Origin of the sequence: Pantoea sp. SoEX, assembly GCF_009829945.1 — a bacterium.
Lineage (GTDB): Bacteria > Pseudomonadota > Gammaproteobacteria > Enterobacterales > Enterobacteriaceae > Pantoea_C.
This window is the reverse complement of the sequence record NZ_SZZT01000001.1, coordinates 173,015-230,685: the sequence shown is the minus strand read 5'-3', so window position 1 is coordinate 230,685 and position 57,671 is coordinate 173,015. Positions and strand designations below refer to the sequence as shown.

Annotated in this window: 46 protein-coding genes, 1 tRNA gene and 1 pseudogene (2 of these 48 running past the window's edge); 34 read left to right on the top strand and 14 right to left on the bottom strand. The window is 26.5% G+C overall.

What is annotated here, in order from left to right:
- The 13 genes from infC to sufE form a co-directional block, all read left to right on the top strand.
- Positions 1-130 carry the final stretch of a translation initiation factor IF-3 gene (gene infC / locus FD726_RS00985; RefSeq protein WP_159989821.1) on the top strand. 419 nt of this gene lie to the left of the window's left edge, so 130 of the gene's 549 nt are visible here — the last part of the coding sequence; its start codon lies beyond the left edge, outside the window; the stop codon is at positions 128-130.
- Positions 131-225: 95 nt separating this feature from the next.
- The gene (rpmI, locus tag FD726_RS00980) at positions 226-423 is read left to right on the top strand and encodes a 50S ribosomal protein L35 (RefSeq protein ID WP_159989718.1); all 198 of its coding nucleotides are present in this window, start codon (positions 226-228) and stop codon (positions 421-423) included.
- Positions 424-469: 46 nt separating this feature from the next.
- Complete coding sequence (rplT, locus tag FD726_RS00975) at positions 470-826, top strand: 50S ribosomal protein L20 (RefSeq protein ID WP_159989717.1); 357 nt, start codon at positions 470-472, stop codon at positions 824-826.
- Between the two features lie 231 nt (positions 827-1,057).
- The gene (gene pheS / locus FD726_RS00970; protein WP_159989716.1) at positions 1,058-2,047 is read left to right on the top strand and encodes a phenylalanine--tRNA ligase subunit alpha; all 990 of its coding nucleotides are present in this window, start codon (positions 1,058-1,060) and stop codon (positions 2,045-2,047) included.
- Positions 2,048-2,055: 8 nt separating this feature from the next.
- Positions 2,056-4,458 (top strand): phenylalanine--tRNA ligase subunit beta, encoded by a 2,403-nt coding sequence (pheT, locus tag FD726_RS00965; RefSeq protein WP_159989715.1) that lies wholly within the window; start codon positions 2,056-2,058, stop codon positions 4,456-4,458.
- A 4-nt stretch (positions 4,459-4,462) separates the two neighbouring features.
- Positions 4,463-4,765, top strand: coding sequence for an integration host factor subunit alpha (gene ihfA, locus FD726_RS00960; protein ID WP_159989714.1), 303 nt, complete (start codon positions 4,463-4,465; stop codon positions 4,763-4,765).
- A gap of 521 nt (positions 4,766-5,286) precedes the next feature.
- Positions 5,287-7,671 (top strand): phosphoenolpyruvate synthase, encoded by a 2,385-nt coding sequence (gene ppsA, locus FD726_RS00955; RefSeq protein ID WP_159989713.1) that lies wholly within the window; start codon positions 5,287-5,289, stop codon positions 7,669-7,671.
- Positions 7,672-8,314: 643 nt separating this feature from the next.
- Positions 8,315-8,680 carry an iron-sulfur cluster assembly accessory protein gene (locus FD726_RS00950; RefSeq protein ID WP_159989712.1) on the top strand — a complete coding sequence of 122 codons (366 nt, stop codon included), beginning with the start codon at positions 8,315-8,317 and terminating at the stop codon, positions 8,678-8,680.
- Between the two features lie 5 nt (positions 8,681-8,685).
- Entirely contained in the window at positions 8,686-10,188 is a 1,503-nt protein-coding gene (gene sufB / locus FD726_RS00945) for a Fe-S cluster assembly protein SufB (RefSeq protein WP_159989711.1), read from the top strand.
- A 33-nt stretch (positions 10,189-10,221) separates the two neighbouring features.
- Positions 10,222-10,959, top strand: coding sequence for a Fe-S cluster assembly ATPase SufC (gene sufC / locus FD726_RS00940; protein ID WP_159989710.1), 738 nt, complete (start codon positions 10,222-10,224; stop codon positions 10,957-10,959).
- On the top strand, positions 10,943-12,247 hold the full coding sequence (sufD, locus tag FD726_RS00935) for a Fe-S cluster assembly protein SufD (protein WP_159989709.1): 1,305 nt from the start codon (positions 10,943-10,945) through the stop codon (positions 12,245-12,247). The genes sufC and sufD overlap by 17 nt, the downstream gene beginning before the upstream one ends.
- Positions 12,244-13,470: a cysteine desulfurase SufS gene (sufS, locus tag FD726_RS00930; RefSeq protein ID WP_159989708.1), complete on the top strand. Its 1,227-nt coding sequence runs from the start codon at positions 12,244-12,246 to the stop codon at positions 13,468-13,470. The genes sufD and sufS overlap by 4 nt, the downstream gene beginning before the upstream one ends.
- Before the next feature lie 60 nt (positions 13,471-13,530).
- Positions 13,531-13,986: a cysteine desulfuration protein SufE gene (sufE, locus tag FD726_RS00925; protein WP_159989707.1), complete on the top strand. Its 456-nt coding sequence runs from the start codon at positions 13,531-13,533 to the stop codon at positions 13,984-13,986.
- Between the two features lie 8 nt (positions 13,987-13,994).
- Here sufE and FD726_RS00920 read toward each other — a convergent pair.
- Positions 13,995-14,070: transfer RNA gene (locus FD726_RS00920), tRNA-Val, on the bottom strand.
- A gap of 269 nt (positions 14,071-14,339) precedes the next feature.
- Here FD726_RS00920 and FD726_RS00915 point away from each other — a divergent pair.
- Together FD726_RS00915 and grxD are read left to right on the top strand one after the other, a co-directional pair.
- Entirely contained in the window at positions 14,340-14,834 is a 495-nt protein-coding gene (locus FD726_RS00915) for a riboflavin synthase subunit alpha (protein ID WP_370514795.1), read from the top strand.
- Between the two features lie 240 nt (positions 14,835-15,074).
- Positions 15,075-15,434, top strand: a complete 360-nt coding sequence (gene grxD / locus FD726_RS00910; RefSeq protein WP_159989819.1) for a Grx4 family monothiol glutaredoxin — start codon at positions 15,075-15,077, stop codon at positions 15,432-15,434.
- A gap of 11 nt (positions 15,435-15,445) precedes the next feature.
- Here the strand turns inward: grxD and rnt are convergent, their stop codons facing one another.
- Positions 15,446-16,108 carry a ribonuclease T gene (gene rnt, locus FD726_RS00905; RefSeq protein ID WP_159989706.1) on the bottom strand — a complete coding sequence of 221 codons (663 nt, stop codon included), beginning with the start codon at positions 16,106-16,108 and terminating at the stop codon, positions 15,446-15,448.
- 688 nt (positions 16,109-16,796) lie between these two features.
- Here rnt and pdxH point away from each other — a divergent pair.
- Positions 16,797-17,453: a pyridoxamine 5'-phosphate oxidase gene (gene pdxH / locus FD726_RS00900; RefSeq protein WP_204162666.1), complete on the top strand. Its 657-nt coding sequence runs from the start codon at positions 16,797-16,799 to the stop codon at positions 17,451-17,453.
- Between the two features lie 58 nt (positions 17,454-17,511).
- Positions 17,512-18,792: a tyrosine--tRNA ligase gene (gene tyrS / locus FD726_RS00895; RefSeq protein WP_159989704.1), complete on the top strand. Its 1,281-nt coding sequence runs from the start codon at positions 17,512-17,514 to the stop codon at positions 18,790-18,792.
- A 59-nt stretch (positions 18,793-18,851) separates the two neighbouring features.
- Here the strand turns inward: tyrS and nth are convergent, their stop codons facing one another.
- From nth to manA, 3 genes are all read right to left on the bottom strand, one after another.
- On the bottom strand, positions 18,852-19,487 hold the full coding sequence (gene nth, locus FD726_RS00890; protein ID WP_159989703.1) for an endonuclease III: 636 nt from the start codon (positions 19,485-19,487) through the stop codon (positions 18,852-18,854).
- A 127-nt stretch (positions 19,488-19,614) separates the two neighbouring features.
- Positions 19,615-19,929: an RnfABCDGE type electron transport complex subunit B gene (locus tag FD726_RS00885; RefSeq protein WP_159989702.1), complete on the bottom strand. Its 315-nt coding sequence runs from the start codon at positions 19,927-19,929 to the stop codon at positions 19,615-19,617.
- Positions 19,930-20,120: 191 nt separating this feature from the next.
- Positions 20,121-21,302 carry a mannose-6-phosphate isomerase, class I gene (gene manA, locus FD726_RS00880; RefSeq protein ID WP_159989701.1) on the bottom strand — a complete coding sequence of 394 codons (1,182 nt, stop codon included), beginning with the start codon at positions 21,300-21,302 and terminating at the stop codon, positions 20,121-20,123.
- A 120-nt stretch (positions 21,303-21,422) separates the two neighbouring features.
- Between manA and fumC the strand changes: the two genes are divergently transcribed.
- Complete coding sequence (fumC, locus tag FD726_RS00875; RefSeq protein WP_159989700.1) at positions 21,423-22,817, top strand: class II fumarate hydratase; 1,395 nt, start codon at positions 21,423-21,425, stop codon at positions 22,815-22,817.
- A gap of 54 nt (positions 22,818-22,871) precedes the next feature.
- Here the strand turns inward: fumC and pntB are convergent, their stop codons facing one another.
- Together pntB and FD726_RS00865 are read right to left on the bottom strand one after the other, a co-directional pair.
- Positions 22,872-24,263, bottom strand: a complete 1,392-nt coding sequence (pntB, locus tag FD726_RS00870) for a Re/Si-specific NAD(P)(+) transhydrogenase subunit beta (protein ID WP_159989699.1) — start codon at positions 24,261-24,263, stop codon at positions 22,872-22,874.
- A 3-nt stretch (positions 24,264-24,266) separates the two neighbouring features.
- A complete protein-coding gene (locus tag FD726_RS00865) occupies positions 24,267-25,802 on the bottom strand; it encodes a Re/Si-specific NAD(P)(+) transhydrogenase subunit alpha (protein ID WP_159989698.1) in 1,536 nt (511 codons plus the stop codon).
- 672 nt (positions 25,803-26,474) lie between these two features.
- Here FD726_RS00865 and FD726_RS00860 point away from each other — a divergent pair.
- The 3 genes from FD726_RS00860 (at position 26,475) to FD726_RS00850 (ending at position 31,692) form a co-directional block, all read left to right on the top strand.
- Positions 26,475-27,257, top strand: coding sequence for an SDR family oxidoreductase (locus tag FD726_RS00860; RefSeq protein WP_159989697.1), 783 nt, complete (start codon positions 26,475-26,477; stop codon positions 27,255-27,257).
- A 124-nt stretch (positions 27,258-27,381) separates the two neighbouring features.
- Positions 27,382-29,664, top strand: a complete 2,283-nt coding sequence (locus FD726_RS00855) for an FdhF/YdeP family oxidoreductase (protein ID WP_159989696.1) — start codon at positions 27,382-27,384, stop codon at positions 29,662-29,664.
- An 84-nt stretch (positions 29,665-29,748) separates the two neighbouring features.
- Positions 29,749-31,692 carry an exoribonuclease II gene (locus tag FD726_RS00850; protein ID WP_159989695.1) on the top strand — a complete coding sequence of 648 codons (1,944 nt, stop codon included), beginning with the start codon at positions 29,749-29,751 and terminating at the stop codon, positions 31,690-31,692.
- Here the strand turns inward: FD726_RS00850 and pyrF are convergent, their stop codons facing one another.
- Together pyrF and FD726_RS00840 are read right to left on the bottom strand one after the other, a co-directional pair.
- Positions 31,693-32,418 carry an orotidine-5'-phosphate decarboxylase gene (gene pyrF, locus FD726_RS00845; protein ID WP_159989694.1) on the bottom strand — a complete coding sequence of 242 codons (726 nt, stop codon included), beginning with the start codon at positions 32,416-32,418 and terminating at the stop codon, positions 31,693-31,695. It abuts the gene before it with no gap.
- 155 nt (positions 32,419-32,573) lie between these two features.
- Entirely contained in the window at positions 32,574-33,302 is a 729-nt protein-coding gene (locus FD726_RS00840; protein WP_159989693.1) for a phosphatase PAP2 family protein, read from the bottom strand.
- Between the two features lie 217 nt (positions 33,303-33,519).
- Between FD726_RS00840 and ribA the strand changes: the two genes are divergently transcribed.
- Complete coding sequence (gene ribA / locus FD726_RS00835) at positions 33,520-34,113, top strand: GTP cyclohydrolase II (RefSeq protein ID WP_159989692.1); 594 nt, start codon at positions 33,520-33,522, stop codon at positions 34,111-34,113.
- A gap of 27 nt (positions 34,114-34,140) precedes the next feature.
- On the opposite strand, the gene acnA is transcribed toward ribA, so the two are convergent.
- From acnA to sohB, 4 genes are all read right to left on the bottom strand, one after another.
- The gene (gene acnA / locus FD726_RS00830; RefSeq protein WP_159989691.1) at positions 34,141-36,822 is read right to left on the bottom strand and encodes an aconitate hydratase AcnA; all 2,682 of its coding nucleotides are present in this window, start codon (positions 36,820-36,822) and stop codon (positions 34,141-34,143) included.
- 337 nt (positions 36,823-37,159) lie between these two features.
- Positions 37,160-38,134 (bottom strand): HTH-type transcriptional regulator CysB, encoded by a 975-nt coding sequence (gene cysB / locus FD726_RS00825; protein ID WP_159989690.1) that lies wholly within the window; start codon positions 38,132-38,134, stop codon positions 37,160-37,162.
- Positions 38,135-38,322: 188 nt separating this feature from the next.
- The gene (gene topA / locus FD726_RS00820; protein WP_159989689.1) at positions 38,323-40,929 is read right to left on the bottom strand and encodes a type I DNA topoisomerase; all 2,607 of its coding nucleotides are present in this window, start codon (positions 40,927-40,929) and stop codon (positions 38,323-38,325) included.
- A gap of 401 nt (positions 40,930-41,330) precedes the next feature.
- On the bottom strand, positions 41,331-42,356 hold the full coding sequence (gene sohB, locus FD726_RS00815; RefSeq protein WP_159989688.1) for a protease SohB: 1,026 nt from the start codon (positions 42,354-42,356) through the stop codon (positions 41,331-41,333).
- Between the two features lie 786 nt (positions 42,357-43,142).
- On the opposite strand from sohB, the gene FD726_RS00810 reads away from it, so the two are divergent.
- The 12 genes and pseudogenes from FD726_RS00810 (at position 43,143) to gap (ending at position 57,273) form a co-directional block, all read left to right on the top strand.
- Positions 43,143-44,705, top strand: coding sequence for an anthranilate synthase component 1 (locus tag FD726_RS00810; RefSeq protein ID WP_159989687.1), 1,563 nt, complete (start codon positions 43,143-43,145; stop codon positions 44,703-44,705).
- Complete coding sequence (locus FD726_RS00805; RefSeq protein ID WP_159989686.1) at positions 44,705-45,286, top strand: glutamine amidotransferase-related protein; 582 nt, start codon at positions 44,705-44,707, stop codon at positions 45,284-45,286. The genes FD726_RS00810 and FD726_RS00805 overlap by 1 nt, the downstream gene beginning before the upstream one ends.
- Before the next feature lie 17 nt (positions 45,287-45,303).
- On the top strand, positions 45,304-46,302 hold the full coding sequence (gene trpD / locus FD726_RS00800; RefSeq protein WP_159989685.1) for an anthranilate phosphoribosyltransferase: 999 nt from the start codon (positions 45,304-45,306) through the stop codon (positions 46,300-46,302).
- A gap of 2 nt (positions 46,303-46,304) precedes the next feature.
- On the top strand, positions 46,305-47,666 hold the full coding sequence (gene trpCF, locus FD726_RS00795) for a bifunctional indole-3-glycerol-phosphate synthase TrpC/phosphoribosylanthranilate isomerase TrpF (protein ID WP_159989684.1): 1,362 nt from the start codon (positions 46,305-46,307) through the stop codon (positions 47,664-47,666).
- Positions 47,667-47,709: 43 nt separating this feature from the next.
- Positions 47,710-48,906, top strand: a complete 1,197-nt coding sequence (trpB, locus tag FD726_RS00790; protein ID WP_159989683.1) for a tryptophan synthase subunit beta — start codon at positions 47,710-47,712, stop codon at positions 48,904-48,906.
- Complete coding sequence (gene trpA, locus FD726_RS00785; RefSeq protein WP_159989682.1) at positions 48,906-49,712, top strand: tryptophan synthase subunit alpha; 807 nt, start codon at positions 48,906-48,908, stop codon at positions 49,710-49,712. The genes trpB and trpA overlap by 1 nt, the downstream gene beginning before the upstream one ends.
- 70 nt (positions 49,713-49,782) lie before the next feature.
- On the top strand, positions 49,783-50,007 hold the full coding sequence (locus tag FD726_RS00780; RefSeq protein ID WP_159989681.1) for a hypothetical protein: 225 nt from the start codon (positions 49,783-49,785) through the stop codon (positions 50,005-50,007).
- A gap of 103 nt (positions 50,008-50,110) precedes the next feature.
- Complete coding sequence (locus tag FD726_RS03675) at positions 50,111-50,518, top strand: YciC family protein (protein ID WP_159989817.1); 408 nt, start codon at positions 50,111-50,113, stop codon at positions 50,516-50,518.
- A 630-nt stretch (positions 50,519-51,148) separates the two neighbouring features.
- A pseudogene (cls, locus tag FD726_RS00770) lies at positions 51,149-52,608 on the top strand (cardiolipin synthase).
- A gap of 506 nt (positions 52,609-53,114) precedes the next feature.
- Positions 53,115-53,921, top strand: a complete 807-nt coding sequence (xthA, locus tag FD726_RS00765; RefSeq protein ID WP_159989680.1) for an exodeoxyribonuclease III — start codon at positions 53,115-53,117, stop codon at positions 53,919-53,921.
- Between the two features lie 273 nt (positions 53,922-54,194).
- Positions 54,195-56,048 carry a signal peptide peptidase SppA gene (sppA, locus tag FD726_RS00760; RefSeq protein ID WP_159989679.1) on the top strand — a complete coding sequence of 618 codons (1,854 nt, stop codon included), beginning with the start codon at positions 54,195-54,197 and terminating at the stop codon, positions 56,046-56,048.
- Between the two features lie 193 nt (positions 56,049-56,241).
- Positions 56,242-57,273: a type I glyceraldehyde-3-phosphate dehydrogenase gene (gene gap, locus FD726_RS00755; protein ID WP_159989678.1), complete on the top strand. Its 1,032-nt coding sequence runs from the start codon at positions 56,242-56,244 to the stop codon at positions 57,271-57,273.
- Between the two features lie 72 nt (positions 57,274-57,345).
- Here gap and alr read toward each other — a convergent pair whose 3' ends face one another.
- On the bottom strand, positions 57,346-57,671 hold the end of the coding sequence (gene alr, locus FD726_RS00750) for an alanine racemase (protein WP_159989677.1). 742 nt of this gene lie beyond the right edge of the window; 326 of the gene's 1,068 nt are visible here — the last part of the coding sequence; the start codon falls outside the window, past its right edge; its stop codon occupies positions 57,346-57,348.

The following is a 57,671-nucleotide window of genomic DNA, read 5'->3' as shown; positions in this document are numbered from 1 at the left end:
AGGTATGGAAATTTTAAATCGTATAAGAAAAGATCTATGTGAAGATTCAGATATAGCGATAATGGAATCTTTTCCAGTAAGGATTGAAGGTCGTCAAATCGTTATGGTGCTTGTTCCTAGGAAAAAATAATTATTAATAACAATGCAATTAATTAACATTAATTTATAATTATTATATTTTTTCCATAAAATTAGTAAATTTAAAAATAATTAGGCAGCGTTAAGATGTTAAAAATCAAAACAATAAGAAGTGTAGCCAAAAGGTTTAAAAAAACTGCATCTGGAGGGTTTAAACATAAACATGCTAACTTAAGACATATTTTAACTAAGAAATCAACTAAACAAAAACGTCATCTTCGTGTTAAAAGTATGGTTTCTCAAGGAGATTTAAGTTTAATTTCTACATGTTTACCCTATGTATAGTATTATTCTTCATATTTAATATAAATTATAAAATAGGAGATCTTATATGACTCGGGTTAAACACGGTGTAACTGCTCATTCACGTCATAAAAAAATTTTAAAAAAAGCTAAAGGTTTCTACGGTGCGAGATCACGTACATATCGTGCTGCTTTTCAAGCTGTTATAAGAGCCGGTCAGTATGCATATCGAGATCGCAGACAACGTAAACGTCAGTTTCGTAGATTATGGATTTTACGCATTAATGCTGCTGCAAGACAATATGGCGTATCTTATAGTAATTTAATAAATATGCTAAAAAAAGCAGCTGTTAAGATTGATCGTAAAATTTTATCAGCAATAGCTGTGCAAGATAAAGTAGCTTTTTCTAAATTAATAGAAAAAGTTAATGCAGTAACGATATAATTTTAATAAAGTGTTTAATAATTGTTACAAATATAAATTAATGTAAAATAGAAACAATATATTTTACCGATCATCAAAATATATTACTATTTATAATAATTAAAAATTTTAATATAAAATAAACTACTAATGAAAAACCTCCAATGATTCTATTGGAGGATATATCTTTTTTCTGTTATTTAATTTATTTTAATCTTATTATTAGCAAATTTAAAAATCAAAGAGAAAAAAATGTCTAAACTATCAGATCTGATAGCTGAAGCTATCATGACTATAGATAATTCACAAGATATTGATTCACTAGAATTAGTGCGTATTAAATATCTTGGGAAAAAGGGATATATAAAAAAAATGATAAATTCGCTAAATTATATTCCTAAGGAGGAACGTTCTAAAGAAGGAAAAATGCTTAATAAAGCTCAACAAAAAATAATTTCTTATATACATGCTCGTAAAAAAATATTAGAATCAGTTACGCTAAATTTGAATTTATTACAAAAACAAATAGATGTATCACTTCCAGGCAGAAGATTAGAAAATGGTGGACTACATCCTATCACTATAACAATTGATTGTATTGAAAATTTTTTTACTTCTCTAGGTTTTTCTACAGTTAATGGTTTTGAAATAGAAGATAGTTATCACAATTTTGATGCACTTAATATTCCGGAACATCATCCAGCACGGACTAGCCACGATACTTTTTGGTTAAATGAATTTACCTTGTTGCGTACTCAAACTTCAGGAGTACAAATTCGTGTAATGAAAAACCAACAATTACCAATTCGTATAATATCTTCAGGTCGAGTATATCGTAATGATTATGATCAATCACATACACCAATGTTTCATCAGGTAGAAGGTCTGATTATTGATATAGGTATAAGTTTTACTAACCTAAAGCAAACTATGTATGATTTTCTATATAATTTTTTTGGAGATGATATAAAAGTTCGTTTTCGTCCATCATACTTTCCATTTACAGAACCATCAGCAGAATTTGATATCATGAATAATAAAAACAAATGGTTAGAAGTATTAGGATGTGGACTAGTACATCCTAATGTATTGAATAATATGAATATTAATTCAGATATATACTCTGGATTTGCTTTTGGACTAGGAGTAGAACGTTTAGCTATGTTACGTTATGGAATAAAAGATATTCGCTCATTTTTTGAAAACGATTTACGTTTCCTCAAACAATTTAGATCATTGTAGGATAATGAATGAAATTTAGTGAATTATGGCTACGTGAATGGATTAATCCCGACATTGATACCAAAAAATTATGTGAACAAATTACCATGTTAGGTATAGAAGTAGATAATGTTTGTTTAGTTGCAGATTTTTTTCATGGTGTAGTAAGTGGAGAAATTATTGAATGTAAAGAATTATTAAGATGTAATAATATTAAATTGACTAAAGTTAATATAGGAAATGGCAATATATTAAGTATAATTTGCGATGCTTATAACTGTCGTTTAGGTTTAAAAGTAGTTGTAGCTCCTATAAAAACAATGTTACCGGGACAAAAAGAAGTTAAACCAATAAATTTTCGGGAACATATATCTCAAGGAATTATTTGTTCTTTCTTTGAATTAGGAATATCAGATAAGGAAGATAAATTTATTATAGAATTACCAAATGATGTAATGATTGGACTTGATATTTACGATTATTTAAAATTATATGATAATATTATTGACGCCAATATTACTCCAAATAGAGCTGATTGTTTAAGTATTATGGGTATAGCTCGTGATGTTGCAGCAACAAATGATTTACCTTTTAAAAATTTAATAAATAATAAAATTCCACCAATAATAAACGATAATTTACCTATTTATATTAATGAATCAAATTCATGTCCGCATTATTTATCTAGGATAATTAAAAATATTGATATAAATGTTTCTACTCCTTTTTGGATTAAAGAAAAATTGAGACGTTGTGGCATATCTTCTATAAATGTAGTTATAGATATAAATAATTATATTTTAATGGAAATTGGACAACCAATATTTGCTTTTGATCTTGATTATATTGATGAATATATAATAGTTCGTACAGCAAAAGAAAACGAAGCTTTAAAAACATACAATGGTAAATTAATAAATTTAAACAACAAAATATTAGTTGTTTCTGATAAAAGTAAGGTTATATCAATAGCAGGTATATGTGCCGATTCTCGTTATATTGTAAGTAATAAGACTAAAAATATTTTATTAGAATGTGCTTATTTTAATCCAATATCTGTAATTAACAATATACGTTTTTCAAATTTAAATAGTGATATGTCTTATAGATATGAACGTGGTATTGATTCTGATCTTACATTGCAATATAAAGCACTTGAATATGCCACTAAATTACTTACAGATATTTTCTGTAATGTGAAACCAGGTCCAATTGTTGAACAAACAGGTAATAAATCATTTAAACCAAAATTAATTATTAATTTACACCGTAAAAAATTAGATAGTTTAATTGGCTATAAATTTAGTGATAATCAAGTTAGCGAAATACTTGCTAAACTAGGTTTTAATATATACAAAAAAAACAATAATTGGAAAGTTATCATACCTTATTGGCGAGTTGATATTTTAGTTGAAGAAGATTTAATCGAAGAAATAATACGTATATTTGGTTATGACAAAATTCCAAAGATACCTGCTAAAACTCAATTAAAAATTGAATCAAATTCCAATAATATTTTATCATTAAGACGCATAAAAAATTTTTTGGTCAATAAAGGATATCAAGAGGTAATTACTTATAGTTTTGTAAACCCCAAAACACAAAAAATATTACATCCAAATAATGATGCTGTTCCAATTATAAATCCTATATCTAAAGATATGTCAGTTATGCGTTTATCATTATGGACTGGTTTGATAAATACAATAAATTATAATCAGAATTATCAACAAAATAGATTACGTTTATTCGAAATTGGATATTGTTTTATACCAGATAAAGACGCTGATTTTGGAATACGTCAAGAATTAATGTTATCTGGAGTATTAAGTGGCAATATGTTTGAAGATCACTGGGATCAAAAGAGTAAATTTGTTGATTTTTATGATTTAAAAGGCGATTTAGAATCTTTATGTGAATTATCTAAAAATATAAATGATATAAGTTTCTCTCCAAAATTGAATGAAACTCTACATCCAGGAAAAAGTGCCAGTATTTACTTCCATAAAAAAGAAATTGGATCTATTGGTATAATTCATCCAATGATTCAAAAAAAATTAAAAATTAAAAACGAAATTTTAGTTTTTGAATTAATTTGCAATGACATTATAGATCATAAATCTATTATCAAAGTAAGAGACATTTCACATTTTCCTGCAAATCGTAGAGATATTTCAGTTATAGTGGATGAAAATATTCCTGTGGCAGATATAATTAATTTATGCAAAAAAATTAGCATAAATCAGTTAGTTGGGATAAACTTATTAGATATATACCGTGGAAAAGGTATTTCTAAAGGTTATAAAAGTATAACAATTAGCTTAATTTTACAAGATACTAAACGGACACTTAAAGAAGAAGAAATTGCTATGATAGTAAATAAATACACTGTAGCATTAAAAGAGCGATTCCAGGTAACCTTGAGGAATTAGATCTATGGCGCTTACAAAAGCTGAAATGTCAGAATATCTATTTGAAAAACTCGATTTAAGTAAACGGGATTCAAAAGAATTAGTAGAAATATTTTTTGAAGAAATTCGGTGTACTTTAGAAAATGGAGAACAAGTAAAACTTTCAGGATTTGGTAATTTTGATTTGCGTAATAAAAAACAACGTCCAGGTAGGAATCCTAAAACTGGAGAAGATGTTCCTATTACTGCTCGTCGTGTAGTTACGTTTCGACCAGGACAAAAATTAAAAAATAGAGTTGAAAAAACTATCCTAAAAGAGAATATTTAATATCTACATTTACAGAAAAGCCTTATCTATGGCTTTTCTGATTTCGTTATATCAAAACATGATTATCTTTTAAAATATATTATACTTATATCTATTGTTGAGTTTGTATTGAGTTTGTTAAACAATTAAAGTTAACACTTTATATTTTATAATAATATCATAATATAGTTATGTTTTTATTTATTGCTCTTTAAAAAATACCTTTAAATATAATTTGTAACTTGAATGTATGTAAGAATATGTAAAGAAATTTTTAGTTATATAATTTTATATATAGATATATAAATTAAAAATAAAGTAAATAAAAATTCTATATTAATTGGTAAAAAATAATTTTATCAACTAATCATGATTAATATGTTTTTCAATATTTTTATATCTTACTTTAAATAAAGAATATTTATCACAATTAAAAATAATGTAATTATGTTTTATTAATTTTGTATTATTAAGGTATATTTCTAAATTATATATTTTATCTTCAATATTAGAATTATTGTGGCTAAAAAAGGATAAGCTAAATGCGTAGTAAAATAAATAAACCACTAATACTTTGGTATCATCAAATAAACATTGAAGATATTAAAATAGTTGGAGGTAAGAACGCCTCAATAGGTGAAATGATAAATAAATTATCACCACTGGGTATTAACATTCCTAGTGGATATGTAACTACATCTTATGCTTTTAATCAGTTTCTTAACCAAGATAAAATGAATTATGATATTTATAATCTTTTAGAAAAAACTAATCTTAATGAAATTGATAATTTAAATAAAGTTAGTAAACAAATTCAACAATGGATTCTAAATAAATCACTTCCTCAAGAATTAGAAACAGAAATTTATAAAGCTTATCAAGAGATAACAATTAATAATAATAATGTTTCTTTCGCAATAAGATCTTCAGCAACTGCAGAAGATCTTGCAGATGCATCCTTTGCTGGACAACAAGAAACATATTTAAATATAAACAATATTAATTCGATACTAATTGCAGTTAAAAAAGTATATGCTTCCTTATTTAATGTAAGAGCAATTTCATACCGTATTCATAAAGGGTATAACCATAAAGATATTTCTTTGTCAGTTGGAATCCAACAGATGGTTCGTTCTGATTTAGCATGTTCTGGAGTAATGTTTACCATTGATACTGAATCTGGTTTTGATAAAGTAGTGTTTATTACGGCTTCGTTAGGATTAGGAGAAATGATAGTTCAAGGAGCTGTAAATCCAGATGAATTTTACGTTTATAAACCAGCATTACTTTCTAATAAATCATCAATAATAAGACGAAATATGGGTTCTAAAAAAGTTAAAATGATTTATTCTAATAGCTCTGAAAAAAATCAATCAGTATGTATTAAATCTGTTTCAGAATCTGAACGTAATAATTTTTGCTTGAATGATAAAGATATTCAATTATTAGCTCACCAAGCAATATTAATTGAGAAACATTACAAAAATCCTATGGATATTGAATGGGCAAAAGATGGAATAACAGGAAAATTATTTATTTTACAAGCACGTCCAGAAACAGTATATGCAAATAATAATGTTATGCAACACTATATTTTAGAAGAGAAAAGTAAAATTTTAATTAAAGGTAAAGCTATAGGACATAAAATTGGATGTGGAAAAGTAAAAATTATATTAGATATTAATAATATAAATCTTATTGATCAAGGAGATGTTTTAGTAACTGATTTAACAGGACCAGATTGGGAACCAGTTATGAAAAAAGTTTCTGCTATTGTTACTAATAGAGGCGGTCGTACCTGTCATGCTGCAATTATTGCACGTGAATTGGGTATTCCAGCAGTAGTAGGGTGTGGCAATGCAACTGAAATCCTTAATAATGAATCTAAAGTAACAGTGTCTTGTGCTGAAGGAGATACTGGTTATGTATATAATAAATTACTTAAATATACTATCAATAGTTCAAAAATTAATAATATGCCTAAATTACCTTTAGATATTATGATGAATATAGGTAATCCAGATTTAGCTTTTAATTTTTCATCATTACCAAATAAAGGAATAGGTCTTGCTCGTATAGAATTTATTATAAATAGTATGATAGGAATACATCCAAAAGCTCTGTTAGAATTTAATAAACAAACAGAAGAAATAAAAAAACAAATTAATATCCTTACAAAAGGATTTAATGATCCTGTAGAATTTTATATTTCACGTTTAACTGAAGGTATTGCAACATTAGCTTCTGCTTTTTTCCCTAAAAAAGTAATATTACGGTTTTCCGATTTTAAAACTAATGAATATGCTAATTTAATAGGTGGTATAAAATATGAAATTAAAGAAGAAAATCCTATGATAGGTTTTCGTGGAGCAGGAAGATATATAAATAATAGCTTTCGTGATTGTTTTGCTCTAGAATGTGAAGCTATTAAAAGAGCACGAAATGAAATAGGATTAATTAATATAGAAATAATGGTTCCTTTTATAAGAACTATAAAACAAGCACAAGACATTATCTATGAACTAGGTAATCAAGGATTATATCGTGGTGATAATGGATTAAAAGTACACATGATGTGCGAAATACCTTCTAATGCCTTATTAGCAGAGCAATTCTTACAATATTTTGATGGGTTTTCTATTGGGTCTAATGATATGACTCAATTAACATTAGGAATAGATCGTGATTCAGATTTACTTGCTCCTTTATTTGATGAATTTGATGATTCATTAAAAATCCTGTTTTCTATGGCTATTAAAGCAGCAAAAAAACATAACAAATATATAGGTGTTTGTGGGCAAGGCATTTCAGATAATACAAATTTTGCTATTTGGTTAATTAAACAAGGAATAGATAGTTTATCTTTCAATCCTGATAATATTGTAGAATCTTGGTTAAAAATTGCAAAATTGAGTAATTTATCTTAAATGTATTTTTTAGTCATTAGAAATAATTATTAATAAATAATTTACAATATCACTTGTTAAGTTTAAAAAAATTTATAATCATAAAATATAGCATCTTATAGATAGGATATTTTTATGAAATTTATTAGCTGGTTTTAACATAATTTTATTTACCTTCCATTACTACTTTTTTTGTAATTACTTAAAAAATATTATAATTATTTATTTCAATTCCCATTTTAATAATCAAATTTTAAATTATGAATGAATAATATTCATTAACAACATATCTTTTTAAAATTTATTTGTACTAAAGTTTGTATAAATTATTATAATATCAAGTTGTTATTTATATCATATCTTTGTATTTTACTTAATATATTTATATTTTAATTTAAATAACATGTTATATTGATTTTTTATTATTAAATCTAAAATAAATTTCAGACAATAGTTTCAAATTAGCAGAAATAACCTATTATGTTATTAATAATTTAGTTTAGTTAAATATTTTATTAAAAATATTAATTGATATTGAGTACATAATGAATATTATATTTTATTAACATATAAATAAAATATAACTAATGTATATTGTAATAAATCAAATACTAACCAATAATATTTTGATAAATTTAAAACTATAGGCATAAATGTAAATATCATGAGTATAGACAATATTTCACGCAATAATTTTATTTGGAAAGGATTTAAATTAACAAAAAACGCAGAAAAACAAATATTTATTTTAATAAACAAAAATCCTGAAATAAAATGGTTATGTTTAAATATAAAGAAATCTGGTTGTGCAGGATTTAAATACAGTATGTATTTAACAAAAAAACCATCAGCTGATTGTCTTAAGTTTTCATTTGAACGTATTGATTTATTTGTACCTATTCAAGCTATGCCTTTTATTGATGGTACTGAAATAGATTATGTTTATGACGGATTAAACCAAAATTTTAAATTTAAAAACCCTAAAGCTCAACACTCTTGTGGATGTGGTGAAAGTTTTAGCATAGAGTAAAGAAAATGTCACAAAATATAAAATCATCTAAAAATATTCCATTTTTGGAAAGTAATATAAATTATAAAGAAGGTTTTTTTACAGAACTAGAAACAGAAGTGATTACGCAAGGTATAAATGAAAATATAGTGCATGAAATTTCTGAAAAAAGAAATGAACCAAAATGGATGCTAGATTTTCGTCTTGAAGCTTTTTACACTTGGTTAAAGATGGAAGAACCACATTGGTTACAAGGACACTATAATAAAATTAACTACCAGAATTATATTTATTATTCTACACCTTCATGTAATAATTGTGAAACTCCTCTAAATTATACTAATTTTGAAGATAAATCAAAATATTCAGAAAAGAAAAACAATAAAAATTATTTAACTAAAGCAGTAGAAAATACTTTTAATAAATTAGGTGTACCTATTCGTGAAGGAAATCAAGTTGCTATGGATGCTATTTTTGATTCAGTTTCTGTTGCAACAACATATAGAGATGAATTATTTAATAAATATGGAATTATTTTTTGTTCATTTAATGAAGCTATTAATAAACATCCAGATTTAGTTAGAAAATATATAGGAAGTGTAGTACCAATAAATGATAATTTTTATGCATCTTTAAATTCTGCCGTAGCATCAGATGGTACTTTTGTTTATATTCCAAAAGGAATACGTTGTCCTATGGAGTTATCTACATATTTTCGGATTAATGCAGCAAATACAGGACAGTTCGAAAGAACTATTTTAATAGCAGAAGCTGATAGTTATGTAAGTTATATTGAAGGATGTTCAGCACCTATACATAAATCTAATCAATTACATGCAGCAGTAGTAGAAGTTATTATTCATGATAACGCTGAAGTAAAATATTCTACAGTACAAAATTGGTTTCCAGGTCATCAAGGAAAAGGAGGAATTCTAAATTTTGTCACTAAACGTGCATTATGTGAAGGAAAAAATAGTAAGATGTCTTGGACTCAGTCTGAAACCGGTTCTTCTATTACTTGGAAATATCCTAGTTGTATTTTAAAAGGAGATAATTCAGTAGGTAAATTTTACTCAGTAGCATTGACTACTGCGTATCAACAAGCTGATAGTGGTACCAAAATGATTCATATTGGCAAGAATACAAAATCTACAATTATATCAAAAGGGATATCTGCTGGCAAAAGCAAAAATACTTATAGGGGGTTAGTAAAAATTTTACCTAATGCAAAAAATGCACGAAATTTTACACAATGTGATTCTATGTTAATTGGACGTGATTGTAGTTCACATACTTTTCCGTATATAGAAAATGCAACTAATACAGCACATTTAGAACATGAAGCTAAAACCTCACGGATAGGTGAAGATCAAATGTTTTATTTCTTACAACGTGGCATAAGCGAAGAAAATGCTATTATGATGATAGTTAATGGTTTTTGTAAAGATGTTTTTTCTAAATTGCCTTTAGAATTTGCTGTGGAAGCTCAAAAATTACTATCTATTAGTTTGGAACATAGTGTAGGTTAGTGTTAAGCAATTTGATAAGGAATCAACGATATCATGTTGAAGATAAAAGAATTAAATGTAAGTATTGAAAATAAAACTATTTTAAATGGACTGAACCTTGAAATAAAACCTGGAGAAATTCATGCTATCATGGGTCCTAATGGATCGGGAAAAAGCACTCTTTCTTCCACTATAGTTGGACGAGAAGAATGTATAGTTAATAATGGCTTAATAGTTTTTAAAAATAAAAATTTATTAAAATTAGAACCTGAAGAAAGAGCTCGTGAAGGAATATTCATGGCATTTCAATATCCAGTAGAAATTCCTGGAGTCAGTAATCAATTTTTTCTCCAAACAGCAGTTAATGAAATACGTAAGTATAGAAAACAAAAAGAATTAGATCGGTTTGAATTTCAAGATCTTATTAAAGATAAAATGACCCTTTTAGATATGCCTTTAGATTTGTTAAAACGTTATGTAAATGTAGGTTTTTCTGGAGGAGAAAAAAAAAGAAATGATATTTTACAAATGTCTTTATTAGAGCCAGATTTGTGTATTTTAGATGAAACTGATTCTGGACTAGATATTGATGCTTTAAAAATTATATCAAACGGTGTTAATAATTTACGCAATAAATTTCGTTCTTTTATTATTATTACACATTATCAGCGTATTCTCAATTATATAAAACCAGATTTAGTACATGTTTTATACCAAGGGAATATAGTTAAATCTGGAGATTTTTCATTGGTAAGACAGTTAGAGGAGCACGGTTATGGCTGGCTCACCTAAAAAAAATTACAACAGTATTTTAAATAATTGGTATAGTAGTTTGTTTACTGTAAACGGTGTTATTCGTTCAAAACAATCTAAGAAACATTGGGATCAATTAATACAAATTGGTTTGCCTACTATTAAAAATGAAAATTGGAAATATACTCCATTAGATAAAATGTTATCAAAAAATTTTGTTTTACCTAATAAAATAGTATTAGACATAGACAAAATTAATGAACTATCAATAAATTTAAATGCCTGTAGGTTAATTTTTATAAATGGATATTTTATGCAATCATTAAGTTCTTATGATAAAGATATCTTTGAAGTACAAAATAAAATTAAAGGTGAAAACATTAGGTTACCAAATCCAATTCAACCAGAATTTTTTTTACATTTAACTGAAAGTTTAGCTGAAGAAATTACTATAATCCGTGTTTTAAAAAATACAACACCCCTAGTTCCTTTGTATTTGTTTCATATTACTGAAGGTCAGCAATATATAACTGATAGTCAGCAAAATAATATTAGTACTGTTAATTATCGTCATCATTTAATTGTAGAAAACAATACTAAAGCTGAAGTAATAGAACATTTTTTAACTTTAAATTCAGGTTCACATTTTACTGGTTCACGTTTAACATTGCATGTAGCTGATAATGCAAATTTAGAGCATACTAAATTTGCATTCGAAGATACTAACAGTTATCATTTTTCACATAATGATATAATTGTTGGTTATAATTCACAAGTTTCTAGTAATATATTTGTAACAGGATCAAATATATGTCGTCATAATACTAGTACGAAATTAGATGGAAAGAATTCTAAAGTTACAGTTAATAGTTTATCATTACCAAAAAACAAGGAATTAACTGATATTAGAACTTATTTAGAACATAATAATAGCCATTGTAAAAGTAGGCAAAAACATAAAACAATAGTATTAGATAAAAGTCGAGCAGTATTTAATGGACATATTAAAGTTTCTTCTAATGCAATTAAAACAGATGGAACTATGATCAATAATAATTTATTACTATGCGAACAAGCTGAAGTTAATACTAAACCTCAATTAGAAATTTATGCAGATGATGTAAAATGTAGTCATGGAGTAACTATTGGCTGTGTTGATGATGAACAAATTTATTATTTAAGATCAAGAGGAATAAAAGAAATTGATGCACAAAGAATGTTAGTAAATGCATTTTCTTTAGAACTAATCGAAGTATTAAAAAATAATATATTAATTGAAGCTATTTTAAATCGTATAGATAAAATACTATATAGAGGAAATATGTGACAAATTTTAATTTTGAACTAATTAGAAATGATTTTCCTATTCTAAAACAAAAAATCAATGGTCATTGCTTAGCTTATTTTGATAATGCAGCTAGTTCTCAAACACCGTTAAAAGTAATTGAAGCTGAAAAAAATTTTTATACAAATAATTACGCAACTGTTCATAGAGGTATTCATACATTAAGTGCACAAGCAACTATACATATGGAAAATGTTAGAAATCAGGTTGCACATTTTTTAAATGCTTCTTCAAAAGATGAAATTATATTTGTTAAAGGTACTACGGAAGGTATAAATTTAATAGCTAATAGTTGGGGTAGTAATATAATAAATAAAAATGATAACTTAATTATTACTGAAATGGAACATCATTCTAATATAGTTCCATGGCAGCTTTTAGCTAACCGCACAGGGGCAGAAATTCGTGTATTACCTTTAACTAAAGAAGGTAAATTATGTTTAAAACAACTTACAAATATAATGGATAAAAATACACGTTTATTAGCAATAACTCATGTTTCTAATGTTTTAGGTATAACTAATCCAATAAAAAATTTTATCTCTCACATTAAATCTTCTGGAATTATAACAGTTATAGATGGAGCTCAAGCTGTTATGCATCATAGAGTTGATGTTCAGGATATCGGATGCGATTTTTATGTGTTTTCAGGACATAAAATATATGGACCAACTGGAATTGGTATATTATATGGTCGTAAAAGTTTACTAAATGATATGCCTCCATGGGAAGGTGGAGGTGCAATGATTAATAATGTAGCATTGCCTAATAGCACTACTTGGAATACTATTCCATGGCGTTTTGAAGCAGGAACACCTAATATAGCTGGAATTGTTGGATTAGGAGCTGCTTTAAATTATATAGAAAAATTAGGTTTAGATTTAATTAATCAACGTGAAACCGCTTTGATGTATTATGCGTATAAAAAAATATCTTTAATACCAAATATTAAATTATATAGCCCGTTTAATAACAATGGTATTATTTCATTTAATCTTGGTGAACATCATCCGTATGATGTTGGAAGTTTTTTAGATCAATATGGTATAGCTATTCGCACAGGTCATCATTGTGCAATACCATTAATGAAGTATTATAAAGTTAAAGCAATGTGCCGAGCTTCGTTAGCTTTCTATAACACTGAACAAGAAATAGACCGTTTAGTATCGAGTTTGATACATATTAATAATTTATTAAATGATTAACTATAATTTTTACTATTATTTAAAAATCTTAAAAAATAAATTTTATTGGAGTAATGATCAGTGACTTTACCAGAAAAAGAAAAGTTAATTATCAACTTTAATAGATGTGATAATTGGGAAGAAAAATACCTTTATATAATTGAATTAGGAAAAAAAATTCCAATTATATCTGAAAATCTACATATTCCTGAAAATATGATACACGGTTGTCATAGTCAAGTATGGATTAAGATAAGTCCACAACCTGATAATACTATTTTGTTTGAAGGAGACAGCGATTCAGTTATAGTCAAAGGATTAATTGCCATAGTATTTATTCTTTTTCAAAATATAACATTTTCAGAGATAATGATCATAGATGTAAAATACTGGTTTAATAAATTATCATTAATGAGACATATTACACCAACTCGATCAAAAGGAATAGAAGAGGTAGTTAAATCTATTCGCAGTAACATAAAAATTTATCTTAATAATTTAAATGATAATAAAAACAACATAGAAATTTTATACTAAATATAAATTGGTGCGTTCTAATGGACTTGAACCATTGACCCCCACCATGTCAAAGTGGTACTCTACCAACTGAGCTAAGAACGCAATATTCTAAATAAGAAATTATACATAATTTAACATAATTTTATCAATCTTTTATTTATAATAATTGTAAATAAATATTTATTGATTTCAAATTAGTTTATACATTTACTTTAAATATAATAAGATTAAATAAGGTTAAATAAAATGTTTACTGGAATTGTACAAGGAATAGGCGAAGTAGTATATATAGAAAAAAAAAAATACCGTATATTTATATAGTTAAACTACCAAAAAAATTAACGTACGATTTAGCGTTAGGAGCATCTATTATGGTAAATGGTTGCTGCTTAACTGTAGCTAGTATTGATGATGTTTTTGTCAGTTTTGACGTAATTAATGAAACATTAAGAATTAGTAATTTAAATAATTTATGTCAGGGAGATATGGTTAATATTGAGCGTGCAGCTAAAATAAATAACGAAGTAGGAGGTCATTTGATGTCTGGTCATGTTATGACAACTGCTAAAATTCACGAAATTAATAAATCAGATAATAGTTATGTTTTATGGCTAAAAATTAAAGATGTTGATAAAATGAAGTATATTTTCCATAAAGGTTTTATTGGAATAGATGGGATTAGCTTAACAGTCGGAAATATTTTTGAAAGATTTTTTTGTATTTTTCTTATACCAGAAACATTAAATCGCACTACTATTGGACAGAAAAGTTTAGGTTACTGTACAAATATTGAGGTGGATTCAAATACCCAGGTAGTAGTTCATACTGTTGAACGCCTATTATCATTAAAAAAAATGTTACTCTAAATATTTTGTATACAATCATTATTTTATTTTTTAAAATATTTTTATAATTTATAAAAAAAGATGATTATTATAATCATATAAATTAGATATAAAAATATTTTTCAATTAAATTATTATTACTGTCAATAATAATATTTATATAAAATAATTAAGGATATTATTTAATAAATATTAGTATTTATATTATTTCATTGTTCCACAGATAAAATATGTTCTTGATGCCACTAGGGGATGATTATTATGGTTATTACTACATTAGAAAAAATTAAGAAGCAGATTTCAGAAAATCCTATTTTATTATATATGAAAGGTTCACCTAATCAACCCAGCTGTGGCTTTTCTGCACAAGCAGTGAAATTTTTGTCAGCTTGTGAAACAAATTTTGCTTATATAGATATATTAGAAAATCCTGATATTCGAGAAGAACTGCCTAAATATTCTAATTGGCCTACCTTTCCTCAGTTGTGGATTGATGGTGAGTTAATAGGCGGTTGTGATATTATAATAGAGATGTTTCAATGTAATGAGTTACAATCAATTATCAAAAAAGTAAAAAACAAATATGAATTAATAAATAAGCAAAAAGAAATTAAATATTGAATTATTATTATTCAACTAGAATTATTTTCTATATTATTAGCAGATTTGGGAGGCCAACCTCCTAATCTCTTCCAACGATTGACTAATTCACAAAATAGTACTGCAGTTTGTTTTGTATCATATAGGGCAGAATGAGCTTGAATATTATCAAAGCTGATTCCTGCAGCTTTACAAGCTTTTGCTAATACTGTTTGACCAAGAATTATTCCACTTAACGTAGCAGTATCAAAGGTAGCAAAGGGATGAAAAGGAATGTGTTTTAAACTAGCACGTTCAACAGCTGCCATCATGAATTTAAAATCAAAAGTTGCATTATGAGCTACCATAATAGCACAATTACAACCGGTATCTTTTATTCCTTTACGGACCATATCAAAAATAGAATTTAGTGCTTCAGATTCACTAACTGCACTACGTAAGGGATTATTTGGATCTATTCCAGTAAATGCTAGTGAATCTGGATTTAATATAGATCCTTTAAATGGTTTAATGTTAAAATGTTTTTTTTCATTAAGATGAATCCATCCACCCTCATCCATTTTAAGAGTAACTGCGGCAATTTCTAGTAAAGCATCTGTTTGCTCGTTAAAACCAGCAGTTTCTATGTCAATTACAACAGGATAAAAACCACGGAATCTTTTATTAATAGAATTTAAATAATTTAGTTCAGACATACAATCTCATTATCAAACATGAACTGCTAATCAAAATAAATATCTCTTTTTCTCATTAAAAGTTAGTGATAATTATTTTTCTATTAATTTTATTATTATAATAAAATTAAATAATATTACTAAAATAAGATTTTTAAATCATTATTTTTATTAAAAAATAAAAATATTTGTTGATTGCTTTAATATAATTAATAATATGTTATTCTCGTAATGTTTTAATATTAAAAGTTGTTATAATATAAAAATTATTGTTGATATAAAGATTAACTTCATCTTATTGTTTAGATATATTATATTTATTTTATTTGAGGATAATATCAATTAAAATAATCTTACTATTTTACTTGACTAAGTATATATTAAATTATCGATATAATCATTATTTAATGATACAATTAAACAAATTATTTTTTAAATATCTGATATTAATTGACAAACAATATATTTTAATTACATATCATTATATTAATAATAAATATTTCAAAATATATTATTGTGTATAAATATTTATTTCATAATAAAATTTAAATGTCATATTATAAATAATTAATTTCTTATTAAGAAGAAATTAATTTTATTTATTGAATAATAATTTGTTATTGGTAATAATATTTAATTTAAAGTAATGATATTATCAAATGCTAATATTTTAATAAAATTCCTATTAATAAGATAATGAGTAATGAAGATGAATTCTTTCAAAGAATTACCTGATATATCTAGCTTAAGGCGGGAATATACAAAAGGACAATTAAATCGTCAAGATTTACCAGAAAATCCTCTAATATTATTTGAAAATTGGTTAATAAAAGCTTGTGCATCATCATTGCCAGATCCAACAGCAATGACACTAGCAACGGTAGATGAAAATGGAAAACCTTATCAAAGAACTGTATTGCTAAAACATTATGATATTAACGGACTGGTATTTTATACAAATCTTAATAGCCGAAAAGTTTTTCATTTGAATAAAAACCCAAATGTTTCATTACATTTTCTATGGCATTTTTTTGATCGTCAATTAATGATTTTAGGCAGAATAGAAAAATTACCAATTTTAGAAACAATAGGATATTTTAGTAAACGTCCTCGAGAAAGTCAAATAAGTGCTTGGGTATCCAAACAATCTTCTCATATTAAATCTCGAGAAATTCTTGAAAAAAAATTCATAGAATTAAAAAATAAATTTAAAAATTGTGAAGTTCCATTACCTAGCTTTTGGGGTGGTTTTAGAGTTAAAATTGAGACAATGGAATTTTGGCAAGGAGGTAAACATCGTCTTCATGATAGATTTGTATATCAATTAAAAAATAAGGTTTGGGAAATAAATCGTCTTGCACCATGAATATAATTTATATTATATTCAAATTAATTAATAATTTTTAATTAATTTGGACATATACATGATAAAAAATAATATTATAGGATATTTAAATAGTAGAAATCTGATATTCCAATTAACAAATAAAGACTTGTTAGAAAAAAAATTGGAACAAGGATCAATATCAGTTTATTGTGGTTTTGATCCTACAGCTGAAAGTTTACATTTAGGACACCTGATACCTATAATATGTTTAAAACATTTTCAAAATTTAGGTCATAAACCTGTTTTATTATTAGGAGGAGCTACAGCTTTAATTGGAGATCCCAGTTTTAAAGCGAAGGAACGTAAATTACAAGATAAAGAAACTATAGTACAATCTGCAGAAAAAATAAAAAAACAACTTACAAGATTATTAGATTTCAATTGTGGTTTTAACAGCGCTATTATTGTAAATAATTATAATTGGTTTAGTAATATCGATTTGCTAAGTTTTTTAAGAGACATAGGAAAACACTTTTCTGTAAATCAAATGATTAGTAAAGAAGCTATTAAACAACGTTTAAAACGAAATGATCATGGTATATCTTATACTGAATTTTCTTATAATTTATTACAAAGTTATGATTTTGCTCATTTAAATAAGAAATATGGTGTTTTTTTACAAATTGGTGGTTCTGATCAATGGGGTAATATCACTTCAGGAATTAATTTAACACACAAACTCAATAATGATCAAGTTTTTGGTCTAACCGTTCCTTTGATTACAAAATCAGATGGAAGTAAATTTGGAAAAACGGAAAAAGAAACTATATGGTTAGACCCTTTAAAAACTACTCCATATAAGTTTTATCAGTTTTGGATAAATATTTCTGATTGTGATGTTTATCTTTTTTTAAGATATTTTACGTCTATTGATAATGATAAGATAACTGCACTAGAATATGAAGATAAAAATGTTAATAAAATCCCTCAAGCTCAGTACGTCTTAGCAGAATATGTAACTCGTTTAGTTCATGGAGAAATTGGTTTGATTTCTGCAAAGAGAATTACTTGTAGTTTATTTTGTAGTAGTATATCTGATTTGAGTGAATTAGATTTTGAACAACTTGCTATTGATGGTATGCCAAATATTACTATAAAAAAAGATACATTTAAAGATTTACATAAAATATTAGTAGAAACAAAGCTAGCATCATCATTTACTCAAGCTCGTACTATGATTAATAACAATGCAATTTATGTAAATGGTAGAAAAGAATCTAATATAAGTTATAAATTTGATAAAAAAGATATTTTATTCAATAAATATACTTTATTACGTAGGGGGAAAAAAAATTATTATCTGATTTCTTGGTTGTGAAATACTATTTAATAATTAGTTTTGTATTGTAAATACTAATAATAACATGATTAATAATATTATATGTTTGTTATTCTATAGTAATCACATAAATCATTAATATTACAAGTAGTACATTTTGGTTTACGATATTTACAAACATGACGTCCATGTAGAACTATCCATAAATGACAATTTTTTTTGAAAACATCTGGAACTACTTGTAATAACTTATTTTCTACTTGTTTAACATTTTTGCCTAATGCAAAACCAGTACGGTTGCAGAAACGAAAAACGTGAGTATCTACAGCAATTGTCGGTTGATCAAAAATAATATTCAGTATGATACTTGCTGTTTTAGGTCCAATTCCTGGTAATTTTTCTAATTCTATCCTATTGTTTGGTATTTGGCTGTTATATTTTTTTAATAAAATATGGCAAATTTTTATTATATTCAATGCTTTAATGTTATGTAATCCTATAGGTTGAATATATTTCTTTATATTATCTAAACCAATCTCTAAAAAACTTATAGGATCATTTGCTTTTGAATAAAGTTTTTTAGTAACTTTATTGACCATTATATCAGTAGATTGAGCTGATAATAATGTTGATATTAGAAGTTCAAATGGTGAACAAAAATGAAGTTCTATAATAGGTTTAGGATTGTCCTTTGCGAAACGATCAAGTATTTTTATACGTGTTGCCTGTTTCATTCATTTGTTTTATTATAAATATGGTATTTAACATATAGTATCATGTTTATATAGTATCATGTTTATGATGTAAAATAATTGACTTTTTTAATTGGAAATCAGTAATTATTTATTTAATAAATAAAAATTATATTTCATTACATATTACATTCAATTTAACCAATGTATTATTGACATTCCATTCAAAATTATTCATTAAAATATTTGAAGAAATTATTTTTATACAATTAACAGGACAGTAGTCAATACATAAATTACAATTAGTACATTGATTACTTATGACAGTATGAGTAGTACGTACAAATCCTACAATAGCTTGCACAGGACATATTTGAGCACACTTATTACAACCTATACAATTGTTCTCTTCAATAAAAGCTATATTCTTTGAATTAATTTCAGAAATATTTGATTTCATGCTAAGTATTTTTTTTATTTCCATTTTTATTTTACCTATTATTCTACATTCATTATTTATTATTTTTAATCAACCAAACTTTGATTCTGATTCATAGAGCATAAACGCATTACTGATATTATATTGTTACGTTATAAGTAATTTTCACTAATTGAAAATAAATTAATATTTTTATTGCAAATTAAGAAATAATTTTGAATGTATATTTTAATTAACTAATTCATGTCCTTGTTAAATACTCTTGCTATGCAACCATTTCCTGTAATAATAATTGGCATTTCATCTGCAGAAACGAAACAAGATTCTCCTGATTTAAATAAGATATTTTTATTATTTTTAATAATACTAAATTCACCTGAAATACAAAATAATATTGCCATACTTTTTTGATATATGGTTTGATGTATATTTTGCAATGAATGTACTGCAAAAGCAAAATCTTTAATTGGAATTAAAAATTGTATTTCATTTTTTAATTTTTTAGTTTTTATCAAAATTTGATTTTTAAAAGTTTCTTTAAATTGTATATTTATCAAAAAATCTGATATATCTATGTGTTTTGATGTTAAACCTGCACGTATAACATTATCAGAATTAGCAGAAATTTCTATTGCATTACCTTTTAAATAGGTATGCGGAATTCCTGGTGGTACAAATAATGCTTCACCAGGTTTAAGAGAAAAAATATTTAGAAATATTAGTAAAAATAGACCATTATCTTCAGGATAGTTTATCATTACATTTTTAATAGTTTTCCATGGTTCTGTTTTTAAATATTTTATATTTGATTTTAGAATTTTTAAAGCTATAATTTTTTCATTGTTTTTTAAACATAAAAAATATTTTAATAATTTTAATAAATTGCTATTATTTGGTCTATTTTGAAATTTTGAAATTAATGGATGTATATCTATAATTTTATCTAGTAATGGAATTATTTGAGAACAATTTCTAAAACCAATTAAAGCATGAAAATCAGTAATGGCATAAATAAGTTCAGGCTTATGATTTTTATCTTTATAATTACGTTTATTCATATCTAATTTGATCGATAATTTATTTTCTTTTAAAAATCCTCTTTTAGCAAAAGATTTTTTTGGATGCACTTGAATTGACAATGGGTTATCAATACATAATATTTTAAATAGGAAAGGTAATTCGCCAAAATATTTAGCTACTGCATTACCTAAAAATTTATCAGGATCTATATTTATGATTTCACTAAGCAAACGTAGTTGATTATTATAATACACTTTTGAAGGATTTTGATAATGTGTACCTATCCATAATTCTGCGATAGGTAATTTTTTAGAATTATGAATATTGTAAGTATCAGCTAAAAAATCTATACTTCCCCATTTATAAAACTTTAACGAATTTTTTAATTTTAATATCATATTATATATGGCAATATCTTCAAATAATTTATTATATTATAATATTTTAAATAAAACATTATTTATAACTGAAAAAACTAATTTATTATTCATATAACACATTTTCAAAAGGAGATAATAATGATACCTAGTCGTGTTGAAAAAGATTCTATGGGATCTGTAAACGTTCCTAATAATAGACTATGGGGAGCGCAAACTCAACGTTCATTAGAACATTTTCATATTTCCAATGAAAAAATGCCCATTGTATTTATACATTCATTGGCACTTATAAAACTTGCCGCAGCAAAAGTAAATTGTGATTTAGGAATATTAAATCAAAACATTGCTAATGCAATTATTAAAGCTGCTGAAGAAATAATGGACGGAAAACATAATGATGAATTTCCACTAGTAGTATGGCAAACTGGTTCTGGAACTCAAACAAACATGAATATGAATGAGGTACTAGCTAACAGAGCAAGTGAAATTATGGGGGGTAATAAGGGTGTATCAAAATTAGTACATCCCAATGACGATGTAAATAAAAGCCAAAGTTCTAATGATGTATTCCCAAGTGCTATGCATATAGCATCTGTTATTTCTATTACTGAACAAATGATACCTAATATCATTACATTAATAAGTACTTTAAGTAAAAAATCCGAAAAATTTAAAAATATAGTAAAGATAGGTAGAACTCATTTACAAGATGCTATCCCTTTAACTTTAGGACAGGAAATTTCTGGTTGGGTAACTATGCTTGAAAATAATCTTAAACATATAGAACAAAGTATTCCTGATTTATGTGAAATTGCTTTAGGTGGTACAGCAGTTGGTACTGGATTAAATACTCATCCTAAATATGCAGTTAATGTTGCTAAAGTAATTGCTAACCTAACTCAACAACCTTTCGTTACTGCACCTAATAAATTTGAATCTTTAAGTAGCACAAATGCTATAGTAAATGCACATGGTACACTAAAAAACTTAGCAGTATCCTTAATGAAGATTGCTAACGATATAAGATGGTTATCATCAGGCCCACGTTGTGGAATTGGAGAAATTACCATCCCAGAAAATGAACCGGGCAGTTCAATAATGCCTGGAAAAATAAACCCAACACAATGTGAAGCAATTACTATGATTTCTTGTCAAGTAATGGGAAATGATGTTGCTATTAACATAGGTGGTTCATTAGGTAACTTTGAACTTAATGTATTTCGTCCAATGATAATATATAATTTTCTTCAATCTATTCGCCTTATTTCAGATGGTATAGATAGTTTCAATCGTTATTGTGTTACTGGCATTGAACCAGTATATGAACGTATTAATAAGTTTTTAAATGAGTCATTAATGTTAGTTACTGTACTTAATAATCATATTGGATATGATAAAGCTGCAAAAATTGCTAAAAAAGCATACAAAGAAAGTATAACACTTAAAATAGCTGCAATACAGCTAGGATATTTAACAGAAAAAGAATTTGATAATTTAGTAAAACCAGAAAAAATGGTTGGAAATATTATATGATTTTAAATATTAATCATTTGTAATATCATAATATATTTTTTATATAAAAACATATTAAATTAATTTTAGGATGGAATCCATAGTATTTTTTGCATCACCAAATAGCATATAAGTATTTTGTTTAAAAAATAATGGGTTATTAATACCAGAATAGCCAGAACCCATAGATCTTTTAAAAACTATAACATGTCTAGCTTTCCATACTTCTAGTACTGGCATGCCAGATATTGGACTATTAGGATCTTCTTGTGCTGCTGGATTTACAGTATCATTAGCTCCAATGACTAGTACTGTATCTGTATTAGTAAAATCATCATTAATTTCTTCCATTTCTAATACTAAATCATAAGGCACTCTAGCTTCTGCAAGTAAAACATTCATGTGACCAGGTAAACGCCCAGCAACAGGATGAATACCAAAAAAAACTTTAACACCTAATTGTTGAAGTTTTTGAGATATTTTTGCAACTGAATGTTGAGCTTGTGCAACTGCCATTCCGTAACCAGGAGTAATAACAATAGATGAAGAATTTTTTAAAATTTTAATTAATTTTTCTATTGAAATTTCATTATATTTCCTTCCTATATCTTCTTGTTTAATTGCTATTTTATTTTGTGTTAATCCTCCAAATATTACGTTAATAAATGAACGGTTCATTGCTTTGCACATAATGTAAGAAAGTATCGCTCCTGAAGAACCTACTAAAGAACCAGTTATAATTAACAAATCATTTTGTAATGTAAATCCTGCTGCTGCTGCTGCCCAACCAGAATATGAATTTAACATAGAAACTATTACTGGCATATCAGCACCGCTAATAGATAATACTAAATTAGCTCCTAATAAAAGTGCTATTACAACCATCGTTGTTAATAAAATTATTTGAATTAAAACAATATCATTACTAATAAAAAAGTACAAAAATAAACAACAAATACCAAATATAAAAGCATTTAATTTGTGATGATATGGAAAAGATAGTTGTGACTTAATTTTTCCAGAAAGTTTACCGAATGCTATTAAAGAACCGATAAAAGTTATTGTACCGATAAATATTCCTATAAAAATCTCTATTAGATATAAACTACCTTCTGTAAGCATTACTGGATTTAATATATAATTAATATAACTATTAATTCCTACTAGTACGGCTGATAAACCAACAAAACTATGTAAAATAGCAATTAATTCAGGCATTTTAGTCATTTCAATTTTTTTTGATAAAAAAATACCAATTAATCCACCTATAAACATTGATATAAAAATCAATATAATACTATGAATAATTTGTTGAATTAAAATAGTAGTAATTAATGCAATTGCCATTCCTATTATACCAAAAAAATTTCCTTGTTTAGAAGTATTATGTTTTGAAAGACCTTTTAAACTAAAAATAAAAAGTATTGCAGAAATGATGTATGCTGAAATCACTAATCCACTAGACATACTTTACTCCTTACGAAACATTTTTAGCATTCGATGAGTAACATTAAAGCCACCAAAAATATTAATACTAGCTATTAATATAGCGAAACAAGAAATCCAATTAATCAAATTATTTGAACCTATTTGTAATATTGATCCAATGATAATAATACCAGAAATAGCATTAGTAACTGACATTAACGGAGTATGTAATGCATGATTAACATTCCATACTATATAGTAACCAACTATACAAGAAAGTATAAAGATAGTGAAATGAGATAAGAATTCAGGTGAAACATTACTAGATAATAAGATAAATATTAGTGATAGTAATATAAAAAACATATATTTATAGTTATTATAACTTTTAACTTCTACTTTTTTTTCTTGTTGATAGTTAATTTTTTTGGTTTCTTGAATTTCAGAAACTTTAATAGGAGGAGATGGCCAAATTATTTCACCTTTATTGATTACAGTAATGCTACTAACTACTATGTCAGTAAAATTTAATTTTATTTCACCATTGTTACCATTGGATATTAATTTTATCAAATTAAACACATTAGTAGAATATAATTGAGAAGACTGGTTTGCTAAACGACTAGTCAAATCAGTATAACCAATAATTTTTACGCCATTATTTGTAGTTATAACTTGATCTATAATAGTTAATGAACAATTACCGCCTGTTTGTATAGCTAAATCAACAATTATACTTCCTTTTTTCATATTCAATACCATTTCTTCTGTAAGAAGAATAGGAGCTTTTTTACCTGGAATTAAGGCAGTTGTAACTATTATATCAGCTTCTTTGGATTGAGAAGATAACAGCTTCATTTCAGCTTCTATAAAAGATTTAGACATTACTGAAGCATATCCATCATCTGCAGAAGAAGTATTATTTTCTAAAAAATTCAATTCTAAAAATTCTGCACCTAAGCTTTGTATTTGTTCTTTAACTTCAGGACGAGTATCAAAAGCTTTTACTATAGCTCCCATATTTTTTGCAGCACTTATAGCAGCTAATCCCGCTACTCCTGCACCAATAACTAATACTTTAGCGGGAAACACTTTACCGGCTGCAGTAATCTGTCCCCCTAAAAATCTATCAAATTCATAGGCTGCTTCAATTATAGCTCTATAACCAGCAATATTAGACATTGCACTTAACGCATCCATTGATTGTGCACGGGAAATACGTGGAACAGCATCCATTGCAACTACTGTTATTTTCTTTTCTGCTAGTTTTTTGATTAAAGATTTATTTTGAGCAGGCCAAATAAAACTTATTAATATACTTCCTGGTTGTATTAAAATAATTTCTTCATCGTTAGGTGCATTAATCTTGACTATAATATCAACCTGCCAAATTTTTTGACTATTTGTAATTTGTGCTCCTTCTTTTACATAGTCATAATTATCAAAATTAGCAGCTTTTCCTGCATTATTTTCAATATAAACACTAAAACCTAAATTAATTAATTTTTTGACAGTCATCGGTGTAGCAGCTACACGGGACTCATGTAATAATTTTTCTTTAGGTATCCCGATTAACATACAAGTTCCTTTATAAAATATATAAAATTTATTTCTAAATCATTAAAATTGTGTGTTAACACCTTTAAGATAAATATTATTTAAGTAAATAATTTCAAAATAAATTTATTAAATAAAAAAACAAATTAAGATCAAATTATTTTACCAACATTTGATTTTTTTAAATAAAAGATAAGTTATTTAATTTTAGATACTATCTACAAGGATTGTTCATTATAGTAATAATATTCTAATTACTAAACCCAAATATTTATAATTTGTTTTTATTAATATATTTCTTTTATTAGATTGTATATTAATATTAAACTTATTAAAGTTTAATTATTTCATCATAATTCATGAAATGACATTAATATTTATATTATAAATATTTAGCTATAAATTAAATTTATTTGTATTATAATATATTAGGAGCAATTAAAAAATAAAATACTTATGATTGTGGTAATATTGATTTAAATTTGATTTTTTTATACATTGATTATTATTTTTGTTTATATTTAACAATAATATTTTTCATTAAATATCCTAAATTAGAAAATTAGTATTCTAAATTAATAAATAAAATACTATTCTTATTGATAATTTAGTTATATAAAAATTATGTTACTTAATTTTATATAACTAAATATTAAGAATTCATTAACCAATGAAAAATTACAAGGTTAAATTATGGGTTTTCTTAATGGTAAACGTATTTTAATAAGTGGTATTATCAGTAAATTATCTATAGCTTACGGTATTGCTCAAGCTATGTATAAACAAAATGCAGAATTAGCATTTACTTATCAAGATGATAGATCTAAATATCGAATTGAAGAATTTGCAAAAAATTTTAATACAAAAATAATTTTACCATGTGATGTTTCTGATGATAAAAATATTAAATTATTATTCATTTCATTATCTAAACATTGGAAAAATTTTGATGGTTTAGTGCATTCTATAGGATTTGCTCCAACTAATCAGTTATCCGGAAATTACATTGATACAGTTAATTATGAAGGTTTTAAAATTGCACACAAAATTAGTAGCTATAGCTTTGTTTCTATGGTTAAAGAATGCAGAATGATGTTAAATCCAAATGCAGCATTATTGACTTTATCCTATTTAGGTTCTAAAAGAGCAATAGTTAATTATAATATCATGGGGCCTGCAAAAGCTTCTTTGGAAGCAAATGTTCGATATATTGCAAATGCATTAGGGCCTGAAGGAGAAATCCGTGTGAATGCTATTTCTGCCGGTCCTGTACGCACTTTAGCTTCATCTGGAATTAAAAATTTTCGTAAAATTTTAGAATATTACAAAAAAGTTTCTCCAATACGTAGAACAGTAACAATTGAAGAAATAGGAAACACAGCTGCTTTTTTGTGTTCTGATTTGGCCAGTGGAATTACCGGACAAATAATTTATGTAGATGGTGGTTTTAATATTTCAAACATGAATGAACTATAATTATATTTTAATAATATAAAAGTATTAATTTTTCTTATATTTTTATGTTAATTTAAATTTATTGAGTTTAACATTACTAATAATTTTTTAATTAAATTATTAAGATAATAAAAATTTTACTATAATGAAATTTAAAAATAAAATTAAACCTTATGATTCTGCAGCTGGTGGATGGGACTCTATAGAATCCACAGCTCGTTTTATTTTTGATAGTAAAGCTAGTTTTAAAAGTGTACGTAATTTGTTAAAAATAAATAAAAATAATGGATTTGATTGCCCAGGATGTGCATGGGGTAATGATAACAAAAGCATCTTTGATTTTTGTGAAAATGGAGCAAAAGCAGTATCTTGGGAATCTACAAACCGTAAAGTTGATAGAGTATTTTTCGCAAAAAATAGTGTTAGTTATTTAAATAAACAAAGTGATTATTTCTTAGAATATCAAGGTAGATTGACAGAACCTGTATATTATAATTCTAAAAATGATCATTATGAACCTATTAGTTGGGATAATGCATTTAAACTTATTGCTACACACATAAAAAAAATGGATCATTCTAATCAAATAGAACTATATACATCAGGACGTGCTAGTAACGAGGCAGCTTGGATTTATCAGTTATTTGGTCGCATGTTAGGTACAAACAATTTTCCAGATTGTTCTAATATGTGTCATGAAGCTAGTGGTATAGGACTTCAGAAAAGTATTGGAGTAGTGAAAGGTACTATACATTTAGAAGATTTTAATTATGCAGATAGCATTTTTGTATTTGGACAAAATCCTGGAACTAACCATCCTCGAATGTTGCATAGTTTACGCCGTGCATTAAATAGAGGTGCTAAGGTAATTGTTTTTAATACATTAAAAGAACGCGGATTAGAAAGATTTTCAGATCCTAGAAAGCCTATCGAAATTATTACCACTATGGAAAAAACTATAAATTCTGCATATTATCAACCAAATTTAGGCGGGGATATGGCAATAGTACGTGGGATGGTAAAGTTTTTATTAAAACGACATCGTTTATATAAATCTTTAGGAAAAGGAGATATTTTCGATTGCAAATTCATTAAAGATAAAACTGATGGTGTATTAGAATATTTCAAATCAGTAGATAGTACTAGCTGGGATCATATTATAGAACAATCAGGATTAACAAAAAAACAAATTTGTGAAGTAGCTTCCATTTACCAAAATTCAAAAAGAGTAATTTGTACATGGGGTATGGGTATTACTCAACATAAACATTCTGTCAATACAGTAAGAGAAATTGTTAACTTACAACTTTTATTTAATCATATAGGAAAAATAGGATCAGGATTATGTCCTGTACGTGGTCATAGTAACGTTCAAGGTAACCGTACAATGGGTATTAACGAAAAACCTGAAAATATGTTTCTGAAAAGATTAAAAAAATATTTTAAATTCGAACCTCCAATGCTCAATGGACATAATACTATTCAAGCTTTAAATGCAATGACAAATGGTGATGTTAAAGTATTTATTTCACTAGGAGGAAATTTAGCTGTAGCAGCTCCAGATTCCTTGCGTACTAAAGAAGCTCTTTCTCGTTGTGGACTAACAGTTTATATTAGCACTAAATTAAATCGCAGTCATTTAATACCTGGAAATGAATCTTTAATATTACCAACTATTGGACGTACTGAAAGAGATCAAACTGTTAATGGAAATCAATATATTACCATAGAAGATACATTTGGAATGATACATGCTTCACAAGGAATATCTAAACCTTTATCTAATAAACAACTTTCAGAAATTGCAATTATATCTGGTATAGCTTACAAAACATTAGGTGATCATAAAGTAAAATGGAATGATCTTGCAAGTGATTACAATTTGATTCGTAAACAAATATCTGCAGTTATTCCAGGTTTTGAAAAATTAACTAATAAATGTAATGTTTTAAAAGGATTTTATTTGAATAATTTAGCATCACAACATATTTTTGATACTAAATCAAAAAAAGCAAAATTTAGCAATGCATCTTTACCTAAATCAATTTTTATCAATAATATAGAAAATAATAAATATTTTGTTTTACAGACATTACGTGCTCATGATCAATATAATACAACAATTTATGGTTTTGATGATCGTTACCGTGGAGTGTATGGACAAAGAAATGTATTGTTCATTAATATTGATGACATGAATAAATTAGGATTTAAACAGGGACAGTATGTAGATATAGAAACGATATGGAACGATGGTATCGTTCGTTCTGTTAAGAATTTTAAATTAGTTCCATATAATATTCCAAGTAAGAATTTAGCCGCTTATTATCCAGAAACTAACGTATTAATACCTATGGATAGTTATGGTGATTATAGTTATACTCCAACTTCTAAATCTGTTCCAGTTAAGTTAAAATTATCTAAATAAAATTATAAATGTATAAAATATCGGATAATATATTTATAAACTAATCAAAAATTTAAAATTTGTTTTTTTATGATAATTAAAGTTATGTTCCAGAATAATCCAATACTCATAAAACTTAAAAAGCAATTAAAATTACATAATAGTTTTGTTGAAGGAATTGTTAGACGCAAAGAAAAAGGATTTGGTATTTTGGAGGTAAATTCACAGAAAAGTTATTTCATTCATCCTTATCAAATGAAAAAAGTTATGCATGGTGACAAGATAATTGCTGCTATTATTAATAATAAAGATAGAGAAATGGCTACTCCTAAAAGATTAATTGAACCATTTTTAGATCGATTCGTAGGCCGTATATGTAAAAAAAATAATTTTATTGCAATAATTCCAGATAATCCTTTTTTAAAGGATATAATTCCTTGTGATAATATAAAAAAATTGAGATGTGAATTACAAAATGGTGATTGGGTTGTAGCTAAAATGTGTTCTCATCCATTAAAAGATAATCGAGGTTTTCATGCTGAATTAATTGATTTTATAGTAAAACACGATGATCAATATGCTCCATGGTGGGTTACATTATCTCGATATGATCTAGAACGAGATGCGCCAAATATTAATTTGGGAAAAATGATCAATGAAAATTTAGATCGTAAAAATTTAGTTGAATTAGATTTTATTACTATTGATAGTATAAGTACTGAAGATATGGATGATGCCCTTTATATAAGAGAACTACCAAATAGTAATTTACATATGATTATTGCTATTGCTGACCCTACTTCTTATATTGAAGCTGGAAGTCAATTGGATATTATAGCTTCTGATCGTGGATTTACAAATTATTTACCAGGTTTTAATGTACCCATGCTTCCTCGTCAGTTATCTGATAATCTCTGTTCTTTACGTCCTAATATTCGCCGACCAGTTTTAGCTTGTAGTGTTACTATAACTAGTGAAGGTAATTTAATAGATATTGATTTTTTTGCAGCGTGGATAAAATCTAAAGCTAAGTTAGCTTACAATGATGTTTCTGATTGGCTAGAAAATAGTGGAACATGGAAACCTAGTGATTTTAAAATTGCAAAACAACTGAGACTTTTACACCGCTTATATTTGATACGTAATAGGTGGAGAAAAAATTATGCATTAGTATTTCAAAATCGACCAGATTATCGATTTTTAATTGGAGATAAAGGAGAAGTATTAAAAATTATTGTTGAATATCGTCGTATTGCTAATCACATTGTAGAAGAATCTATGATTCTAGCCAATATATGTGCAGGTAAGATTTTAAATGAAAAATTAGGTTTCGGAATTTATAACATACATTCAGGTTTTGATTCAAAAAGTATTGAACAGGCTATTACAATTTTAGCGACTCATGGAATTATATTTGATGCTAAAAGTATTGCTACTTTAGATGGTTTTAAATTATTACGACGAAAATTAGATACTCAGCCTACTCAATTTTTAAATAATAAATTAAGACGTTTCCAGTCATTTGCTTCCATTAGTAATAAACCTGGCCCTCATTTCGGATTAGGTCTTGAAAATTATGCAACTTGGACTTCACCTATGCGTAAATTTAGTGATATGGTGAACCATAGATTAATAAAAGCAATCATTCTAGGTAATAAAATTTCATGTCCAGATAACACACTAATAATCAAAATTAGTGAAAGAAAAAGATTAAATAAAATAGCAGAAAGAGATATTGAAGATTGGTTATATGCTTGCTATATTTCAAAATTTATCGGTACTGATCATAAATTTGTTACCGAAATTCTTTATGTTTTTAAAAACGGTATGAAAGTTAAATTGATAGATAATGGAGCTATTGCATTTATTCCATCTATTCTTATTCATGAATTACGTGATGAGTTAATATGTGATCACGAACACGGAATCATAGTAGTAAGAGATAAAATTTTGTATCGTGTTGGTGATGTTATCGACGTTACTATCATTAAAGTTTGTCTTAATAAACGTACCATAGTAGCACGTCCAATGGACAATACTATTAAATAATCAAAATTCATTATCTTCCACCAGAATATTTAAAAAATATTGTAATGTGTTAATTGGGTTTTTGGATTTTGTAATTGGTCTTCCTATTACCACATAGTTAGTGCCTGATTTTTTTGCTTGTTGTAAAGTCATTATACGACGTTGGTCATCAGCTTTGCTGTCTATAGTGCGAATACCAGGTGTTACTAATATAAAGTTTTTATTGGTGATTTTTCTAAAATGTGTTGTATCATGAGCAGAACATACTACTCCATCCATGTCACATTCTATTGCTCTTTTTAGTAAAAGTTCAGCTTGTTCATTTGGCGAAGAAAAAATACCTAAACTTTCTAAGTCATTACTATCCATACTGGTTAAAACAGTAACAGCAACTAAAAGAGGTGCATCTTTTCCCAAAGGTAATAGAGCTTTTTTTGCAGCTAACATCATACGTATGCCACCACTAGCATGTACATTAAGCATCCAAATTCCAAGATCTGCTGCAGCAGATATAGCGTATGCTGTAGTATTAGGAATATCATGAAATTTAAGATCTAGAAAAATAGAAAAATTTCGTTTATGAATATCTTTAATCAAAGAGGGACCGAATAATGTAAACATTTCTATCCCTATTTTTAGATGACAACTATTAGGATTTATTTGATCAATCAAGTTAAATGTTTCTTTTAAGTTACTGAAATTAAGAGCTAAAATCAATTTTTGAGATGTTTTTTTATATATAACCATATTTTATTAATTTTTATTTGTATTGTTTAATTAAATAATTATTATTTAGCAATAAATATTTAATCATGAATTATTTTATGATTGCAAACAAATTTTTCTAAAATATTTACCATACTACTACATAACATTACATCTAATTATAAAAAACAAATTTCTTATCTATTATCTGATATTTTATGATTTTTATCAGTAAAAAAATAATGTATTGAAATAATAGCGATATTAGCTAAAATCCAAGCTAATATGTTAGCAGCTATTATATCTTGTATCCAATGCATACCGAATAGTAGTCTACTGGCTGTTATAATAAAACTCCAAAAAAATATTGTTATTACTGTTTTATAATATCGATAAGGCCATAGAAAATAAACTATCAAAATTGCCCAAATATTAGTAAATACCGTATGTCCTGATGGAAAAGAAAAGTCTGTTTCTTCTATCCAATGTTTTTTAAGCCAATAAGGTAAATTTTGATTATAGATTAAATTTGCTATAATTTTACCACGTTTTTTAGGTGTGAATTGATAAAATTTATTGATATTTAATCTATATTTGTGTTCTAACCATGTTACATAAGGACGAGTTTCTTGAGTTTTATATTTTATAAAATCTTTAATAGGTTGACCTACAAAAATCGCAATATTTAATATTAAAAAAAATCCTAATGTCATTTTAATCTTACAATGTAAACATTTAAATATCCAGATATTTAATACTGTATTAGTAAATATTACCCAGGGATTATTAACAGTCTGCATTATCAAAAATATTAATTTTATATCTGTTTTATAAGGTGACCAATGCCATCCTAATAACCAAAATGTTATTGGTAAAATTAACAATAATAACATTGCTATAGTAGTATTACATAAAATTTTAAACACCTGTTTACCTTATAATTAATAAATTCAATTTAATTAATTTTAAAAAGATAAAAAATAATTATTTACTATTTATTATATGTTTAACTACAATTATTAAGCAATAATTTAATTTTATGTAATATTTATATATTTCATCTATATTAGTAAATTATATAATAAGATATCATATCAATTATTATATTAGTAGTATATTTTCTATAAGGTTTTGGAGAATCACATGCAACTGAAAAAAGTAGCAGAAGCCAAATTACCAACAATATGGGGAAATTTTCTTATAGTAGGTTTTGAAGAATTATTAACAGGTAATAATCATATTGCTTTAGTGTTTGGTACTATTGATAATAAAAATCCTGTGCTTGCTAGAGTACATTCAGAATGTTTGACTGGAGATGCACTATTTAGTCTACGTTGTGACTGTGGATTTCAATTAAAAGCAGCGTTAATTGCAATTGCTGCAGAAAGTAGAGGTGTTTTATTATATCATCGTCAAGAAGGTCGAAATATTGGTCTGTTAAATAAAATTCTTGCATATGCATTACAAGATAGAGGATACGATACTGTAGAAGCAAATTATCATCTTGGTTTCAATGCAGATGAAAGAGATTTTTCAGTTTGTGCAGATATGTTTAAATTATTAGGTATTCATGAAATTAAATTATTAACCAATAATCCAAATAAAGTGAAAATTTTGACAAATTTAGGAATAAAAATCGTCGAAAGAGTACCGCTAATTGTTGGTAGAAATCCCCAAAATGCCTGTTATCTAGATACGAAAGCAGAAAAAATGGGACATTTACTACCTAAATCTTAAAAGAGCAAACATTAATATTTTCTTAAATTAATCAATCATCTTTCTTATTATATATTTTAAAATTCCTCCATGATGATAATATCTAAGTTCAGTATTAGTGTAAATGCAACAATATGTATTAAATATTTCCTCTCTTGTATTTTCTCTTTTTATTATTACTTTAACTTTACATTTGGGTTTTAATTGAGATAAGTCTTTAATATCAAATAATTCTGTTCCTTTTATGTTTAATACATTTCTATTTAAATCTTCTGCAAATACCAAAGGTAAAATTCCCATTCCAATTAAATTAGAACGATGGATTCGTTCAAAAGATTCTGCAATTACTACTTTTATTCCTTGTAAATATGGCCCTTTAGCAGCCCAATCTCTACTTGATCCTGATCCATATTCTTTACCAGCGATTAATATTAACGGAATATTATTTTGTTTATATCTCATTGCAGCATCGTAAATTGGCAGTTGATTTCCTTCAGAAGGATATTTAGTATATCCTCCCTCTTTTCCTAATAGCATTTCATTTTTGATTCTTATGTTAGAAAAAGTTCCTCTCACCATAACTTCGTGATTGCCACGACGTGAACCATAAGAATTAAAATTTTCGTTCTCCACGCCATTAGAAATCAGATAACGTCCTGCGGGACTATTGATATCTATCTTGCCAGCAGGAGAAATATGATCGGTTGTAATAGAATCTCCGAAAATTGCTAATATTTGTGCATCTATAATATCATTATTGTGTTTTGTTTTTATATCCATGTTTTCAAAAAATGGAGATGGTCTAATATAAGTGGAATCTTTATTCCATTTATAAGTAATACTATTATCTACCTTAATATCTTTCCATTCTTTATTTCCAAAAAAAACTTTTTTATATCCTTTGTAAAATATTTCACTTTTTATTTTTTTCACTTCAGTAATAATTTCTTCATCAGATGGCCAAATATCTTTTAAAAATATTTTATTACCATAATGATCTTTACCAATAGGATCCACTTCTAAATTAATTCTCATAGTTCCTGCTATTGCATAAGCTATTACTAGTGGTGGTGATGCTATCCAATTTTCTTTTACTAAAGGATGAATTCTTCCTTCAAAATTTCTATTTCCTGATAAAACTGCATTTACAGTTAAATTATTATTTATAATTGCTGATTCAATTTTTTTGTCTAATGGCCCTGAATTACCTATACATGTCATACATCCATAACCTACTATATTAAAACCCAATTGCTCAAAATAAGTTAAAAGATTTAGCTTATCTAGGTAAATGGAAACTACTTTTGATCCTGGAGATAATGAAGTTTTAACCCAATATTTTTGTTTTAATCCATATTTAATAGCTTTTTTTGCTAACAAAGCTGCTGCTATCAAAACATTAGGATTAGAAGTATTTGTACAAGATGTAATTGCAGCAATAACTATTGCACCATCTTGAAAAACCTGATTTAACTTAATCGAATTATCTTTATGTTTTATATTAATATCATGTTTATTTAATATGCTACCTTTATATTTTGTCTTGTAATCAAACAATGTAGGAACATTTTTTATTGGAATACAATCTTGTGGTCTTTTTGGACCAGCTATACTTGATTGAACTTGATCCATATCAAGCGTTAATGTAGTAGTAAAAATAGGCTCATCTCCTACATTACGCCAAATACCTTGTTTTTTAGCATATGTTTCTACTAAAATAATATGTTTGTTATCTCTCCCAGTTAATTTCATATAATCAATCGTTACTTGATCTATTGGAAAAAAACCACATGTAGCTCCATATTCTGGTGCCATATTAGCTATAGTGCTACGATCAGACAACGATAAATTAGATAAGCCATCGCCATAAAATTCTACAAATTTATTTACTACTCCATGTTTTCTAAGCATTTGTGTTATAGTTAAAACTAAATCAGTTGCATTAATACCAGAACAAAGTTTTCCGTTAAGCTTAAATCCCACTACATCAGGAATAAGCATTGATATTGGTTGACCTAACATTGCTGCTTCTGCTTCAATACCTCCCATTCCCCACCCCAATATACCAAGAGCGTTAATCATGGTAGTATGAGAATCTGTTCCTATTACTGTGTCAGGCCATGCAAAAATTTCATTGTCAACTTTTTCTTCCCAAATTGTTTTTCCTAAATATTCAAGATTTACTTGGTGACAAATTCCCGTTCCTGGTGGTACTACACGAAAATTATTAAAATTTTTCTGACCCCAACGTAAAAATTTATAGCGCTCATAATTCCGATACATTTCTAGTGCAGTGTTTTTTTTAAGTGCATTTTTAGTACCAAAATAATCTACTGTAATTGAATGATCAATTATTAAATCAACTGGAATAGAAGGATTAATCTGTTTTGCATTTCCTCCTAATTTTAAAACTACTTCTCTCATAGTTGCTAAGTCGATTATAGCTGGAACTCCAGTAAAATCTTGCATTAATATTCTTACTGGATAGTAATCAATTTCATGTAAAATATGACCATATTTTTGCCAATGAATTAGTGCTTTAATATCTTTTAATTTAGTAATATCATTGTCTTTTCTTCGTAATATATTTTCTAAAATAATTTTTAAGGACTTAGGTAAGTTTTTGATACTACCAAAATTTTTTGAAACAAAAGATAAACTAAAAATGCGAATTTTTTTTTTATCTAAATATATTGTTTCTTGGCTTTTTTCTCTTAGGGTTAATGACATAGATTACTCCTTGACGCTTATAAAATTTAAATTTAATTATTATAAATATTAAAATAACCTATACTGAAATTAATTATATATTTATTAAAAATAACAAATACAATTATTAGAGATATAATCTTTAAATTTTAACCAAGAAAACATTAGATGTTAATTCAATATAAAATTAAATATAAAAACAATACTTTTTGATTTTTTTGAAATTACCAATTTTTGAAAATATAATATATAACTAGCTTTTTATATAAAAAGCTAGTTATAAATGCTAATTTAATTAATGTTATTAAAATAATGCGTTTTAGTAATACTCACAAATAATAGTTAATAAAATTTTACATTATTTAAATGGCAATATTTTATCTCTTAGCATAACTTCGATGTCATCATTAGACCGCAAAGATACTGCATTATCTACTACATCTCTAGTTAAGTGAGGAGCAAAACGCTGTATAAAATCATACATATAACTTCTTAAAAAAGTACTTCGGCGAAATCCTATCTTTGTAGTACTATTTGTAAAGATTTTAGAAGCTTCTATCCTTATTAAATCTGAATCTGAGATTGGATCTACAGCCATACTTGCAATAACACCTACTCCTAATCCTAATCTAACATATGTTTTAATAACATCAGCATCAGTAGCAGTAAAAACAATACGTGGTACTAATCCTATGCGTTTAAATGCAATATCTAATTCCGAACGTCCAGTGAAACCAAATGTATATGTTACCAATGGAAATTCAGCTAAATCATTTACAGTTATTTCTTTTTTTACTGCTAAAGGATGTTTTGAAGTAACTATGATAGCTCTATTCCAATGATAACACGGTAACATTACTAGATCTTCATATAAATGTAATGCTTCAGTAGCAATAGCAAAATCAGCAGTTCCTTTTGATACTGCCTCTACAATCTGTGTTGGGGAACCCTGATGCATATGTAAAGAGACAAAAGGATAACGTTCGATGAAACCTTTAATCACCATAGGTAAAGCATAGCGTGCTTGAGTATGTGTAGTAGCAATATATAAAGATCCTTTATCTGGCCAAGTATATTCACCTGCAACTGATTTAATTGCATCAACCTTTGATAATATTTCACGGGCTATACGAATTATTTCTTCTCCAGCAAAAGTAACTTTAGTTAAATGTTTACCACTGCGTGCAAAAATTTGAACTCCCAATTCATCTTCCAACATTCGTACTTGCTTACTAATACCAGGTTGTGAAGTATATAGTCCTTCTGCAGTCGAAGAAACATTAAGGTTATGATTAACTACCTCGACGATATATCTCAGCTGCTGTAATTTCATAATTAGTTTATCCTAATAATCTATAGAATAGAGTCACATTAATGATTGACATATTATTACCTGATATAAATTAAAAACAATATTTGTTAGAAATAATATTAAAATTAATATATAATTCTGCGTGCAAGCACCCAACTATATTTTACAATGTAAAATAATATTAATGTTTATTTTGGTATTTTAAGTAATTAATTTTTAGCTTCTTGCCATTTGCCTTTTGTATAAAAAGCACTCCAGTTGGTCTTTTTACCTTTTTTTATAGAAACTATATATTGTTGTTTTTTATCTCTATTATATCTTATTATAGTTTTATTTCCTTCTGGATCGGTAGATGGAGCAGCAGCAAGATATTTTAAGTTATTAGGTAACCTGTTGATAAATCTTTTTAATTCTTCTACTAAAGGCGCTCTAGTTTCGCGTAATTTAGGAAAGGTACTAGCTGAAAAAAATATTCCAGTTGAACTATTACGTAATACAAAATAATCATTTGATTTTTCACAAAGTAACTCTGGAAAAGGAACAGGAACTTCAGTAGGTGGAGCAATATTACCATCTTTTAAAATTTTCCGAGCGTTTTTACAATTTATACAACTTAAGTACTTACCAAAACGCCCTATTTTAAAATTCATTTTTGAATAACATTTATCACATTTTATATTGATATAATTATTTTCTTCCAGATTAAATCGACCTTTTTCTATTTCAGATCCATCGCATCTAGGATTATTACCACATATATAAACTTTATATTTACTATCAGTTGTTATGTAAATATCCATAACGGTATTGCATTTTTGACAGCGTTTACGTGTAACAAGAGAACTAATTTCATCAAATTCATTTTTTAAATTATTAATTATTTTGTTTTCTAAAATTAAATTAATAGTTTTCTTACAGCAATTTTTTGATTTTAAATCATACCCTGAACATCCTAAAAAAACTCCTGTGCTAGCATTGCGAATACCCATTTTACGACTGCATAGTGGACAATCAAGAGAAACTAATACCATGTTATTTACTGGCATACCGCCTTCTTGAGGTTTTTTTTCAGCTTCATTTAACTGCTTAATGAAATTCTCAAAAAAATTATTTAGAACTTGCTTCCATTCAACTTTGTTATTAGCAATTTTATCAAGATTATTTTCCATATAGGCTGTAAAATTATAATCAATTAATTCACTAAAATTTTTCTTTAAGCAATTAGTAACAATTTCTCCTATTTTTTCAATATAAAAACGGTGATTTTCAATACGTATATATCCCCGGTCTTGAATAGTAGAAATAATTGTAGAATAAGTAGAAGGGCGACCTATACCCATTTTTTCAAGCTCTTTTACCAGTGATGCTTCAGTAAAACGTGAAATCGGTTTAGTAAAATATTGATTTGGGAGTAATTTTTTTAGACAGATATTATCTCCAACTTTAATATCTTTTACATCAAAAAATTTACTATGTTCATGTCTTTTTTTCGGTAATATTCTATTCCAACCGTCAAATATTAATATTCTTTCTTTAGATTGTAATTTATATTTATCAGCTGTAGATGTTAAGATAGTTAATTCATACTGTGCTTCTGTCATTTGACATGCTATAAATTGACACCAAATCAGCTCATATAACTTTCTTGCATCTAATTCAATTGTTTTTATTAGTTTTTCTGCGCATAAATTTATATTAGATGGTCTAATTGCCTCGTGAGCTTCTTGAGAATTTTTATTATTATAAATAATAGCACATTTATTAATGTATTTATTTCCAAATTTTTCTAGAATATAATTCCTAACATTTTCTAGAGCTTCTTCACTTATATTAGTCGAATCTGTACGCATATAAGTGATATAACCAGCTTCATATAAACGTTGTGCAATTAACATAGTTTTTTTAACACTAAAACCTAAGTATATATTAGCTGCTTGTTGCAAAGTTGAAGTAATATAAGGAGCTGGTGGTTTTATACTAATCTTTTTTATTTCAATATTAGTAATTTTATAAGATAATTTCTTTAATAATTCTATGTGATAGGAAACATCATTTTGGTTCTCAAGATGGAATATTTCTTTATTAAAATGAGTAATATCCATTTTGATTTCTTTATTTCTTGAAGTTTTAAAATTAGCTTGTAATTTCCAGTATTCTTTGGGTATAAACGTTTTTATTTTTTGTTCTCTTTCTGCTATTAATCTAACAGCAACTGATTGTACTCTGCCAGCAGATAACCCTCTAGCTACTTTTTTCCATAATAATGGAGATACCATATAACCGACAATACGATCCATAAAACGACGAGCTTGTTGAGCATTAACTCTATTAATATTTAATTTGATAGGATTTTTAAATGCTTTTAAAATTTTATTTTCTGTAATTTCATTAAATATTACACGGCTAAAACGATCGTCATTTCCGCCAATAATTTTCTGTAGATGCCAGGCAATAGCTTCACCTTCACGATCAAGATCAGTAGCAAGATAAATATGATCTGCTTGTTTAGCTAATACTTTTAATTCCTTAGCTATTTTTTCCTTTCCAGGAATAATTTGATAATTTGCTTCCCAATTATTATAAGGATCAATACCCATACGTTTTATAATAGATGATAATTGTTTATCAATTTTTTTAGTTTGGTTATTTTTTTCATTAGGTATCATCATTTTATGTTTTTTTAAAATATAATGATTACTTTTCGGTAAATCTCTAATATGACCAATACTAGATTTGACCACATAATTATTATTAAGATATTGATTAATTGTCTTAGCTTTGGCTGGTGATTCAACAATAACAAGTGTCTTACCCATATTTACTAATACCTAAAATTTCTATATGTTAGAGAACTATTACTTTATCTATTATTATCTGCATTTGTGTACATTTATAAATATTATACTTAAAAAATAAATTCCTACTTATTAGGATTTGTTTTGACATTAAATATTAAATAAAATTTAATTTTCTATTATGAATACGTAACAACAAAAATAGTTTATATATGATTTAGAATCAATATATAAAACAGCTACAAATTCAATAGATTAAATAAACCACTTATTTATATCATATAAATTAAAGATATTATTAGAGGATAATAAAATTTATATCATTTATTTTGCTTAATATAATAAATACAATTTTAGTTAATTTACACATTTGATATATATTATAATAATAATTAAAAGTAATATGTTTATTAATTATTACTTTATTTTTTCATATGATCCATTAAATTCGATAAAAAATAGCTTATTATTTTATTTGTGCTATCCGTTAAGTAATTAAATATTTTGGGACCGTTTTTTATATATTGTACACTTATTATATTAAATTTATTCATACATTTGATAATAAAATCATCACTGGTACCAATTTCATCAACTAACCCTAATTTTAAAGCATTATTACCATACCAATGCTCTCCTGTAGATATAGTATCAATATTTACATTAGGGCGCATTTCATGAACAAAATGTTTAAACAATTTATGTGTCCTATCTAATTCTTCTTGAAATTTTTTACGTCCTTTATCGGTATTTTCTCCAAGTAAAGTTAAAGTACGTTTATGTTGTCCAGCAGTATGCATTTCTACATCAATATTATTTTGTTTAAGTAACCGATTAATATTAGGTATTTGTGCTATTACTCCTATAGAACCTACAATAGAAAATGGTGCTGCAACGATATGATTAGCTACACATGCCATCATATACCCACCACTAGCTGCTACTTTATCTACTGTTATAGTAATATGTAATCCAGAATCTCTTATACGTTTTATCTGAGCAGCAGCTAAACCATAACCCTGAACAATTCCTCCACAACTTTCAAGACGAATTAAAACTTCATCATTAGCTTGTTGGACAGATAATATTGCTGATATCTCTTGTCTTAATGAACCTACTTCTTTAGCATCAAGGCTACCTTTAAAATCAATAACATATAGAGTAGGTTTAGTATTTTTTATAGATATTTTTTCTAATTTTAATTTTTTCTTTTTTTCTTTTTTATAATTTTTTAACCAATTTTTTTTTTCTTGTAGGGGCATTTTAGCTAATTGAAGTTCTATTTTCATTTGTTCATAATCTTCACTTAAATTTGTAAAGCGAAATTTTCCAATTGGATTTTTTTTTCGCAAAGTTCCACTAATAAATATTAATATAATTGCAGAAACCATAATGATTACTGTAATAAATTTTATTAAGAAAAGTCCATAATTTGATAAAAAATTCATCTTTATATCCTATTAAAGAAAAATCGAACGTATTTTATTCCCTTATAGCTAACAAGGTTAAATAAACTATAGTAATAATATTTTTAATTAAATATTTAAATTTAATAATTTGTAAAATTTAATAATTTGTAACCAAGTAACTATATAATTCTAAATAATGTTAGTAAACATTATTGTAAATAAGTATTGTTATTAAATTAAATATAATACATTTACATATTTAATTTTGAAATTGCTTATTAAACTTATGATATAAGTTTCATTACTTAATAAATATATGTTTACTTTTAATATTAAATTCTAAATTGTTTTAAAATTGTTATCTAGTGAATTATAGAATATAATCATGATCTTAACTTTAGATATACATTTAATAATTTCCTATTATAATTATTTAGTTACATATTAATGTTAATTTTCGTGCAATCTCACTAAAAATTAGTTATTGATATTATATTACCTTATATATAATTTCTATCTAGCCATAGATTATTTTTACTTATAAATAGTATTATATCCTAAATAGTTACAATATTATGATTTTATGTAATTGTTTTGTAGTTTATCTTAAATATAAAATATTATTTATACAGCAAAATTAAACCAATATTTTAATATCAAATGATTAAATTAAGTTAATAATAAAAATTTTCATTTTCCAATTCTATTAACATATAGATCAATACAATGTTTTATATAATCTATTTGCCTTTTAATTAAAAAATATTTTTGTTCTAAAACATCATAATCAGCTGATTTTAAAAAAGAATTCTAGAGAAAATCATTATGTTAAATGATAAGCCTATGGTAAAAATAATAAATGTTGATGTTCCTTATCACGATAATCCCGCAATATTATTTCATCAACTTTGTGGGTCTAGACCAGCAACTTTACTACTTGAATCTGCTAACATAGATAGCAAGCAAAATTTAAAAAGTTTACTAATCATAGATAGCGCGTTACGTATTACTGCAATAGATAATTGTGTTTATCTACAAGCGTTATCAAAAAACGGTCTAATATTATTGTCATTATTAGATAATGTATTACCTAGTAGTATAAAAAATAAGATTAATACACATGAACTTATATTAAAGTTTTCCAATCATTCTAATATACAAGATGAAGATAATCGTTTAAAAAGCAAATCAATATTTGATCCACTTAGATTAATTTTGAAATTAATGGAAATACCTCCAGATAAAAAAGAAGCATTTTTATTAGGCGGCTTATTTTCTTATGATTTAGTTTCAAATTTTGAAAATGTGTGTAGAATTGAAAATAAACAAAATTGTCCTGATTATTGTTTTTATTTATCAGAAGTATTGTTAATACTGGATCATCAGAAAAAAACGGCATCCCTACAAAGCAGTGTCTTTTGTAATGATGTAAATGAATTTCAAAGACTAACAATGCGAATACAAAAATTGCAGGGCAAAATGCTGGTAAAAAATCCTACATTACCAGAAAAAAAAATACGAGATATGAAACTTACCATGAACCATGATGATAAATCATATTGTAAGATAATTAAACAAATGCAAAAATCAATACGTTCAGGAGAAATATTCCAAGTAGTACCATCTCGACGTTTTTATTTACCATGTCCTTCTCCTTTAAGTGCATATAAAATACTTAAAAAAAATAATTTAAGTCCTTATATGTTTTTTATGCAAGATAAAAATTTTTCATTATTTGGCGCTTCACCGGAAAGTTCATTAAAATATGATTCTCGATCGCGCCAAATTGAAATATATCCTATAGCAGGTACACGTCCTAGAGGTTATCTTCCTGATGGATCTTTAGATTTAGACCTTGATAACCGCATAGAATTAGAAATGCGAACAAATCATAAAGAACTTTCAGAACATCTTATGTTAGTTGATTTAGCACGTAGTGATTTAGCCAGAATATGTATACCTGGTACTCGTTATGTCGCTGATTTAATAAAAGTTGATCGTTACTCTTATGTAATGCATTTAGTATCTCGCATCGTTGGTACACTTAGATCAGATTTAGATGCATTACATGCATATAGAGCATGTTTAAATATGGGTACTCTCAGTGGTGCACCTAAAGTACGTGCTATGCAATTAATAGCATCTGTAGAAGGAGATAGACGTGGAAGCTATGGTGGCTCAGTAGGATATTTAACACCACAAGGAGATCTAGATACCTGCATTGTTATTCGTTCTGCATATATTGAAAACGGAATAGCAACAGTACAAGCAGGAGCAGGTATAGTATTAGATTCAAAACCTCAAGATGAAGCAGATGAAAGTCGTAACAAAGCTAGAGCAGTGTTAAATGCTATTGCAACTGCACATAGTTGTAAGGAACTTTTCTAATGGCTAATATTATGCTCATTGATAATATTGATTCTTTTACATATAACTTTGTTGAGCAATTAAGAATTTTCAAACATCATGTATGTGTTTATAGAAATAATATTCCTACTGGTTTTTTAATACATAATATTAAAAATTCAAACATTCAAGTTCTTATTATATCAGCTGGCCCTGGATTACCAAAAGATGCTGGCTGTATAATAGAATTAATTAGAATATCTTGTGGACACATACCTATTATAGGCATTTGTTTGGGTCATCAGGCTATAATAGAATTTTATGGAGGTAAAGTTTGTCAATCAGGAGAAATTTTACATGGAAAAACTTCTTTGATAGAACATGATAATAAAGCTATGTTCAAAAATATTGGTAATCCTATGTTAGTAGCACGTTACCATTCACTAATAGGTAATGATATACCAATTTCTCTTACCGTAAATGCTAAATATAGAAATATGGTGATGGCTGTAAGACATAATATAGATAGAATATGTGGATTTCAATTTCATCCTGAATCTATATTAACTCCAGAAGGATCATTATTGATTAAACAAACAATCAATTGGGTTTTAGAAAAATAGTATTGGATGCAATAAATATGAATAACATATTTGATAAATTATACAAATTAAAAGTTCTTACTAAAACAGAAAGTTATCAATTATTTGAAAGTATTTTACATGGTAAAATTAACTCAGCACAATTAACTGCAGCTCTCATTTCAATGAAATTAAGAGGAGAAACCCAAGAGGAAATTATTGGTGCAGTAAAAGCTTTATTAGATAATGCTAAACCATTTCCTCGTCCAGAATATATTTTTGCAGATATTGCTGGTACTGGAGGTGATTCTAGCTGTAGTATTAATATTTCTACAGCTAGTGCCCTTGTAGCTGCATCTTGTGGATTTAAAATAATAAAACATGGTGGTAAAGGAACTAATAATTTTGGATCCTCTGATATTTTAACATCATTAGGAGTTAATTTAAATAATTCACCCAATGATAATCGTAAAATATTAGATGAATTAAACTTTTGTTTTATATTAGCACCGAAATATCATGCTGGATTCTCTCATGCAATTAAAGTTCGTCAACAATTAAAGATCAGTACTATGTTTAATATATTAGGACCATTAGTTAATCCTGCTAGACCACCTTTATCTGTTATTGGTGTCTATAATCCAAAACTTTTATTACCAATAGCTAACATATTGAAAATTATGGATTATCAACGTGCAATAGTAGTTCATGGAGGAGGGATGGATGAAATAATACTACATGATATAAATCATGTAGCTGAATTGCATGATGGTAAGATCACGTTATATCATCTAACAGCTGAAGATTTTGGATTTACATACAATGCAAATGGAAAATCATTAACTATCAATTCTACAGAAGAAAGATACAACAATTTCATAAAATTAATTAAAGGCTGTGGCTATCAGTTACATGAAGAAACTGTAGCTGCTAATACTGCTATGTTACTTAAAATTTTTGGTAACGAAAATTTACGTGATAATGCACAATATGCCCTCAATATAATTCGTAGTGGACAGGTATATAAACTTTTATCAGATTTAAAATCAAGAGGATAATTATGCAAGGTAATTTATTAAATAAAATTCTTCAAGATAAAATAGTGTGGATTGAAAGACGTAAACAGAAACAACCAATTATTAGTTTCCAAAAAAAAATAAAACCTTCAAATCGCAATTTCTATGATGCACTAGAAGGGGAAAATACCAAATTTATTCTTGAGTGTAAAAAAGCATCTCCATCTAAAGGATTAATTCGGAAAGGATTTAACCCTTTAAAAATAGCTAGTGTTTATAGAAATTATGCATCAGTAGTTTCTGTTTTAACTGACGAAAAATATTTTCAAGGAGATTTTTCTTTTTTGTCAATAGTAAGTTCTGTAATTAAACAACCAGTGTTATGTAAAGATTTTATTATTGACCCATATCAAATTTATTTAGCTCGCAATTATTATGCAGATGCAATTTTATTAATGCTATCTATCTTAGATGATAAAAAATACTGTCAATTGGCAACAATTGCTGATGAATTAAATATGGGAATATTAACAGAAGTAAGTAATGAAAAAGAGATAGAACGTGCTATCTCTTTAAAAGCAAAAGTAATAGGTATTAATAATCGCAATTTTCAAGATTTATCAGTTGATATAAAACGTACAAGTGAATTGGTTTCATACCTTTCTGATAATGAAATAGTTATAAGTGAATCAGGAATAAATAATTATTCTGATATTAGAAAATTGAGCCATTTAGTTAATGGATTTTTAATTGGCTCTAAGCTAATGGAAGAAGATAACCTAGAAATGGCAACGCGTCGTATGTTGTTAGGAAATAATAAGATCTGTGGTTTATCGCGTTCCGAAGATGCATACACAGCATATACTGCTGGTGCTATTTTTGGAGGTTTAATTTTTATTGATGATTCTCCTCGTAAAATTAATGCTATACAAGCAAAAAGAATTATTGCTAATACACCTCTTAAATATGTAGGAGTATACAGAAATTCTAGCATTCATGAAATAGTAACAGATGCAGTAAAGCTTAATCTAGCAGCTATTCAATTAAATGGAAATGAAAACCAAGATTTTATTACTAAATTGCGTCATGCTTTACCTTCTAATATACAAATTTGGAAAGCGCTAAGTGTTAAAGATAAAATTCCAGAACGTAATTTATCGGATGTTGATTTGTATTTATTTGATAATGGATGTGGAGGATCAGGCAAACAATTTGATTGGAATTTATTAAAAGACCAAGAACTTAATAATGTAATATTGGCTGGTGGAATCAATATTAGTAATTGTATGCTAGCTTCTCAACTAGGTTGTTCCGGACTTGATTTTAATTCAGGAGTTGAAAGTGCTCCTGGTATTAAAGATCAAAACAAAATTCACGCTGTTTTTGAAATACTTCGAGATTATTAATCTTAAATTATAATATTTAATTTATTTCAAAAGGAAATAAAAAATGACTTTACTCAATCCATATTTTGGTAAATTTGGAGGAATGTATATACCACAAATATTAATGTCAGCACTTTTAAAACTTGAAGAAGCATTTATTAATGCACATAATGATTCTAATTTTAAATTAGAATTTAATGAGTTACTAAAAAATTATGCTGGTCGTCCCACTCCATTAACTTTATGTAAAAACTTAACAAAAGGGACAAATACACGTTTATACTTAAAGCGTGAAGACTTATTACACGGAGGTGCTCATAAAACAAATCAAGTTCTAGGACAAGGTTTATTAGCTAAAAGAATGGGAAAAGATAGGATCATTGCAGAAACTGGTGCAGGTCAACACGGTGTAGCAGTAGCGTTAACTTGTGCATTACTGAACATGAAGTGTTGTATTTACATGGGATCGAAAGATATAGAGCGTCAACAACAAAATGTAACACGAATGCATCTTATGGGTGCTGAAGTAATTCCCGTTTGCACTGGTTCTAAAACTTTAAAAGATGCATGTAATGAAGCACTACGAGAATGGTCTGGTAGTTATGACAATACACATTACATCATTGGTACAGCCGCCGGACCCCATCCATTTCCAACTATAGTACGAGAATTTCAAAGCATAATAGGTAAAGAAGCAAAAGAACAAATTTTATATAAAGAAGGACATTTGCCAGATAAAATTATTGCTTGTGTAGGTGGTGGATCTAATGCTATAGGTATTTTTGCTGATTTTATTGCAGATCAACAGGTAGAATTAATTGGTGTTGAACCTGCTGGTTATGGTATTAAATCAGGCAAACATGGAGCAGCTTTAAAACATGGTCGCATAGGTATATATTTTGGTATGAAAGCACCTATAATGCAAACTGAGGAAGGGCAGATAAAACAATCTTATTCTATTTCTGCAGGTTTAGATTTTCCTGCAGTAGGTCCTCAACACGCATATTTAAGTAGTATAGGACGTGCTAATTACGTATCTATAACAGATCGTGAAGCAATAGAAGCATTTAAAAAATTATGCGTCTTAGAAGGAATTATCCCAGCTTTAGAATCATCACATGCTTTAGCATATGCATTAAAAATTATTACTTCAAACCCACAAAAAAAACAAGTTATATTAGTAAATCTTTCGGGTCGTGGTGATAAGGATATTTCAGTTGTTAGCAATATTAACAACAATAGTATTGATAAGGAGACATAATGAAACGTTATGATCAACTGTTTAGTCAATTAAAAACTAACAAACGAGGTGCATTTTTTCCTTTTATGATATTGGGAGATCCAACACCAGCAATATCATTAAAAATTATAGATACACTAATTTCAGGAGGAGCAGATGGATTAGAACTAGGTATTCCTTTTTCTGATCCTCTAGCTGATGGTCCAGTAATTCAAAATTCTAATTTACGTGCGTTCAATTCAGGAATTACAGTTTCGCAGTGCTTTGAAATGATTTCTAGTATACGATATAAGTATTCTCAATTACCCATTGGACTATTAATTTATGCTAATCTCGTATTTTCTCAAGGAATTAAAAATTTTTATAGCATTTGTGCGAAACTAGACATTGATTCAGTATTAATTGCTGATTTGCCTTTAGAAGAATCTAAACCATTTGTTCAAACAGCTTCATATTATAATATAAATCCTATATTTATTTGTCCTCCAAATCCTAATGATAATCTGTTACGTAAGATATCAATATATAGTCGTGGATATATTTATTTGCTATCACGTACAGGAGTAACTGGCATTGAAAAACCAGCTAATATAACATCTGAAGAAATAATAAATAATTTACATAAATATACATCAACTCCTTTGATACAAGGTTTTGGAATTTCTAATGTTACTCAAGCAAAACAAATAATTAAAACTGGAGTTGATGGTATAATTGTTGGTTCTGCAATAATAAAAATAATCGAAGATTACTATGATCAAATTGATTCCATGCTTAAAAAGATAGAAATAATGTCTATTAAATTTAAATCTGTTTTATTAAAATAATAAAAATAATATTTCATATTTAATAATATATTTTTTAAAAATTTAATATTACAATGCTTAAGGAGTTGGTATGCACATCACGGCAATATCCGTGTACCGTGAAAGTAAAAAATTTTTTCTAAACAAATTAGTTATATTAATATTTATTACGTTAATGATTGCTGCAGCTAATAATATTATAATAAATACTCTAACATATTTTAGCACAGAAGAATCAATATTTTCTAAACAAGAAAATACAAATAGTTTATCATCTTTAAATTTGATCAATGATAAAGAAAAAAATATAAAATAATTCTTATTTTTACATTAATTAACTGCACTGAATTAACAACAAATTCTATATTAATCAGTAGTGTGTTATATTTATTTTCTTCTAATAAACATAAAAAAAAAGAATTATTCTACTAGAAAATATTAAAGAAATATTTTCATCTTTACCTAAACTAATAATTTTGATCTTAGTATTAAATTTAATAACTCAATTTGGTTTTATAATATTATTTTTTCTAGGAATTTTATTAACCTCTTTTCTTTCAATATCTCCAATCATATTAATACATAATAGACTAGGTATTTTTACATGTATAAAAAATAGCATGCTTATAGTATTCAATAATATTGAAATAGTTGTTCCTGCAATTATTATATGGTTATTAGTAAAAGTGATACTTATGGCAGTATTTTCTTTTATATTATTTTTTTCAACAGGTGTAATGGAATTTTTATTTATGATTTGTAACAATTTTATTTCTGAATTCATAATTATTTATTTATATAGATTTTATATATTTTTAGATAAATAATTTTAATTTTTATTAATATTGATAACTATAATAAACAATAACACCTATATTGTTTATCAATTTAATAAACTATGACTAATTATTTTAATTTTATTAAAAATATATAATACTAAAATTAAAAAATATTATTTTGTAAATAATATTAATTACTAAATGTAATAATTTATTATATCCATTGTTAATTGAATCAATAAAAAATTATTTTAATAGTTTCCCCAAATCAAACAAATATTGTTATTTATAATATAATTTTTATAAAAATATTGTTTAATATTTACTAAATCACATATAGATTCAAGATATAGAATATTATAAATAAGTTTTTTACAAAAACATAAAATTACTTTATCAAAAATTCAGATATAAATTATATTTTGATTTTTATTCATGTAAAATGCAATAATAATTGTTATATTTTATAAATTTTATTACTATTATAACATTTACAATGGTATTTAAAATATTATTTAATTATTATGTAGTAACAAGAAATATTTGTACTTCATATTAATAATCTAGTAAATTAAACAAATGATTTTATGGATATTTTATTGCTGTAATATACTACTTCATAGTAAATATTTATCGATTATATCTTATGTATTAGAATACGAATAGGATATTAAATTAATGATGAGTTTTTATAATTTTATGAATTTTTTTTTCTGTGTATTTATTGGTTGTTAGTAGCTAATATTACTTTACGTATATTAATGACACGTAGAGCTGTAAATTCATCAATGGCTTGGCTGTTAGTTATCTATATTATTCCTATATTAGGTATAATTATTTACTTATCATTTGGTGAATTATATCTAGAAAGAACTCGAATTAAAAGAACACGTTCTACATGGATTTATACTAATAATTTTCTTAAAAAATTAAAAAAAAATAGCGATATTTTTACAACTAAACATAGTAACGTAGCCTATTCTTTATTTAAACTGTGTAATGAAAGACAAGGTATTCCTGGAATTAAAGGTAATAACTTAAAATTAATATCTAATGCTAATGATGTTGTTAAATCATTAATTAATGATATCAAAATTGCTCGTCATAATATAAAAATGATATTTTATATATGGCATCCAGGTGGACTAGCAGATGAAGTCGCTGAATCATTAATAAAAGCATCCTACAGAGGAGTAAAATGTCGACTAATATTAGATTCTGCTGGAAGCATATCATTTTTTCGTAGTCACTGGGCAAAAAAAATGCGCAGTGCAGGTATTGAAGTAATCGAAGCATTAAAAATAAATTTATTGAATTTTTTTTTGCGCCGTATAGATTTACGTCAACATCGTAAGCTAGTATTAATTGATAACTACACTGCTTATACTGGTAGTATGAATTTAGTTGATCCATCTTTTTTTAAACAAAATATTGGTGTGGGACAATGGATTGATTTAATGGTAAGAATAGAAGGTCCTATTTCTACTTTAATAGGTACTATTTTTAATCGTGATTGGGAAATAGAGACTGGTAATCGTATACTACCAGTTTATCAAAAACATGATATAAAAACATTACATGAAAAAAACTCTTGTATTGCTCATGTAGTTGCTTCAGGTCCTAGTTTTCCTAAAGATATCATGCATCAAGCGCTTTTAACAGCTATCTACTCTGCACGCGAACATTTAACCATGACCACTCCTTATTTTATTCCTAGCGAAGATTTACTACATGCATTATGTACGGCAGCGTTAAGAGGTGTAAATGTTGTTATTATTATTCCTCTTTATAATGATTCTACATTGGTTAGTTGGGCTAGTCGTGCTTTTTTCAGTGAGTTATTAGAAGCTGGTGTCAATATTTATCAATTTGAAGGTGGTTTATTACACACTAAAAGCATGTTAGTCGATAAACAATTAACCCTTTTAGGCACCTTTAATTTAGATATGCGTAGTATATGGCTTAACTTTGAGATTACTCTAATAGTAGATGATCTTAATTTTAGTAATAATATTTCTTGTTTACAAGAAAATTATATTACTAATTCTCGCTTATTAGATAAAAAAACATGGTCAAAACGTTCATTTTGGAAAAAATTTTTAGAAATGATATTTTACTTGTTAAGTCCTTTATTATAAATTATTGTTACGGAACAAAAAGATTTAATAAAACTTTACATATTGTATTTATTTATATAATAATAATTGAATTTTAAATAACTAAAAAGATATATTAACCTATAAAATTTAAAATGGTAATTTTAAAAATAATTTCTATTAATATTAAGTGTTTTTATATTAATGAAATTATTTTACCTGGATATTTTTAAATTTATTTTCCGAAATAAAATAACTAAATATTAATTAAAATAAAAAATATAACAATATTTATATCATAATAAACAATGATTTGGTCTATTAATTATTTGTTAGTAATGATAGTTATAGTAAATATATGATAATTTATTGATTTTATGATATATAATATATTGTTGCTTATGAAAAATTTAATATATTTGATTATCTATAACAAATAAAAAATTATTTTAAGTAAGTATTACATAATTGATACGTCATTAATAATATTTATTGATAATAATAAAAATTAAATTAACTTAAATAAGTATTAAAAAAGAAGAGATATTATGAAGTTTGTTTCTTTTAATATTAATGGATTAAGAGCTAGAATACATCAGCTTAAAGAGATAATAAAATTTCATAAACCTGATGTAATAGGTTTACAGGAAACTAAAGTAGATGATTCCATGTTCCCTGTTAAAGATGTAGTTAATTTAGGTTATGAATTTTTTTATTATGGTCAAAAAAGACATTACGGTGTTGCAATCTTTACTAAGATTCATCCAATCAGAGTGTTCAAAGGATTACCAAACAATAATACACAAAGTGAATGTCGATTAATAATAGCAGAAATTCCGAGTCCTATTGGTAGTATCACTGTAATAAACGGATACTTTCCTCAAGGTGAAAATCGTAATCATCCTACAAAATTTCCAGCAAAAAAAAAATTTTTTTATGATCTAAGAAATTATTTATCAAAAAAATTGATGGTAAATAATCTTGTTTTGATTATGGGAGATATAAATATTACTAGCACGGATCTAGATATTGGAATCGGTGAAAAAAACAAAAAAAGATGGTTGCAAACAGGTAAATGTGCTTTTCTTCCCGAAGAGAGAGAATGGATCAGTCAATTATTTAATCTGGGTATGATTGATATTTGGAGGCAACAACATCCTAGAGTTAATAATCGTTTTTCTTGGTTTGATTATCGCTCTAAAGGATTTTATGAAAATAGAGGGCTTCGTATTGACTTATTGTTAGTAACTAAATCATTAGCAACTCATTGTATCGAAACTGGAATAGATTATGATATAAGAAAAATGCATAAACCTTCTGATCATGCTCCTGTATGGTCAAAATTTCAGTTTTAATTATAAAAATGTTAAAAATATACTGTTAGTATAATTTGATTTAAAATTTATTTTAGAAAATGTTTTGGTTTTATCAATTATGTCAATAATGAGGATATTTTCTAGAAAATATCCTCATTTGATATTCAAAATAGAAAGATTATTTAATTATAAAAACAGTCAATTATTTAATTAAAATAATTATGATTTTTATCAAAATTTATACTTTCAATCAATAGTTAGTTATTTACCGAGTGCTACTGAATTTTGCTTGTGTTTAGAATGGAGACAATGATGAAAGGATTGTTGCAAATAATCACTAATGTATTTAAATATACATGGCATACTTTAAATTTCATTAGAGCATTTATACTTAATTTTGCTTTATTAGTTGTATTTATATTCGCTGGGAAATTTATCTTTCACTTCAGTGATCGTGCCGCCATTACTATTACACCAATTACAAAAGGAGCATTAAAAATAGATCTGAAAGGTATAGTTGTTGATAAAATATCTGGAAATAGCTATATCAGTAAAATTGAAGATCAAATATTAAGTAAAATTAATAAAAAATACAATATACATCAAAATTTATTATTCGATTTAGTGCGATCAATTCGCCAAGCAAAATATGACCATAATATTACCGGTATTGTATTAGATTTACATGATTTTTTAGGAGCAGATCAAGCATCATTACAATATATAGGAAAAGTTTTAAGTGAATTTCGTAATAGTGGTAAACCAATTTATGCAATAGGTAATAATTATAATCAGTCACAGTATTACCTAGCTAGTTTTGCTAATAAAATATATTTATCACCTTTAGGATCTGTAGATTTAAGAGGTTTAGCAACTAATACGCTATATTATAAGGCACTACTAAAAAAATTAAAAATAAACTCACATATATTTAGAGTAGGTACTTATAAATCAGCTGTTGAACCATTTTTATTAGATGGTATGTCAGATAAAGTACGTAAAATTGATTCACAATGGCTTAATAAATTATGGGATATTTATTTATCTAAAATTTCTTCTAATCGTAATATTGACGTAAAACAAGTTTTTCCAGGTGCAGCTAAATTCATTGAAAAATTAAAGTACTTTGATGGAGACACAGCAAAATATGCATTAGATAATAAATTAATTGACTTTATTGCTTCTAGTGTAGGAATAGAAAAAGAACTTGAAAAAATATTTGGTTTTAATAATAAAACTAACGAATATTACAACACCAGTATTTATGATTATAAAACTAAAACAAATATAAAAAAACCAAATATAGCAGTTATCATGATCAATGGTCCTATTGTAAATAGTCAAATATCCTTAAATAATGTTGTAGGTAGCAATATTATTGAACATATAAAACGTGTTAGATTAAATCCAGAGATTAAATCTGTTGTTTTATATATTAATAGTCCGGGAGGTAGCGTATTAGCTTCAGAAGCAATTCGTCAAGAGTTGTCAGCTTTACATAAGTCAAAACCTATAGTTGTATCTATGGGTAGTGTAGCAGCATCAGGTGGTTATTGGATTGCTACTCCTGCTGATTATATAATAGCTAACCCAACGACTTTAACTGGTTCTATAGGAATTTTTGGGTTAATTAACACATTTGAAAAAAGTTTAGATAGCATTGGTATACATTCTGATGGTGTAAGTACTTCTAGTCTAGCAACAATATTTACGACTAGACAGCTCCCTAAAGAAGTGCAGGAAATTATGCAAATTAACGTAACAAAAGGTTACAATAAATTTGTTACATTAGTGGCAAAAGCTCGCAAAAAAAATTTCAAACAAATTGATGAATTAGCTCAAGGAAGAGTATGGATAGGAAGTGATGCTAAACAAAATGGTTTAGTAGATGCATTAGGCGATTTTGATGACGCAATAAAAAAAGCACAAGAACTCGGAAAAATTACTAATCCTCAATTAATTTGGTATCAAGATAATTCTACATTAATTAACTTAATGTTAAGTCATGCTTCCATTAATAATATATTATTTGATTTATTAAATAATAACTTTTCGGCTTCATCAATTATTAATGCTATAGTTAAACAGTCTAATATCTTAGATTATCTAGATGATCCACAAAATCAATATGCTTTTTGTTTAAATTGTAATACAGTAATCCAATAGATTTTTTGATTTTAAATATAGTTCAGTTAATTTTAAGTTAATTATAAATACTATATTTATCTTTACTATAAGTATTAAAATGTATTTAATAGACTAAATTAATACAATTAATTCATTTATTTTCCTTGACGCTATTATCTATTTCTGTAAATTTATATTAATAGATAGATTAACTAGATAAAATTATAAAAATATGACAATTAGAGTAGGTATTAACGGCTTTGGTCGGATAGGACGTATGCTTCTTCGTGCTTCGCAATATCGTTCTGATATCAGGATTATTGCCATTAACGATTTAATAGAAGCTGATTATATGGCTTATATGTTAAAATATGATTCTACACATGGCAAATTTAATGGTAATATAGAAGTAGATGTTAAAAAAAATTCACTGATGGTTAACAACCAGAAAATATTTATAACTTCAGAATCTAATCCTGTAAAACTAAAATGGAAAGAAATAGAAGTTGATGTTGTAGCAGAAGCTACGGGTATTTTTTTAACTAAAGAAAAAGCGAATCAACATATTCTTGCAGGTGCAAAAAAAGTAGTTTTAACCGGTCCATCTAAAGGTGATGTTCCTATGTTTGTTAGTGGTGTTAACTTTGAAAAATATCAAGGAGAAAATATAGTTTCTAATGCTTCTTGTACAACTAATTGTTTAGCACCATTAGCAAAGATAGTTAACGATCGTTTTGGAATTATTGAAGGGTTAATGACCACTATTCATGCTGCTACTGCAACTCAAAAAACTGTTGATGGTTTATCACAGAAAGATTGGCGTGGTGGTAGAGGAGTATTTCAAAATATTATTCCATCTTCTACTGGTGCTGCAAAAGCTGTAGGAAAAGTGTTACCAGAATTAGAAGGTAAATTAACAGGTATGGCTTTTCGTGTACCTATTTCAAATGTATCTGTTATTGATTTAACTGTTAGATTGGAAAAAATTACTTCTTACCGTGAAATATGCAAAGAAATTAAATTAGCTTCAGAAGGTAAAATGAAAGGAATAATTGGTTATACTGAGGATGATGTAGTATCTAGTGATTTTAACGGCAGTACTTTAACTTCTATATTTGATGCAAAAGCTGGTATAGCTTTAAATAAAAATTTTGTCAAATTAGTATCTTGGTATGATAATGAAATTGGTTATTCTCATAAAGTACTAGATTTAATATCCTTAGTTTCTAATCATAAAAATGATCAAAAATTTTTAATTAGTTAATTGTTAATTAACAAAAACACAAATCATTTCAAACATATAGCAAGTGATTTGTGTTTTATCTTATAAAAATCATTAACAAATAATATTCAAAGGAACTCTAGGTGCAAGAGAACACATTAATTCATAACTTACAGTTCCAGCAGCTTTTGCTACTTGATCAATTTTTATTGTATTACCCCATAATTCAACACTTGAACCTATACATGTTTGCGGACAATTTGTTAAATCTATCGTAATCATATCCATAGATACAGTGCCTAATAACTGAGTTATATTCCCATCTACTAATAAAGGAGTACCATTAGGTGCATGACGTGGATAACCATCAGCGTAACCACAAGCTACAATCCCTATGCGTTGTCTTTTTTTAGCAATGTAACTACTACCATAACCTATGG

Coding starts and splice junctions, on each gene's coding strand:
- rpmI (WP_159989718.1), top strand. CDS start 226: ATGTTAAAAATCAAAACAATAAGAAGTGTAGCCAAAAGGTTTAAAAAA.
- rplT (WP_159989717.1), top strand. CDS start 470: ATGACTCGGGTTAAACACGGTGTAACTGCTCATTCACGTCATAAAAAA.
- pheS (WP_159989716.1), top strand. CDS start 1,058: ATGTCTAAACTATCAGATCTGATAGCTGAAGCTATCATGACTATAGAT.
- pheT (WP_159989715.1), top strand. CDS start 2,056: ATGAAATTTAGTGAATTATGGCTACGTGAATGGATTAATCCCGACATT.
- ihfA (WP_159989714.1), top strand. CDS start 4,463: ATGGCGCTTACAAAAGCTGAAATGTCAGAATATCTATTTGAAAAACTC.
- ppsA (WP_159989713.1), top strand. CDS start 5,287: ATGCGTAGTAAAATAAATAAACCACTAATACTTTGGTATCATCAAATA.
- FD726_RS00950 (WP_159989712.1), top strand. CDS start 8,315: ATGAGTATAGACAATATTTCACGCAATAATTTTATTTGGAAAGGATTT.
- sufB (WP_159989711.1), top strand. CDS start 8,686: ATGTCACAAAATATAAAATCATCTAAAAATATTCCATTTTTGGAAAGT.
- sufC (WP_159989710.1), top strand. CDS start 10,222: ATGTTGAAGATAAAAGAATTAAATGTAAGTATTGAAAATAAAACTATT.
- sufD (WP_159989709.1), top strand. CDS start 10,943: ATGGCTGGCTCACCTAAAAAAAATTACAACAGTATTTTAAATAATTGG.
- FD726_RS00915 (WP_370514795.1), top strand. CDS start 14,340: ATGGTAAATGGTTGCTGCTTAACTGTAGCTAGTATTGATGATGTTTTT.
- grxD (WP_159989819.1), top strand. CDS start 15,075: ATGGTTATTACTACATTAGAAAAAATTAAGAAGCAGATTTCAGAAAAT.
- rnt (WP_159989706.1), bottom strand. CDS start 16,108: ATGTCTGAACTAAATTATTTAAATTCTATTAATAAAAGATTCCGTGGT.
- pdxH (WP_204162666.1), top strand. CDS start 16,797: ATGAATTCTTTCAAAGAATTACCTGATATATCTAGCTTAAGGCGGGAA.
- tyrS (WP_159989704.1), top strand. CDS start 17,512: ATGATAAAAAATAATATTATAGGATATTTAAATAGTAGAAATCTGATA.
- nth (WP_159989703.1), bottom strand. CDS start 19,487: ATGAAACAGGCAACACGTATAAAAATACTTGATCGTTTCGCAAAGGAC.
- FD726_RS00885 (WP_159989702.1), bottom strand. CDS start 19,929: ATGGAAATAAAAAAAATACTTAGCATGAAATCAAATATTTCTGAAATT.
- manA (WP_159989701.1), bottom strand. CDS start 21,302: ATGATATTAAAATTAAAAAATTCGTTAAAGTTTTATAAATGGGGAAGT.
- fumC (WP_159989700.1), top strand. CDS start 21,423: ATGATACCTAGTCGTGTTGAAAAAGATTCTATGGGATCTGTAAACGTT.
- pntB (WP_159989699.1), bottom strand. CDS start 24,263: ATGTCTAGTGGATTAGTGATTTCAGCATACATCATTTCTGCAATACTT.
- FD726_RS00865 (WP_159989698.1), bottom strand. CDS start 25,802: ATGTTAATCGGGATACCTAAAGAAAAATTATTACATGAGTCCCGTGTA.
- FD726_RS00860 (WP_159989697.1), top strand. CDS start 26,475: ATGGGTTTTCTTAATGGTAAACGTATTTTAATAAGTGGTATTATCAGT.
- FD726_RS00855 (WP_159989696.1), top strand. CDS start 27,382: ATGAAATTTAAAAATAAAATTAAACCTTATGATTCTGCAGCTGGTGGA.
- FD726_RS00850 (WP_159989695.1), top strand. CDS start 29,749: ATGTTCCAGAATAATCCAATACTCATAAAACTTAAAAAGCAATTAAAA.
- pyrF (WP_159989694.1), bottom strand. CDS start 32,418: ATGGTTATATATAAAAAAACATCTCAAAAATTGATTTTAGCTCTTAAT.
- ribA (WP_159989692.1), top strand. CDS start 33,520: ATGCAACTGAAAAAAGTAGCAGAAGCCAAATTACCAACAATATGGGGA.
- acnA (WP_159989691.1), bottom strand. CDS start 36,822: ATGTCATTAACCCTAAGAGAAAAAAGCCAAGAAACAATATATTTAGAT.
- cysB (WP_159989690.1), bottom strand. CDS start 38,134: ATGAAATTACAGCAGCTGAGATATATCGTCGAGGTAGTTAATCATAAC.
- topA (WP_159989689.1), bottom strand. CDS start 40,929: ATGGGTAAGACACTTGTTATTGTTGAATCACCAGCCAAAGCTAAGACA.
- sohB (WP_159989688.1), bottom strand. CDS start 42,356: ATGAATTTTTTATCAAATTATGGACTTTTCTTAATAAAATTTATTACA.
- FD726_RS00810 (WP_159989687.1), top strand. CDS start 43,143: ATGTTAAATGATAAGCCTATGGTAAAAATAATAAATGTTGATGTTCCT.
- FD726_RS00805 (WP_159989686.1), top strand. CDS start 44,705: ATGGCTAATATTATGCTCATTGATAATATTGATTCTTTTACATATAAC.
- trpD (WP_159989685.1), top strand. CDS start 45,304: ATGAATAACATATTTGATAAATTATACAAATTAAAAGTTCTTACTAAA.
- trpCF (WP_159989684.1), top strand. CDS start 46,305: ATGCAAGGTAATTTATTAAATAAAATTCTTCAAGATAAAATAGTGTGG.
- trpB (WP_159989683.1), top strand. CDS start 47,710: ATGACTTTACTCAATCCATATTTTGGTAAATTTGGAGGAATGTATATA.
- trpA (WP_159989682.1), top strand. CDS start 48,906: ATGAAACGTTATGATCAACTGTTTAGTCAATTAAAAACTAACAAACGA.
- FD726_RS00780 (WP_159989681.1), top strand. CDS start 49,783: ATGCACATCACGGCAATATCCGTGTACCGTGAAAGTAAAAAATTTTTT.
- xthA (WP_159989680.1), top strand. CDS start 53,115: ATGAAGTTTGTTTCTTTTAATATTAATGGATTAAGAGCTAGAATACAT.
- sppA (WP_159989679.1), top strand. CDS start 54,195: ATGAAAGGATTGTTGCAAATAATCACTAATGTATTTAAATATACATGG.
- gap (WP_159989678.1), top strand. CDS start 56,242: ATGACAATTAGAGTAGGTATTAACGGCTTTGGTCGGATAGGACGTATG.